We start from the raw sequence: 57,082 nt of genomic DNA on the forward strand, positions 1-57,082 counted from the left end.
GGTGGATCAGCGGGACGTTGACCTTGGCGCCGAAGACCTCCTCGGGGAGGTCGACGGTCCCCGCCTTGGCGCCGCTGGCGTCGAGGACGTCAATGGTCGTGCTCACTTGGCAGCAACCCCCTTCTTGGCGGCGGTGCGGATGAGGACCAGGCTGCCGTTGGCGCCGGGGATCGCACCCTTGATCAGGATGAGGCCCTTCTCGGCGTCCACGGCGTGCACCTTGAGGCTCTGGACCGTCGTGCGGACGTTGCCCATCCGGCCGGCCATGCGCAGGCCCTTGAAGACGCGGCCCGGGGTGGCGCACCCGCCGATGGAGCCCGGGGAGCGGTGCTTGCGCTGCGTACCGTGCGAGGCGCCGAGACCACGGAAGTTGTGGCGCTTCATGACACCCGCGAAGCCCTTGCCCTTGCTCTTGCCGGTGACGTCGATGTACTGCCCGGCCTCGAAGGCGTCGGCGAGGATCTCCTGGCCGAGGGTGTACTCGGAGGCGTCGTCGGTGCGGACCTCGGCGAAGTAGCGGCGCGGCGTGATGTCGTGCTTGCGGAGGTAGTCGCCCAGGGGCTTGTTGACCTTACGAGGGTCGATCTGCCCGTAGCCGAGCTGGACGGCGGAGTAGCCGTCCTTCTCCGGAGTGCGGACCCGGGTCACCACGCACGGACCGGCCTCGACGACGGTGACCGGGATCACCCGGTTCGTCTCGTCGAAGACCTGGGTCATGCCGAGCTTCTTGCCCAGGACGCCCTTGATCTGCTTAGCCATGTCAGTGCGTTCCTTAGAGCTTGATCGAGATGTCGACACCGGCGGGAAGGTCGAGACGCATGAGCGAGTCGACCGTCTTCGGCGTCGGGTCGATGATGTCAATCAGCCGCTTGTGCGTACGCATCTCAAAGTGCTCGCGGCTGTCCTTGTACTTGTGCGGCGACCGGATGACGCAGTACACGTTCTTCTCGGTCGGCAGCGGCACCGGGCCAGCGACCTTGGCGCCGGTCCGCGTCACCGTCTCGACGATCTTCTTGGCCGAGCTGTCGATGACCTCGTGGTCATACGCCTTGAGCCGGATGCGGATCTTCTGTCCCGCCATAATGGCCTCGGTGTCCTTCGCTGTCGTCCTATAAAGCTTCACGCGGCCTGGTGCCGCAGGTCGTTTTCCACGCGACCGACGTTCCGGAGCCCGTCCGGTGTTCCGTGATCTGGCAGTGGCTTCGGTCGAAGTGCGGCCGAAAGCACTGCGAGATCACGGTCTCGTCGTCCGTGGGGGGCCGTCTCCGGCCCCTCCGTGGTGCGGCGGCCAGGCCCTCAGGGACCCGACCGCCGCCCAGCGGTGCTACTACTTGATGATCTTCGTCACGCGGCCGGCGCCGACGGTGCGGCCACCCTCGCGGATCGCGAACTTGAGGCCGTCCTCCATCGCGATCGGCTGGATGAGCTGGACGGTCATCTCGGTGTTGTCACCGGGCATGACCATCTCGGTGCCCTCCGGCAGGTTCACGACACCGGTCACGTCCGTGGTACGGAAGTAGAACTGCGGCCGGTAGTTGTTGAAGAACGGCGTGTGGCGGCCGCCCTCGTCCTTGGACAGGATGTAGACCTGCGCCTCGAACTCGGTGTGCGGGGTCGTGGTGCCCGGCTTGATGACACACTGACCGCGCTCGACGTCCTCGCGCTTGATGCCGCGGAGGAGCAGACCGACGTTGTCACCGGCCTGGCCCTCGTCAAGGAGCTTGCGGAACATCTCGACACCGGTGACGGTGGTCGTGGTGCTCTTCTCCTTGATGCCGATGATGTCGACGGTCTCGTTGACCTTGACGATACCGCGCTCGATACGGCCGGTGACGACCGTGCCGCGACCGGTGATCGAGAACACGTCCTCGATCGGCATGAGGAACGGCTTGTCGGTGTCACGAACCGGCTCGGGGACGTTCTCGTCCACGGCGTTCATGAGCTCGATGATCGAGTCGCCCCACTTCTCGTCGCCCTCGAGCGCCTTGAGCGCGGAGACGCGCACGACCGGCAGGTCGTCGCCCGGGAACTCCTGGGCGGACAGCAGCTCGCGGACCTCGAGCTCGACGAGCTCCAGGATCTCCTCGTCGTCGACCATGTCGGCCTTGTTGAGGGCCACGACGATGTAGGGAACGCCGACCTGGCGGGCCAGGAGGACGTGCTCCTTCGTCTGCGGCATCGGGCCGTCGGTCGCCGCGACCACCAGGATCGCGCCGTCCATCTGGGCGGCACCGGTGATCATGTTCTTCACGTAGTCGGCGTGACCGGGGCAGTCCACGTGGGCGTAGTGGCGCTTCTCGGTCTGGTACTCGACGTGCGCGATGGAGATGGTGATTCCGCGAGCCTTCTCCTCGGGCGCCTTGTCGATCTTGTCGAACGGGGTCGCCTCGTTGAGCTGCGGGAAACGGTCGTGAAGCACCTTGGTGATCGCCGCGGTCAGAGTGGTCTTGCCGTGGTCGATGTGCCCAATGGTGCCGATGTTCACGTGCGGCTTGTTCCGCTCGAACTTGGCCTTGGCCACTGGTCTGTCTCCTTAGAGATTCTGACTTGACTTGCGTCTTGCAACTCAGGCTGTGCCCGGCGGAGGGATCACTCCCTCCGCCGTGCACCGAGCGGAACTATTCGCCCCGAGCCTTCGCGACGATCTCCTTGGCGATGCCCGGGGGCACCTCCGAGTAGGAGTCGAACTGCATGCTGTAGCTCGCGCGCCCCTGGGTGCGGCTGCGCAGGTCGCCCACGTAGCCGAACATCTCGGACAGCGGCACGAGCGCCTTGATGACACGGGCGCCGGACCGTTCGTCCATCGCCTGGATCTGCCCGCGACGACCGTTCAGGTCGCCGATGACATCACCCATGTAGTCCTCGGGCGTGGTGACCTCGACGGCCATCATCGGCTCGAGGAGTACAGCGTCCGCCTTGCGCGCGGCCTCCTTGAAGGCCATCGAGCCAGCGATCTTGAACGCCATTTCCGACGAGTCGACCTCGTGGAAGGCGCCGTCCTGGAGCGTGACCTTCACGCCGACCATCGGGTAGCCGGCGAGCACGCCGAACTCGGCCGCCTCCTGCGCGCCCGCGTCCACCGACGGGATGTACTCCCGCGGGATGCGGCCACCGGTGACCTTGTTCTCGAACTCGTAGCCGTCGTTGCCCTCGCCCAGCGGCTCCAGGTTGATGATCACGCGCGCGAACTGGCCGGAACCACCGGTCTGCTTCTTGTGCGTGTACTCGACCTTCTCCACCTTGCGGCGGATGGTCTCGCGGTAGGCGACCTGCGGGCGGCCGACGTTGGCCTCGACCTTGAACTCGCGGCGCATCCGGTCGACGAGGATCTCCAGGTGGAGCTCACCCATACCCCAGATGACCGTCTGACCGGTCTCCTCGTCCCGGCGGACCTGGAAGGACGGGTCCTCCTCGGCCAGCCGCTGGATCGCGGTGCCCAGCTTCTCCTGGTCGCCCTTGGTCTTGGGCTCGATCGCGACGTTGATGACCGGCGCGGGGAACGTCATCGACTCGAGGACGACCTGCTTGACCGGGTCCGACAGAGTGTCGCCGGTGGTGGTGTCCTTCAGGCCCATGACGGCCACGATCTGACCAGCGGTCGCGGACGGGCGCTCCTCGCGCTTGTTCGCGTGCATCTGGTAGATCTTGCCGATCCGCTCCTTCTTGCCCTTGACCGAGTTCACCACGGTGGTGCCGGTCTCGAGCGTTCCGGAGTAGACGCGGATGTAGGTGAGCTTGCCCAGGTGCGGGTCGCTCATGATCTTGAACGCCAGCGCCGCGAACGGCTCGCTCGGGTCCGCGTGGCGCTCGACGATCTCCTCCTCCTTGCCCACCGCGTGGCCCTTGAAGGCCGGGATGTCGGTGGGGGCGGGGAGGTAGGCGACGATCGCGTCGAGCAGGGGCTGCACGCCCTTGTTCTTGAACGCGGTGCCGCACAGGACCGGGTTGATCGTGCCGGCGACCGTCGCCCGCCGGAGGGCGGCGACGAGCTGCTCCTCGGTGGGCTCGACGCCCTCCAGGAAGAGCTCCATGAGCTCGTCGTCGTTCTCGGCGACCGTCTCGACCAGCTTGTCGCGCCACTCGCGAGCCGCGTCGGCGTGGTCGGCCGGGATGTCGACGGTGTCGTACATCTCGCCCTTGGCCGCCTCGGCGCTCCAGAGCAGGCCCTTCATCTTCACCAGGTCGATGACGCCCTTGAAGTCGGCCTCGACGCCCCAGGGAAGCTGGATGACCGCCGGGGTGGAGCCCAGCCGGCTGATCATCATGTCGACGCAGCGGTGGAACTCCGCACCGACCCGGTCCATCTTGTTGACGAAGCAGATCCGGGGCACACCGTAGCGGTCGGCCTGACGCCACACCGTCTCGGACTGCGGCTCCACGCCGGCGACGCCGTCGAACACCGCGACCGCGCCGTCGAGAACACGCAGCGACCGCTCGACCTCGATGGTGAAGTCCACGTGTCCGGGCGTGTCGATGATGTTGATCGTGTGATCAAGCCAGCTGCAGGTGGTCGCGGCGGAGGTGATGGTGATGCCGCGCTCCTGCTCCTGCTCCATCCAGTCCATGGTGGCAGCGCCCTCATGGACTTCACCGATCTTGTAGTTGATACCGGTGTAGAACAGGATGCGCTCAGTCGTCGTGGTCTTGCCCGCGTCGATATGGGCCATGATCCCGATGTTGCGGACCTTGGCCAGGTCAAGAGCGGTCGTGGTGGCCACTTCTTCGCGTCCTTAACTCGTCGTCGGTGCTCACTACCAGCGGTAGTGGGCGAAGGCCTTGTTGGACTCGGCCATCTTGTGCGTGTCCTCGCGCCGCTTGACGCTGGCGCCGAGGCCGTTGCTCGCGTCGAGGAGCTCGTTCATGAGTCGCTCGGTCATGGTCTTCTCGCGGCGCGCCCGGGAGTACTGGACGAGCCAGCGCAGGGCCAGCGTGGTGCTGCGCGAGGCCTTCACCTCGACGGGCACCTGGTAGGTGGCGCCACCGACACGGCGGCTCTTCACCTCGAGCGTCGGGCGGACGTTGTCGAGGGCCCGCTTCAGGGTGACGACCGGGTCGTTGCCGGTCTTGTCCTTGCAGCCCTCGAGAGCGCCGTAGACGATCGACTGCGCGAGGGAGCGCTTGCCGTCCAGGAGAACCTTGTTGATGAGCGCGGTGACCAGCGGCGAGTTGTGCACCGGGTCAGCGACCAGCTGGCGGCGGCCAGGGGAACCCTTGCGCGGCATGTCAGCTCTTCTCCTTCTTCGCGCCGTAACGGCTGCGGGCCTGCTTGCGGTTGCGGACGGCCTGGGTGTCCAGCGAACCACGGATGATCTTGTAGCGAACACCCGGCAGGTCCTTCACACGACCACCGCGCACGAGCACCATCGAGTGCTCCTGGAGGTTGTGACCCACCCCGGGGATGTAAGCCGTGACCTCGATGCCGTTGGTGAGCCGAACACGGGCCACCTTGCGCAGCGCCGAGTTGGGCTTCTTGGGCGTGGTCGTGTAAACGCGGGTGCAAACGCCGCGCCGCTGCGGGCTCCCCTTGAGGGCAGGAGTCTTGGTCTTGCTGACCTTGTCCTGCCGGCCCTTGCGGACCAACTGCTGAATGGTGGGCACCGCGTCTCCGTTTCGTGCCTAGCCGGTGATACGTCGTCCCGATCCTGGCGATGCCGCCCCTCACGGGTTTGCAGGTGCTGCCGGTGTCATGACCTGCGGATTTTCCATCCCCGCCGACCCACGCGCTCGGGCGTGTCGCGCTCTGCGCACGCCACACCCGGACAGACCCGGTCGATCTGGAGGATTCACACGGCGCCCCCGCCCGCCTCCCACAAGGGAGAACGGCTGTCAAGCGCACGCATGCGAGCCCACGAACCCATGGGCACGAAGGAAAAGACTACCCAGCGGTTCGCAAGTCGTCAAAACGACCGCCGCCGGATCGTCGGGTCCGTGTCATGGTTCCCGCCGCCTGCCTGCAGGCAGACAGCCAGAGGGCTCGGGAAGAGTGTACTCGCCCGCCACCCCTTCCCTCGCCATTTCCGCCCACCCCACGCGGCTTTCGGCCACAAACCCAAACCGCCCGGGGAGCGGGTGCTCTCCGGGCGGTTCGGTGTTCGGGACTCAGCTGCCGGTGACTCAGCGGCCGTACTGGCCGAAGTCGTACTCCTCCAGCGGGACGGCCTCGCCGCTGCCGGAGCCGAAGGTGTAGTCCGCCGCGGAGCCGTCGTAGCCGCCGACCGTGTACATCGCGGCCTTGGCCTCCTCGGTGGGCTCCACCCGGATGTTGCGGTACTGGGGCATGCCCGTACCGGCCGGGATGAGCTTACCGATGATGACGTTCTCCTTGAGGCCGAGCAGCGAGTCGGACTTGGCGTGGATCGCCGCGTCGGTGAGGACTCGCGTCGTCTCCTGGAAGGACGCCGCCGACAGCCACGACTCGGTGGCCAGCGAGGCCTTGGTGATGCCCATCAGGACCGGACGGCCGGAGGCCGGCTGGCCACCCTCCGCCACGGTCTGCCGGTTCATCGCCTCGAAACGCGGCCGCTCGACCAGCTCGCCGGGCAGCAGCTCGGTGTCGCCCGACTCGAGCACGTTCACGCGCTTGAGCATCTGCCGGACGATGACCTCGATGTGCTTGTCGTGGATCGACACGCCCTGCGAGCGGTAGACCTGCTGCACCTCGTCCACGAGGTGGAGCTGGACGGCCCGCGGGCCGAGGATCCGCAGGACCTCGTTCGGGTTGCGCGCACCGGCGATCAGCAGCTGACCGACGTCCACGCGCTGTCCCTCGGAGACCAGCAGCCGCGACCGCATCGACACCGGGTACGCGATCTCCTCGGAGCCGTCGTCCGGAGTGATGACGATCTTGCGAGTCTTGTCGGTCTCGTCGATCCGCGCCCGGCCCGCGACCTCGCTGATCGGGGCGACACCCTTGGGGATGCGCGCCTCGAACAGCTCCTGGACACGCGGCAGACCGTGGGTGATGTCCGCGCCCGCCACACCACCGGTGTGGAAGGTACGCATGGTCAGCTGGGTGCCGGGCTCACCGATCGACTGGGCCGCGATGATGCCGACGGCCTCGCCGACGTCCACGAGCTTGCCGGTGGCCAGCGAGCGGCCGTAGCAGGTCGCGCAGACACCGATCTTGGCCTCGCAGACCAGCGTGCTGCGGGTCCGGACCGTCTCGATGCCGGCGTTCACCAGCGCGGTGACGGTGTCGTCGTTGATGTCGACACCCGCCGCGGCGACGAGCTTGCCGTCCACCTCGACGTCCTCGGCGAGGATGCGGCCGTGCACATTGCTCTCGGCGTTCTCGGCCTTGACCAGGGCGCCCGACGAGTCGCGCTCGCCCACGTGCAGCGGGACGGCGCGGTCGGTGCCACAGTCGATCTCGCGGACGATGACGTCCTGGGCGACGTCGACGAGACGACGCGTCAGGTAGCCGGAGTCGGCGGTCCGCAGAGCGGTGTCCGCGAGACCCTTCCGCTGGCCGTGGGTCGAGATGAAGTACTCCAGCACCGACAGGCCCTCGCGGAAGGAGGACTTGATCGGCCGCGGGATCGTCTCACCCTTGGTGTTGGACACCAGGCCGCGGATGCCGGCGATCTGCCGCACCTGCATGCGGTTGCCTCGAGCGCCGGAGTTGACCATCATCCAGACCGGGTTGGTCGCCGGGAACGCGTTGACCATGTCGGTCTCGACGTCCGCCGTCGCGTGGGTCCAGATCTCGATGAGCTCCTGACGGCGCTCCTCGTCGGTGATCAGACCACGGTCGTACTCGCGCTGGACCTTGTCCGCACGCCGCTCGTACGACTCCATGATGGCGGCCTTGTTCGGCGGCGCCACGACGTCCTCGATGGAGATCGTGACACCGGCGCGGGTCGCCCAGTGGAAGCCGGCGTCCTTCAGCGCGTCGAGCGCGTTGGCCACCTCCACCTTCGGGTACCGCTCGGCCAGCTCGTTGACGATCGCCGAGAGCTGCTTCTTGCCGACCTGGTAGTTCACGAAGGGGTAGTTGGCGGGCAGCGTCTGGTTGAACAGGCACCGGCCCAGCGTGGTCTCCAGCCGGATCGCGTCACCCGCCTCCCAGCCCTCCGGGGCCTCCCAGCCGCGCGGCGGCGGGACGTCCTTGAGCCGCACCTGGATCTTGGCCTGGATGTCCAGCTCGTGCCGGTCGTGGGCCATGAGGGCCTCCGACACGGTGGTGAACACCCGGCCCTCGCCCTGGCCGCCCTCCTTCTCGGTGGTCAGCCAGTACAGACCGATGACCATGTCCTGGGTGGGCATCGTCACCGGCTTGCCGTCCGCCGGCTTGAGGATGTTGTTGGTGGACAGCATCAGGATCCGCGCCTCGGCCTGGGCCTCGGCCGACAGCGGCAGGTGCACCGCCATCTGGTCGCCGTCGAAGTCCGCGTTGAACGCGGTGCAGACGAGCGGGTGGATCTGGATGGCCTTGCCCTCGACCAGCTGCGGCTCGAAGGCCTGGATGCCCAGGCGGTGCAGCGTGGGCGCGCGGTTGAGCAGCACCGGGTGCTCGGTGATGACCTCTTCCAGCACGTCCCACACGACCGGCTTGGACCGCTCGACCATCCGCTTGGCGGACTTGATGTTCTGCGCGTGGTTGAGATCGACCAGGCGCTTCATCACGAACGGCTTGAACAGCTCCAGCGCCATCTGCTTGGGCAGGCCGCACTGGTGCAGCCTGAGCTGCGGGCCGACGACGATGACCGAACGGCCGGAGTAGTCGACGCGCTTGCCGAGCAGGTTCTGCCGGAAACGACCCTGCTTGCCCTTCAGCATGTCGCTGAGGGACTTCAGCGGGCGGTTGCCGGGGCCGGTGACCGGACGGCCGCGGCGGCCGTTGTCGAACAGGGCGTCGACGGCCTCCTGGAGCATCCGCTTCTCGTTGTTCACGATGATCTCGGGCGCGCCGAGGTCGAGCAGACGCTTGAGCCGGTTGTTCCGGTTGATCACCCGGCGGTACAGGTCGTTCAGGTCCGAGGTGGCGAAGCGGCCACCGTCGAGCTGGACCATCGGCCGCAGGTCCGGCGGGATCACCGGGATGCAGTCGAGGACCATGCCGCTCGGCGAGTTGCGGGTGTTGAGGAACGCCGCGACGACCTTGAGCCGCTTGAGGGCGCGGGCCTTCTTCTGGCCCTTGCCGCTGCGGATGGTCTCCCGCAGGTTCTCCGCCTCGGCCTCCAGGTCGAAGCCGCCGAGCCGCTCCTGGATGGCCTGGGCGCCCATGCCGCCGCGGAAGTAGCGGCCGAACCGGTCGCGCATCTCGCGGTAGAGCAGCTCGTCGCCCTCCAGGTCCTGGACCTTGAGGTTCTTGAAGCGGCTCCAGACCTCCTCCAGCCGGTCCAGCTCGCGCTGGGCCCGGTCGCGGAGCTGGCGCATCTCACGGTCGGCGCCCTCGCGCACCTTGCGGCGGGCGTCGCCCTTGGCGCCGGAGGCCTCCAGCTCGGCCAGGTCGGCCTCGAGCTTCTTCTGGCGGGCCTCGATGTCGGCGTCACGGCGCTGCTCGACGTGCTGCCGCTCGACGGAGATCTTCGCCTCCAGCGACGGCAGGTCGCGGTCACGCATCTCGTTGTCGACATGCGTGATCATGTAGGCCGCGAAGTAGATGACCTTCTCCAGGTCCTTCGGGGCCAGGTCGAGCAGGTAACCGAGGCGCGACGGGACGCCCTTGAAGTACCAGATGTGGGTGACCGGGGCGGCCAGCTCGATGTGGCCCATCCGCTCACGGCGCACCTTGGCGCGCGTGACCTCGACGCCACAGCGCTCACAGATGATGCCCTTGAAGCGGACGCGCTTGTACTTACCGCAGTAGCACTCCCAGTCCCGGGTCGGACCGAAGATCTTCTCGCAGAAGAGCCCGTCCTTCTCCGGCTTGAGGGTTCGGTAGTTGATGGTCTCCGGCTTCTTCACCTCGCCGTGCGACCACTGCCTGATGTCGTCGGCGGTCGCGAGGCCGATGCGCAGCTCGTCGAAGAAGTTGACGTCGAGCACTAGATAATCCCCTTTTGAATCAGACCTCGTCGACGGTCATCGCGCCCTCGTGGGGACGCCGGGACAGGTCGATGCCAAGCTCTTCTGCCGCGCGGAAGACATCCTCGTCGGTGTCCCGCATCTCGATCGACATGCCGTCGCTCGAAAGGACCTCGACGTTCAGGCAGAGCGACTGCATCTCCTTGATGAGGACCTTGAAGGACTCGGGAATGCCCGCCTCGGGGATGTTCTCGCCCTTGACGATGGCCTCGTAGACCTTCACCCGGCCCAGGACGTCGTCGGACTTGATGGTCAGCAGCTCCTGCAGGGCGTACGCCGCGCCGTAGGCCTCGAGGGCCCACACCTCCATCTCGCCGAAGCGCTGGCCGCCGAACTGCGCCTTACCACCCAGCGGCTGCTGAGTGATCATCGAGTACGGACCGGTCGAGCGAGCGTGGATCTTGTCGTCGACCAGGTGCAGCAGCTTGAGGATGTAGATGTAGCCGACCGAGATCGGGTGCGGGAACGGCTCGCCGGAGCGGCCGTCGAAGAGCCGGGCCTTGCCGTTCTCCCCCACCATGCGGGAGCCGTCCCGGTTGAGCAGGGTGCTGTCGAGCAGGCCGACGATCTCCTGCTCGTGGGCACCGTCGAACACCGGCGTGGCGACCTTGGTCCAGGGCTCGACCCTGTCCATGTCCTTCTCGCGCAGGCGCTCGGCCCAGGCCTCCTCGATGCCGCTGACGTCCCATCCGCGGGCGGCGATCCACCCGAGGTGGGTCTCCAGCACCTGGCCGACGTTCATCCGGCCGGGCACGCCCAGCGGGTTGAGCACGATGTCGACCGGAGTGCCGTCCTCCAGGAACGGCATGTCCTCCACCGGAAGGATCTTGGAGATGACACCCTTGTTGCCGTGGCGGCCGGCGAGCTTGTCGCCGTCCGTGATCTTGCGCTTCTGCGCCACGTACACGCGGACCAGCTCGTTCACACCCGGAGGAAGCTCGTCGCCCTCCTCGCGGCTGAACACCCGGACGCCGATGACCTTGCCGGACTCGCCGTGCGGCACCTTCAGGGAGGTGTCGCGGACCTCACGCGCCTTCTCACCGAAGATCGCGCGCAGCAGGCGCTCCTCGGGGGTCAGCTCCGTCTCACCCTTGGGGGTGACCTTGCCGACGAGGATGTCGCCGGTCACCACCTCGGCGCCGATGCGGATGATGCCCCGCTCGTCGAGGTCGGCCAGCGCGTCCTCGGAGGCGTTCGGGATGTCCCGCGTGATCTCCTCGGGGCCCAGCTTGGTGTCGCGGGCGTCGACCTCGTGCTCCTCGATGTGGATCGAGGAGAGCACGTCGTCCTGCACCAGGCGCTGGGACAGGATGATCGCGTCCTCGTAGTTGTGACCCTCCCACGGCATGAACGCCACGAGCAGGTTCTTGCCGAGCGCCATCTCGCCGTTGTCGGTGCACGGACCGTCGGCGATGACCTGACCCTGCTCGACCCGGTCGCCCTCGGCCACGATCGGCTTCTGGTTGAAGCAGGTGCCCTGGTTCGACCGCTTGAACTTCGCGACCCGGTACGTCGTACGCGTGCCGTCGTCGTTCATCACGGTGACGTAGTCGGCGGAGACCTCCTCGACGACACCGGCCTTCTCGGCGCTGATGACGTCGCCGGCGTCGGTGGCGGCGCGGTACTCCATGCCGGTGCCGACCAGCGGGGCCTCGCTCTTCAGCAGGGGCACCGACTGGCGCTGCATGTTCGAGCCCATGAGCGCGCGGTTGGCGTCGTCGTGCTCGAGGAACGGGATCATGGCGGTCGCGACCGACACCATCTGGCGCGGCGAGACGTCCATGTAGTCCACCTCGGACGGGTGGACGGCCTCGAACTCGCCGCCCTTGCGCCGGGCGAGCACCCGGGACTCGGCGAAGCTGCCGTCGGCGTTCAGGACCGTGTTGGCCTGGGCGACGACGTGCCGGTCCTCCTCGTCGGCGGTCAGGTAGTCGATGTCGTAGGTGACCCGGCCGTCCACCACGCGGCGGTACGGCGTCTCGACGAAGCCGAACGAGTTGACCCGCCCGAAGGACGACAGCGAGCCGATCAGACCGATGTTCGGGCCTTCCGGCGTCTCGATCGGGCACATGCGGCCGTAGTGCGAGGGGTGCACGTCGCGGACCTCGAAGCCCGCCCGCTCACGGGACAGACCACCGGGACCCAGGGCCGACAGACGCCGCTTGTGCGTCAGGCCGGCCAGCGGGTTGGTCTGGTCCATGAACTGCGACAGCTGGGAGGTGCCGAAGAACTCCTTGATCGACGCCACGACCGGGCGGATGTTGATCAGGGTCTGCGGCGTGATCGCCTCGACGTCCTGGGTGGTCATGCGCTCGCGGACGACGCGCTCCATGCGGGCCAGGCCCAGCCGGACCTGGTTCTGGATGAGCTCGCCCACCGTGCGCAGACGGCGGTTGCCGAAGTGGTCGATGTCGTCGGTCTCGACGACGACCGAGCCGTTCTCGCCCATCGACTCCTCACCGGCGTGCAGCCGGACGAGGTACTCGATGGTGGCGACGATGTCCTCGTCGGTCAGCGTGCCCTGGGTGATGTCGGAGCCGACGCCCAGCTTCTTGTTGATCTTGTAGCGGCCGACCTTGGCGAGGTCGTAGCGCTTGTGGTTGAAGTACAGGTTCTCCAGCAGCGCCTGCGCCGACTCCTTGGTCGGGGGCTCGCCCGGCCGCAGCTTCCGGTAGATGTCGAGCAGCGCGTCGTCCTGGCCGGACGTGTGGTCCTTCTCCAGGGTGGCCCGCATCGACTCGTACTGGCCGAAACGCTCGAGGATCTGGTCGCTGGTCCAGCCGAGCGCCTTCAGCAGCACGGTGACCGGCTGCTTGCGCTTGCGGTCGATGCGCACGCCGACGCTGTCGCGCTTGTCGATCTCGAACTCGAGCCACGCGCCGCGCGACGGGATCACCCGGCAGCCGAACAGGTCCTTGTCGGAGGTCTTGTCGACAGAGCGGTCGAAGTAGACACCCGGCGACCGGACGAGCTGCGAGACCACCACGCGCTCGGTGCCGTTGATGATGAAGGTGCCCTTCGAGGTCATGAGCGGGAAGTCGCCCATGAACACCGTCTGGCTCTTGATCTCACCTGTGGTGTTATTGATGAACTCCGCCGTGACGAACATCGGGGCGGAGTAGGTCATGTCCTTGTCTTTGCACTCATCTACGGAGTACTTGGGCGGCTCGAACCTGTGATCCCGGAACGACAGGGACATGGTTCCGGAGAAGTCCTCGATGGGACTGATCTCCTCGAAGATCTCTTCGAGACCTGATTGGGCCGGAATGTCCTTGCGCCCGGCCTGGCGAGCCACCTCGACCCGGCCCTTCCATCTCTCGTTTCCGAGCAACCAGTCGAACGACTCGGTCTGCAGGGCGAGAAGGTCGGGTACTTCGAGCGGCTCCTCGATTCGTGCGAACGACACGGTACGGGGACCGGCGGGTACGGCGGAGGCGTTGCGCGAGGCTGCCAACAGATGTCCTTCCGAGGGCTCGCGGACTGACTACACGCACGCCAGACGACCAAGATCAGAGGTTACTCAGAGAAGCGGTCGTCAAAGGGCAGCGCAAAGGGGCAGTGTAGCCGATCGGCATACACCTGTCCACTCGCTCTCGCTCTGCGCTCCACGTTGCTGGCAGCATCACCCGTCCGCGCCGAAACGTCAAGCCCGAGAGCCGACATTTCGCCTAACCGACAGGGGTCACGCTGGGTTTTCCCGCCCTCGGGACCTTAGCGAACGCCGGGGATCCAGTCCCTACCCGGGACCGGAGACGGGTAACGCTCAGTCACGCGAACGGCCCAACGCTGACCGTGGGTCTACGCTGCCGTGCCCTTGAATACCCATCGGCAAGCATGGTTCAAACGCGGTCTTTGCTAACAATTTAGCCACGCGCTCACGGGGCGGGCGTGTCCCCCAGGAGGGTCGACAGCCGGGAGGCCCGCCAGCCGTCGCCCTGCGTCACCATCACCAGACGTGCCCTGCCCTGGCTGACCTGCTGTTTGGGCTCTTCTTCGCCCCCGCCCGACCGTGTCGTGACCATGTTCACGAACAGCAGCACGCGGACCTCCTCGGGCGTCGCCGACTCCACGCCCGCGGCCGCCACGACGGTCTGCTGGACCGTCCGCCGCTCCCGCGCCTCCGGGCCCAGCGTCGCCGCGAGCGTGCGGTAGTGCTCGGCCAGCTCCCCGGTCGCGTGGGCGCCCGCCCGCGCCATGTCCCGGTCGATCGTACGGTAGTCGTACGACAGCATGTCGGGCGCGTACGACCGGGCGGCCGCGAGAGCCTCGCGGGAGGCCGTGTCGGCGGCCTGGAGACGGCGCACGTCGAGCAGCAGCCACACGGCGGCGACGGCCAGCCCCACGGCGGCGAGCGCCGGCAGCGCCCGCAGCAGCCGCCTCACTGCACCAGCTCCGCCCCGGAGACCAGCCACAGGCCCGACGCCTTGGTCACGTCCATCCGCCACCGGAAGAAGCGCTCCTCGGGCGCGGCCTTCCTGCCGTCCTCCCAGTGGATCACCGCGTCGGCCACGACCAGAACCTGCGCCGTACGCCGGTCTCCGGCGATGGAGGCGAGCGCGGAGGCCCGCAGGACACCCGTCTGAACGGCCTTGTTCTTCAGCGTGGCGGACCTCAGGGCCGCCTGGTTCGCGGCGTAGCGCGCCTTCTCCGGGCCGGTGGAGGTGGCCAGCGCGCGTTTGATGTCGTCGTCGATGCGGTGGTGGTCGATCGTCATGAGGCTCACGGCGTGCGCCATGGCGGCCCGGACGGCCATCTGCCGGTCCTGTGCGGCCGCCTCGGCCTCCGTACGGGCTCCGGCGAGGCGCTGGACCACCAGGGCCAGCGCGACCGCGACGAGGACGAGCCCGACGGTCAGCGCGCGCCGCATCCCCGCCCACCTCCCCGAGCACCCGACCGTCTCGGCCTGATCACGTCGCGCCGGATCCTACGCCCCGACCATAGATCAACGGGCCCGCCCTGCCCATAGGGTCTCGATTCCGTACGGGCCCGGGCACGCGAAAGGGGCGGTCCCATCCGGCACCTGGATGGACCCGCCCCTTCGGTGAAGCGTGGAGACTACTTGACCGTGACGGTCGCGCCGGCGCCCTCGAGGGCGGCCTTCGCCTTCTCGGCCTGCTCCTTGTTGACCTTGCCGTCGAAGACGGGCTTCGGAGCGCCGTCCACGAGGTCCTTGGCCTCCTTGAGGCCCAGGCTCGTCAGGGCCCGGATCTCCTTGATGACCTGGATCTTCTTGTCGCCGGCGGCCTCGAGGACGACGTCGAACTCGTCCTGCTCCTCGGCCTCCTCGGCGGCGGCGGCGCCACCGGCGGCCGGGGCGGCGGCGACGGCGACCGGCGCGGCGGCCTTGACGTCGAAGGTCTCCTCGAAGACCTTCACGAAGTCGGACAGCTCAAGGAGAGTCATCTCCTTGAAGGTCTCGAGCAGCTCGTCGGTGCTGAGCTTCGCCATGATGGTGTTCCTCCAGTGGATCTAGCAGAAAACGTGTAAGGGGACCGCGGTGCGCGTTTCCCCCGCCCGCTGCGCGGACCTACTCGCCGGCCTCTTCGCGCTTGGCGCGCAGAGCCTCGGCCAGTCGAGCCATGGTGGTGGGCAGCGCGGCGAAGGTGGCGGCAGCCTGGGACTGCTTGGCCTTCAGCGCACCGGCCAGCTTCGCGAGGAGCACCTCACGGGACTCGAGGTCGGCAAGCTTGGTGATCTCGTCGGGGGTCATCGACTTGCCGTCGACGACGCCGCCCTTGATCACCAGGAGGGGGTTGGCCTTGGCGAAGTCACGCAGCCCCTTGGCCGCCTCCACCACGTCGCCCTTGACGAACGCGATGGCGGTCGGGCCCTGGAACAGGTCGTCCAGAGCGGTGATCCCGGCGTTGTTGGCCGCGATCTTGGTCAGCGTGTTCTTCGCCACGGCGAACTTCGCATTCCCACCGAGAGAAACACGCAGCTGCTTGAGCTGCGCGACGGTGAGACCGCGGTATTCGGTCAGAACGGCGGCGCTGGATCCCTCGAACTCATTCTTGAGCTCGGCGATCGCGACGCTCTTCTCCGACTTCGCCATGGGCCTCCTTCCAGATGTGCCGCCGGCGGAAGGCCCTCGGAAAACAGACAAGCCCCGGCGCAGGCGCACGGGGCTTGGGCAGACGTCACACGTCTTCAAGCGTCTCCACACCTACGCGGGCCGTCCACTCACGTGGATCCTTCAGTCATCGGGCTGCACGCCCGGCGACGACCGGCGGTCTTCGGCAGGAGACAGACTACGTTGTCAACCGTCAGGACGGCAAATCGGCGGTGGCGCGCTGCGGCAGCTCGCCCACCTGGTCGGCCGCCGGCGCCTTGATGGAGACCGGCTCGTTGAACGACTTGAACATCGCCGTGGCCTTGAAGGTGCCCGCGTCCGGCTTGCCGCCGTTCAGCTCGACCTTCCGCGGCAGGCCCTGGGCGTCGATCCACGCGTCGAACTTGACGTCCTTGGCGCCGGCCAGCTCACCGCGCAGCTGCGAGCGCTGGTCGTCGGACAGCTGCTTGACCGCCTCGTCCACCGGGAACGTGCCCGAGTAGTGGGTCGTGTCCACCCCGCCGACCTGCTCGCTGCCCACCGACTTGACGTCCTTGGACGCCGTGAGCAGGGCGGTGCTGGTCTTCAGGTCGAACTGCCGGGCCTGGGCGAGGTACTGGTCGACGTCCACGCCCGCCTGCGAGCCGAGCTGCTTCAGGTCGAGCCTGATGTACGGCTTGGTCGCGCCCAGCAGGTTCTTGAGCATGTCGACCTTCACGTACGCCACTTCGCCGTCGACGATGACGCGCACGCCGCCGGGCAGGTTCTGGCCGTTGAACGACACCTGGCTCAGGTTGATGTCCGTGGCGACCTGCGGGCTCTTCTGGTAGAGCATCGTGCCCTGCACGAGCCCCGCCTGGGCGCCCTTGGCGTCGGTGACGTTCACCACGAGATCCGCGGCGTAGGTGTTGACGTCGTCGGCCTTCTGCGCGCTCTGCTGCAGGACCTCGGACGCCGAGAGCGTGACGTTCTCGAGAGACGGAGTCGCGGTCGTCCCGCAGCCCGCGACCGTGATCGCGGCAACCGCCCCCGCGGCCACTAGTAGTCGTCGCATTTTTCCATCCCTTTCTGGGTTCCCCCTTTACCTGCCCTTGACCCTATTCGCCTAACGCCCTATGTGCGCCGCCCCTGTCGCAACCCTCATGACATGTGCACGAAACCTGCACATAGACAGACAGACAGAAGCCCCCGCCCGATGTCCCGGGCGGGGGCTTCTGTCAGGCTCGGCGGCCTGTCCGGCCGTCGTGGAACGGTCAGGCGTCGATCTCGGCGGTCATCGCCCGCGTCACGTTCGGGTCGACCGGGATGCCGGGGCCCATGGACGTGGTGAAGGTGACCTTCTTGAGGTAGCGGCCCTTGGCGGCCGACGGCTTGAGACGAAGCACCTCGTCCAGCGCGGCGGCGTAGTTCTCCACCAGCTGGCGGTCGTCGAAGGACGCCTTGCCGATGATGAAGTGCAGGTTCGCGTGCCGGTCGACCCGGAACTCGATCTTGCCGCCCTTGATGTCGGTCACGGCCTTGGCCACGGCCGGCGTCACGGTGCCGGTCTTGGGGTTCGGCATGAGGCCACGGGGGCCGAGCACGCGGCCCAGGCGGCCGACCTTGCCCATCATGTCCGGCGTCGCGACGACCGCGTCGAAGTCCAGACGGCCCTTCGACACCTCGTCGATCAGCTCGTCGGAGCCGACGATGTCGGCGCCCGCCGCGCGGGCCTCCTCGGCACGGTCACCGGTCGCGAAGACCAGGACCCGGGCGGTCTTGCCGGTGCCGTGCGGGAGGTTGACGGTGCCGCGGACCATCTGGTCGGCCTTGCGCGGGTCGACGCCCAGCCGCAGGGCCACCTCGACGGTGGCGTCGAACTTCGTGGTCGCGGTCTTCTTGGCCAGCCGCACGCCCTCGAGGGGGGCGTACAGGGCCGCGCGGTCGACCTCGGCCGCCGCGTTCTTCCAGCTCTTGCTGCGCTTCACTTCGTACTCCTAAGGAGATCGTGGTCCGGGCCGCGCCTCGGCCCTCCCACAGCGTTCGAATTCGCCGGTGAGAGTCAGTCGGCGATGGTGATGCCCATGGAGCGGGCGGTGCCGGCGATGATCTTCTCGGCGGCCTCGACGTCGTTGGCGTTGAGGTCCTGCATCTTGGTCTCGGCGATCTGGCGAAGCTGCTCGCGCGTCAGCTTGCCCACCTTGTCCTTGTGCGGGTTCGCGCTGCCCTTCTGCAGACCGGCGGCCTTCTTGATCAGCTCAGGCGCCGGCGGCGTCTTCGTGATGAAGGTGAAGCTGCGGTCTTCGAAGATGGTGATCTCGACGGGGATGATGTTGCCCCGCTGGGCCTCCGTCGCAGCGTTGTACTGCTTGACGAAGTCCATGATGTTGACGCCGTGCGGACCGAGCGCGGTACCGACCGGCGGCGCGGGGGTGGCCTGGCCAGCGGGAAGCTGGACCTTCACCAGGGCCGCGACTTTCTTCTTTGGAGGCATTAGTCCTTCTCCGGGTCCTTGGTCCTACAAAAGCCTCACGGCACGCCGGAACACGGCGTGCGTGAGGACGGCTATCGAGTCTACGCGAGCCGGTCAGATCTTCGAGACCTGGTTGAACGACAGCTCAACCGGGGTCTCCCGGCCGAAGATCGAGACGAGGACCTTGAGCTTCTGCGACTCGGCACTGATCTCGCTCACCGTGGCCGGCAGCGTGGCGAACGGCCCGTCCATGACGGTGACCGACTCGCCGACCTCGAAGTCGACGGTCGCGGTGGCCGTCTTGGCCGCGGCCTTCTTGACTTCCTCGGACGGCTCCGGGGCGAGCAGCTTGGCGACCTCGTCGAGGTTCAGCGGGCTCGGCTTGTTCGACAGCCCGACGAAGCCGGTCACACCGGGCGTGTTGCGCACGGCGGCCCAGGACTCGTCGGACAGCTCCATCCGGACCAGCACGTAGCCGGGGAGCACCCGCTCCTTGATCGGAGTCTTCTTGCCACCCTTGAACTCGGTGATCGTGTGGGTCGGCACCTCGACCTGGAAGATGAAGTCCTCCATGTTGAGGGACCCGATACGGCTCTCGATGTTCTGCTTCACGCGGTTCTCGTAACCGGCGTAGGAGTGGATGACGTACCACTCGCCGAACTGACCGCGAAGCTGACGCTTGAACTCCTCGACCGGGTCGACATCGGGGAGGACGTCGCCGTCCTCGTCGACCTGCGCGGCGTCGACCTCTTCGGCGGCCTCGGCCGAGTCTTCGCCGCCGTCACCGCCGTCAGAGTCGGCGGCCGTGGTCTCCTCGACCTCTTCTACGGCCTCGTCCTGCTCGGTGCCCCACTCGTCATGCTCGTCATGGGAGCGGTCGGCCGGCATCGGGGACTCGGACACGGGACTCTTCCTTCTTCGCTTGGTGTCGTGGACGTGCTAAGACGTCTCGGGCCGGATCAGGATCCGCCGAAGACCCACAGCACAGCCTTACCCAGCACGGTGTCGATCCCGAAAACGAGCGCAACCATAATCACGACGAAGACCAGGACGACCACCGTGTACGAGATCAGCTCAGTGCGCCTCGGCCAGATGACCTTACGCAGCTCGGCGACGACCTGCCGGTAGAACAGAGCGGGCGAGGTACGCCTTGCCTTCTTCTCGCCGGTTGGCTTACCGGGCTTTCCAGCGGTCTCGCCGCGGGTGTCGATCGCCACAGTCCTCACCTGATCCGTCGTGTCCGTCGCAGCTTGCGGCGCGCTTTCACGCCATTGTTGCGCGGACCGCACTCCGCAGGGCACGAGGGACTCGAACCCCCAACCGCCGGTTTTGGAGACCGGTGCGCTACCAATTGCGCTAGTGCCCTAGGCCGTGCACCACGATACCCGAGAAACGCGTTGACGCATCCGTCCGTCTCTCACGTGGCCCACTAGTCGGTGAAGTGTACGCGGGAATCACCACTGCGTCGAACCGGAACGCTCGCCCGCCGTCCGGAGACGGTCCGGCGCCGCTCCGGCCCGGGCTCAAAGTTACCGTGCGGACGCGTCCGCGGGCCGGATATGGATGCGAAACCGCGCGGCGCGTCTGGAACGATGGAGGCATGACCCGACCTCGCATCTCCGCACGTATTTCCGCGATCTCCGAGTCCGCGACTCTGGCCGTGGACGCCAAGGCCAAGGCGATGAAGGCGGCCGGTCGGCCGGTCATCGGCTTCGGCGCCGGCGAGCCCGACTTCCCGACGCCCGGCTACATCGTCGAGGCGGCCGTCGAGGCGTGCCGGAACCCCCGGTTCCACAAGTACACGCCCGCCGGAGGCCTGCCCGAGCTCAGGCAGGCGATCGCCGACAAGACGCTGCGCGACAGCGGGTTCCGGGTCGAGGCCGCCCAGGTCCTGGTGACCAACGGCGGCAAGCAGGCGGTCTACGAGGCGTTCGCCACGCTGCTCGACCCCGGTGACGAGGTGCTGGTCGTGGCGCCGTACTGGACGACGTACCCGGAGGCGATCAAGCTCGCGGGCGGCGTCCAGGTCGACGTCGTCACCGACGAGACGACCGGTTACCTCGCCTCGGTCGAGCAGCTGGAGGAGAAGCTGACCGACCGCACGAAGGTGCTGCTGTTCGTGTCGCCGTCCAACCCGACGGGGGCCGTCTACTCCCCCGCCCAGGTCGAGGAGATCGGCCGCTGGGCGCTGGACAAGGGCCTGTGGGTCGTCACCGACGAGATCTACGAGCACCTGGTCTACGGCGAGGCGGAGTTCTCCAGCATCGCCACCGCCGTGCCCGAGCTGCGGGACCGGGTCGTCGTGCTGAACGGCGTGGCCAAGACGTACGCGATGACCGGCTGGCGGGTGGGCTGGCTGATCGGCCCGTCCGACGTGGTCAAGGCGGCCACCAACCTGCAGTCCCACGCCACCTCGAACGTCTCCAACGTCGCGCAGGCCGCCGCCCTCGCCGCGGTCTCCGGCGACCTGTCCGCCGTCGCCGAGATGCGCACGGCCTTCGACCGGCGCCGCCAGACCATGGTCCGGATGCTCAACGAGATCCCCGGCGTGGTCTGCCCCGAGCCGTTCGGCGCGTTCTACGCGTACCCGTCGGTGAAGGCGCTGCTCGGCAAGGAGATCCGCGGCAGGCGCCCGGCGTCGTCGGCCGAGCTGGCCGAGCTCATCCTGGAGGAGGCCGAGGTCGCGCTGGTGCCCGGTGAGGCCTTCGGCACCCCGGGCTACTTCCGCCTCTCCTACTCCCTGGGCGACGACGACCTGGCCGAGGGTGTCAGCCGGGTTGCCAAGCTCCTGTCCGAGGCGCACTAGGACCTCGCCCACCTGGGCTCACCCGGCACGAAGGCCCGGCCCCCGCCACGCGGGACCGGGCCTTCGCCATGCCGGCGATCAGGTGAACGACGGCTTGCAAACCGCCGTGGACGCGTTCAGGACCAGAGGACGCAGATGGGCGCCGCGACGATCTTGTCGTCCATTTCGATCACGCGCGGACCGGTGTGCAGCACGACACCGGCGACGAAGCGATCGCCCAGTTCGTCCCGCAACCACCGCAGGTGCTTCGCGTCGTCGTGGCGAGGGGTGGCGGTGGCCTTGACCTCGACCCCGATCACTCGTCCCATGCCGAGCTCCAGAATGATGTCGACCTCGTGCCGTCCCTGGTCCTGCCGCAAGTGGTAGATGCGGGGCCGGCTGTCGCACACCGGTGCCTCCGCGCGTAGCTGCTGAACCACGAAGGTGTCGAGCAACCGGCCGAGCAGATCGCCGTCGCGGAGGACCGCTCGTTCGTCCACCCGCAGCAGGGCCGCGACCAGGGCAGGGTCGACGAGATAGCGCTTGGACCCGCGGTAGCAGGACCGGCTCCGGGAGCCGGCCCAGGGCCGCATCCGGATCGGCGAGAAAGGCGGCGTTCTCCCTGTCCCGGTCAAGCCGCACCACGGTCTCGACGTGCCGGATGGCCGTGGTGATCTTGCCCGTGGCTCGTGGGCCGACCAGCATGATCGCGGGTAGCGTCTGGAAGAGGCGTCGATAATCGGATCCACCATGCTCGGGATGTAGGAATCACGGCGCACGCAGGCACATTACCGATTTGACCCAGCCGGCAGTACCAATCTCCCCCAGCTGCCAGTACAACTTTGACCCACGTCGCGATGCGACATCGACCCAACGGGGTGCGGGTGACGCCTCCGGCTTGGGGGCCGGAGGCGGGGTGGGGTGTCAGCGGTCGAGGGCGACTCCGGCGGCGATCTTCCGCAGTTCCCGGTCGGCCGCGCCCCGGCCGAGCTTCGCCTCGTAGTCGGGGCTCATCATCACCTCGATCCCAACGCCGGAGGCGAGCGTCCAGGTGATCGTGCGGGTGCCCCCGTCCGTGATCCGGTCGCCTCCCTCCGACAGGCTGACCAGGTACGCCCTCTTGCCGTCGACGTCGACCGGCCTGGCGCCCTGCCCGGCGTAGCCTCTCAGCCGCTTCGCGAGCAGGCTCGCCGCCTCCTTCCGGTAGACGATCAGCTGGATGCTGTACACGCCGGGCTCCTGCCCCGGCTCCACCCAGCTCGTGGTGTAGCTCTCGGTGCCGAACCCGTCCTTGCCTGACCACTTGCCCCATTCGAGGTCCTTGGGCAGGTAACCGACGTGGACGCCGCCGAGCGTCCGGCCGTCCCCGAGGTCGCCGAGGTCCTGCGGCGTCCACGAGGTCTGCGCGTCCGGCGCGGTGTCGGACGTCGAGACGACCGTCGTCGCGATCGTGATCATGACCGCCGCCCCGGCGGGCGCTGCCGTCCCGGCGGCCGGCATCTGCGCGATGACCGTCCCCTCCGGGGCGTCGCCGGTGACGACCTTCACGATCCGCACCGTGTATCCGGCCTCGTCCAGGAGGGTCATGACGTCCCCGGCGCTCTTGCCGACCACGTCGGGGACGACGCCCTCGGGTACGGCGATCGTGTCACCGGAGCCGGTCTCGGACGGGGTCGCCGTCCCCGGAGCGGCGACGCCGGCGCCGGCCCCGGTCCCCGGTCCGGCGAGGCCGCCGGCGACCGGGTCGGTGCCGGGCTGTGCGGTCATCGCCACGGGCACCCCCACCGCGACCGCCGCGGTGAGCACGGCGGCTCCCGCCGTACGAAACCGGACAGTGGCGCGGCGGCTGCGCCGCCGGACCGACTGGCCCAGGTACGGCGAGGCGTGCACGCCGGCGACCTGCGCGGCCATCGCGTCCCTCAGCGCTTCTTCGACGTTCATGCCGACGCTCCTTCCAGGTTCTCCATGCGTGCGCGCACGCGGGCGAGGCCGCGGGCGGCCTGGCTCTTGACGGTGCCGACCGAGCAGCCGAGCAGCGCGGCGGTCTCGGCCTCCGACAGGTCCTCCCAGTAGCGGAGGACCAGCACGGCCCGCATCCGGGCCGGCAGTTTCCTGAGTTCGGCGAGCAGCACCTCCCGCAGGCCGAGGTCGGGCGACTCCACCGGCGTCTCCGGCGGCTGGGCGAAGGTGATCTCCCGGATCACCTTGCGCCGCCTGGCCCTGCTGATCGCGCCGTTCACCACGACCCGCCGCGCGTACGCCTCGGGGTTGTCGTGGCGGATGCGCGGCCAGTGGCGGTAGACCTTCTCCAGCGCGCTCTGGACCATGTCCTCGGCGTCGACGGCGGAGGCGCCGCAGACGAGGATCGCGGTGCGCAGCAGGGCGGTGCTGCGCGCGGCCAGGAACTCGTCGAAGGCCGCCTCGTCTTCATCGGTCATGAGCTCCCCTTTCGCCTGTCCACAACGCGCGAGCCCGGCGGCGGGTTGAGAGCGGCATACGGCAGGATATGGAGATGGCACGCCCACTCGACATGCTCCCGAAGGCACACCTGCACCTGCACTTCACCGGTTCCATGCGGCACTCGACGCTCATCGAGCTCGCCCGGGACCAGGGCGTCCATCTGCCCGACGCGCTGGTGCAGGACTGGCCGCCGAAACTGCGGGCGACCGACGAGCGGGGCTGGTTCCGGTTCCAGCGGTTGTACGACATCGCGCGGTCGGTGCTGCGCCGCCCGGAGGACGTCTACCGGCTGCTGCGCGAGGCCGCCGAGGACGAGGCCAGGGAAGGCTCGCGCTGGCTGGAGATCCAGGTCGACCCGTCCGGGTACGCGCAGCGTTTCGGCGGGCTGACCGAGACCCTTGAGCTGATGCTCGACGCGACGGAGAAGGCGGCGCGGGCGGCGGGGATCGGGATGGCGGTGATCGTGGCCGCCAACCGCACCCGGCACATGCTCGACGCCAGGACGCTGGCCCGGCTCGCGGTGCGGTACGAGGGCCGGGGCGTGGTGGGCTTCGGGCTGTCCAACGACGAGCGGCGGGGCCGGGCCAGGGACTTCGAGCACGCCTTCCGCATCGCCAGGCGCGGGGGCCTGCTCGCCGTACCGCACGGAGGCGAACTGCTGGGGGCGGCGAGCGTCGCCGAGTGCCTCGACGAGCTGTCCGCCGACCGGATCGGGCACGGGGTGCGCGCGGCCGAGTCGCCCCGGCTGATGGAACGGCTGGCCGACCGGCAGGTCACCTGCGAGGTGTGCCCGCTGTCGAACGTCGGGCTGGGGGTCGCCGAGCGGCCGGAGGACGTGCCGCTGCGGCGGCTGTTCGAGGCGGGAGTGCCGATCGCGCTCGGCGCCGACGACCCGCTGCTGTTCGGCGCCCGGCTGCTGCCGCAGTACGAGCTCGCCAGGGAGGTGTACGGCTTCGCCGACGCGGAGATCGCCGAGCTCGCCCGGCAGTCCATCCGGTCGTCGGCCGCCCCCGAACCGGTCAGGAAGGAACTCCTGGCCGAGATCGACACCTGGCTCGCCGCTCCCGCCTGATCTCTCCCGTCCGGCCCGCGACGTCAGCGGCGCAGCAACAGCCGCAGCACGCGCATGGCCCGGGCGCGGCGGGCGGAGTCGGCGGAGAACAGGTAGACCGCCGTGAGAACGGCCGGCAGCGACAGGCCGACGACGCCTGCGACGGTCAGCTGGGACAGGATCGTCATGGGGTGGATCCCTTCGAGGAGGCGGCGTGCGCCGCGGGGACGGCCCGGCGGCCGGCGTCGTCCCGTGGACCCGCCGTACGGCCGACAGCCGGCCGCCGGTGATTCGGCGGTGATCCCAGGGTGAAAGACGCCGGAGGCCCGTTGACGGTTACGGCCGATCTTTGACGCCGCCGGACAAGGTCGTACGCCCCCTGACAGGCGCCGTACGTCTGCGTCAGTGACGTCACGCGAAACGCCGTGCGTTGTGCGGTGGTCTGGGATGCTCGTCCACGATGTCCCAGAACTCGTCATCCGCCTCCGGTGAGGAGGCGCTGGCCGCGCTGCGCGACCGGTTACAGGAGCTGTACCGGCGCCGGGGCAGGCCCAGCTATCGCGAGCTGGCCAGGCTGACCGGCCAGGCGCTCAGCCACACCACGGTCGGCATGGTGATCCACTGCCGGAGGCTGCCGCGCCTCGGCCAGCTCGAACTCGTCGTCGAGGCTCTGGGCGGCGACCCGGAGGCGTACCAGGCCCTGTGGCTGGCCGCCGACGAAGCGGACTCGGCAGCGGACTCGGCAGCGGACTCGGCGGCGGTGGGCACGCGCCCTCCGGCACGCCCCGGAGGGCCGTACCGGCCGACCGGTACCGCACTTCCTCATGGCGACGCGGTCGGCGGCGTGGCGTTCCATCCCGAGGGCCGTCTCCTGGCCACGCACACCGAGGGCAGGAACGCGACGGTGCGGCTGTGGGACGTGGCCACCGGTGATCCTCTCGGCGACCCCCTCATCACCCACAACGGCTGGGTGCACATGCTGGCCTTCCACCCGGACGGGCACCTTCTCGCCACCGTGGGCGACGAGGCGTTGCGCCTGTGGGACGGGACCACCGGCGAGTCCGTCGGCGACCCCCTGACCATCCACTCCACAGGCCACCACACCGTGGCCTTCCACCCCGGCGGCCGGCTGATCGCCGTCGGCGGAGGCGACGACACCGTGCGGCTGTGGGACGTGACCACCGGCAGGCCCGCGGGCGAGGTCCGTACGGGCCACAGGCATCCGGTCTTCGCCATCCGGGCTCTGGCCTTCCACCCGGAGGGCCGGCTGCTGGCGACCGCCGGCAACGACGCGACCGTGCGGGTGTGCGATGTGGTCACCGGCGAAGCGGTCGGCGGACCTCTGGTCGGGCATCAGAGCGAGGTCACGGGGGTGGTCTTCCATCCGGACGGTCATCTGCTCGCGTCCACCGGCAACGACGCGACCGTGCGCCTGTGGGATGTGATGACGGGAGAACCGGTCTGCTCCCCGCTCATGGGGCACATCGGCTTCGTCGCCGATCCGGCTTTCCACCCCGACGGCCACCTGCTCGCCACCGCCGGCCTGGAGGACGGGAACGTGCGGCTGTGGGATGTGCCGGCTCGCCGGCCGGTCGGCGAGTTCCTCCCCCACGGCGGCTCTGTCGGCGCGCTGGCCTTCCACCCGGACGGGCACCTGCTGGCCACTGGCGGCAACGACGCGACGCTGCGGCTGTGGCAGGGCGAGTCCACGCCGGAGCCGCACCTGTCGCGCCGCCGCGCCGAGCGGCTGCGAGGCCGGCTCACGGCCGTCCGGGAGGATCGTGACCGGCTGGCGCGCGAGGTCGCCGCCTCAGCGGACGGAGGAGGCGATCCGTAGGGCCTCGTCGCGGCCGGGGCCCTCAAGGCGCAGCCCGACCAGGCCGTGCTGCCAGATGAGCGTGGGCCCGGCCACCCGCTCCTCCCGTGCCCGGCCCTGCGCCGACACGTACGACACGCCATGGTTCCGGGAGATCCACCAGCCGTCGACCGCGCTCACCTGCTCCGGCCACGGCTCTCCCAGTTCCTTGTGCCAGACCACGGTCAGCGTCCCGTCGTACTCGTCGAGCCGGATGCCCGGCCACAGCAGCGTCACGACCCGGCCGCCGTCGGCCACACGGACGTCCGCCGGCTCGCCCAGCGCGGACGGCACGACGACGGGGAACCGCACGGCCCCCCGCGCCTCGGCGAGCGTGACCCGGCGCTCTCCCGGAAGCGGGCCGGGCAGGCCCGTCGGCAGCGGCGCCACGCCGCCGACGTGGATCTCGACCCCGGCGAACCGGAGCACCGACACCACCGCGGCCCGTCCCTGCGGGGTCGCGCCGAGCAGCACCGACACCAGCACCGCCACCAGGGCGGCCGCCAGGCGCGGCGACGGCCGCCTGATCCACCACCTGGGCCGCCACCCCTGCCTCCAGCCGGGCCGGTGAGCGGGAGTGATCGGCGCGTCCGCGTTCTCCAGCCGGGCCCGGACGGCGAGCGCCACCTCGGCGGGGGGCGGCCCGGAAGCGCCCAGGCGCTCTCCGAGCGCCCGCAGCTGAGCCTCCAGCGCCTCCGTCTCCGTCGGCTCCGTCGGCTCCGTCGTCTCAGGGATGTCCGGGTCGCCGGAGCGGCCGTCGTCAGAGATGCTCACGGCCCACCTCCTCCCGCAGGCGTCGCAGGGCCCGGAACGTCCGCGACTTCACCGTGCCGAGCCGTACGCCGAGAACCTCGGCCGTCTCCGCCTCGGACAACTGCAGGAAATACCGGCACACCACCGCTTCGCGTTCCCCGGCCGGCAGACGCCGCACCGCCTCGTACAGGCGGCTCCGGCCGTCGGCGCCCACCGCCGCGCTCTCCGGGTCGTCCGGCCCGTCCGGCGTGTACGGCTCCCGCTCCAGCCGTACGGCGAGGTCGGAGCGGCGGCCACGCGACCGGGTGAGGTCGTGGGTCACGTTGGCCACGATCCGCAGGAACCACGGGCGGAACGACGCGTCCCTGCGGAAGCTCCGCAGGTGACGGAACGCCCTGACGAAGGCGTCCTGGACGACGTCCTCGGCCTCGTCGCCCGCGCCGAGCAGGCTCGCCGTACGGTGGGCGATCGCGCTGTAGCGGGTGACCAGCACCTCGTAGGCGCCGAGATCACCGGCCAGCGCGCGGGTCACAGCCTCGTCGTCGTCCATCGGGGGGAATATCGCTCGGGGGGCAGCTCGGAAAGGTGAAGACTGTGACTCCTCCGCTCCTCGAAGGGAGCGGCTTCTCGCTAAGCCGCTTCCGCAGCGTCGCGAAGGGCAAGCCCTGCCCTGAGGATGTTCTTGGCCGCGTTCACGTCGGCGTGCGCCTCGTGGCCGCACGCCTGGCATCGGAACTCGGCCTGGGTGACGCGGTTCTCCTTCGCGCAGTGCCCGCAACGCGAGCACGTGCGGGAGGTGCCGGCGGGGTTCACCGCGATCAGCTCTCGACCGGCGCTTTCAGCCTTGTGCGCGAGCACACGCAGGAACACCCCCCAACCCGCGTCCAGGATCGACCTGTTGAGGCCGGACTTCTGCGCGACGTTCCGGCCGGGCTGGGCGATCGTGCCGGAGGCCGAGCGGGTCATGTTCACGATCCGCAGGTCCTCGTGCACGATCACGTCGTAGTCGCGGACCAGTGCGAACGCGGCCTTGTGCGCGCCGTCCAACCGCTGGCGGCGCACCCTGGCGTGCAGCGCGGCGACTCTGGCAGCGGCCTTACCGCCGCGCTTGCTCCCGCGCTTTGTGCGGGCGAGCGCCTGCTGTGCCGTCGCGAGACGGCCGGCGGACGCGGCAAGGCGGCGCGGGTTGTCCAGACGCTCCCCGTCGCTGGTGGTGACCAGCGAGGCCACACCCATGTCCAGCCCGACCGCCGCGCCGGTCGCGGGAAGGGTTTCGGCGGGCACGTCATCGCACGACAGGATCACATACCAGCGGGCGCCCTCCCGCTTGACGCTGATCGTCTTGACGGTGCTGGGCACACGGCGGTGCTGGTGGACCCGGACATGCCCGATGCCCTGCAGTCGCACGTAGGTCGCGGCCGGGTGCTCGGGCTGGGAGTCCCACCGGCAGCCGTCGCCGTCCCTGGGCCACTCCACCGTGTCGAACCAGCCGCGCCCCTTGAACCGGGGAAACCCCGGGGTGCGCCCGGCCTTCACCCGAGTGAAGAACGCCGCGAACGCCTTGTCCAACCGGCGCAGGGTGGCCTGCTGGGAGGAGAACGACCACCGGCCCTGACCGTCCGGGTCGTCGGCGCGAATGTGCTTCAACTCGCCCGACTGGTCACCGTACCGAACCGTCACCCCAGCCCTGCGGTAGGCCGTACGGCGGTGCTCCAAAGCGGCGTTATACAGCTCCCGGTGGTCGTGCAGGCACGCGGCGAGTGCGGCCGCCTGCTTGGCCGTGGGACGCAGCAGGAACGTGAACGATCTGCGCACGCCCACCTCCCACATGCGGGAACAAGAACACCACGGTATCGCCTTACACCGACGAAACCTGGAAAGAAAACCGTGATGCGCAGACCCCGCAGGTCAGAGCACACTCGGGCCTTGGCGGCCCGCCCGCTCCCGATTCCCCCGTCGCCTCAAGGCGACGGCCCCCTCGGGAGAATCTGATGGGGGGACGGATGATCCGTCCACGAACTACGGGGAAAAGACCGTGAGAACCCCGAAGCGTGTCTCAGCTCACCCCCGCGGCGAAGCGGATACCGGCCGATGGGACGGGCACTACACTTTCCACGATCGTCAGCCGCTGCAAACGAGGATTCTATGTCTGGATATGACCGAGTAGTCCAGCCGGCCGCCGGTGACGAGGCTCTGGAGAACCACCTCGGCGGCGACGAGGCCAAGAACTACCGGCAGTACGAGTTCGACATGGTCGCGCCGCACGTCGGTCGGTCGCTGCTGGAGATCGGTTCGGGGCTCGGGCACTTCGCGGAGCAGTTCCTGCCGCGCCTGGACCGGCTCGTGGTGAGCGATTTCGATCCCTACTGCGTGGAGCAGTTGCGGAAGCGCTTCGCCGACCGCGACGACATATCGGTGCTGCAGTTCGGCCTGCCGACCCAGATTCCGCTGGACGAGCCGGTCGACACGGTTGTGATGATGAACGTCCTCGAGCACATCGAGGAAGACGCCGAGGCGCTGCGGTCCCTGGCCAGGGTGACCGCCCCCGGCGGCCGGATCGTCATCTGGGTGCCGGGCTACATGCAGCTTTACGGGGACTTCGACCGCAAGGTGGGACACGTCACCCGCTACACCCCGGCCACGCTCCGCAAGACGGTCACCGACGCCGGTCTCGACGTCGAGGTGCTCAAGCCGATCAACTTCCTCGGCGGCATCGCCTGGTGGGCGGCCGTGCGGCGGGGCGGCGTGGGCTATCCCGACCCCCGGCTCGTCAAGATCTACGACCGGACCGTGGTGCCGGTGACCCGGTTCATCGAGCGGTTCGTCACCCCGCCGTTCGGCCAGACCGTGTTCTGCGTCGCCCGCGTTCCGAGGTAGGTCGCCCGCGTCGCCCGCCTCCCGGAATCGCCGGCGGAATGCGACCAAGGACGTAGACCTGCACAATGGGTCCCCAATGAGTGAAACCAGGATCCTCGTCGTGGAGGACGAGCCGAACATCAGAGACATCGTGGAAGTCGCCCTGCGGTTCCACGGTTTCACAGTGACGGCCGTAGGCACCGGGGCGGCGGCGATCGACGAGGTCGGCAGGGACCAGCCCGACCTGGTCGTCCTCGACGTCATGCTGCCCGACATCGACGGCTTCGAGGTGTGCCGGCGGATCCGTGTGGACGGGGTCCATCCCCCGGTGATCTTCCTCACCGCCCGCGACGCGGTCGCCGACACCGTGCGCGGGCTGGGCCTCGGCGGGGACGACTACGTGACCAAGCCCTTCTCCGTCGAGGCGCTGGTCGCCCGGATCCGTGCGGTGCTGCGCCGTACGACCGTGCCCGCCGCGGCCGAGCGGGGCCAGGGGCCGACCCTCCGGGTGGCCGACCTGGAGCTCGACGAGGCGCGGTGGGAGGTACGCCGCGGCGGCGTGCCGGTGGACCTGTCGCCGACCGAGTTCCGCCTGCTGGCGTTCCTGATGGCCAACGCCGGGCTGGTGCTCACCAAGAGACGCCTGCTGGAGGAGGTCTGGGGCTACGGCGGGAGCTCCCAGGTGCTCGAAACGTACATCTCCTACCTGCGGCGCAAGCTCGACCCGCTCGGGCCGCCGCTGATCCACACCCAGCGCGGCATCGGGTACGCGCTGCGCCCGCCCCAGGGTTCCTGATGTCGCTGCGGACGCGGCTGCTCGCCGGACTGCTCGGCGTGAGCGCCGTCCTGCTCGTCGTGCTCTCCCTGGCCAGCGTCCTCGTCCTGCGCGGGCACCTGCGTACGCGCCTGGAGGGGCAGGTGCAGGCGGCGACCGTCACGGCGGCGCGGCGGGTGGTCGAGGACGACCCGCTGGCGCAGGCGCTGACCGGCTCCACCTACGCCGTCGCCGCCTATGACATGGCCAACGGAACGGCCCATCTGGTCAGCGGCGACGCCGACAACGCCGCGGTGGTCCCCGGGCTGGCCGAGGCGCTGGGCCGGAACCGGCTGCTGGCGTACGCCGCGCGGGGCGACACCTTCGACCTCGATCCCGGCGGGGAGAACGAGATGATCGCGGCGGCCGCGTTGTCCCGGAGCGGCCTGCGGCTGATGGTCGTCGCGGTGCCCCTGGACGCGGTCGACGACCCGGTGCGCCATCTTCTCGTCAGCGAACTGACGACCGGCGGGGTGCTGATCCTGCTGCTGGCCGCCGGCGGGCGGCTGCTGATCGCCGGTGGTCTGGCTCCCCTGGGCAAGATGGCGCGGACCGCCCACCTGGTGGCCGAGGGAGGGGATCTGTCGGCCCGCATGCCCGAGGGGCCGTCGGAGGTGGGCAGGCTCGGCGCCGCGATCAACCTCATGCTCGACCGGATCGCGGACGCCTTCCGTGACCGCCAGGCGTCGGAGGACCGGGTGCGCCGCTTCGCCACCGACGCCTCCCACGAGCTGCGCACCCCGCTCTCGACCATCTCGGGGTACGCCGAGCTGTACCGGGCGGGCGCGATCCCGTCCGAGGACCTTCCGAAGATCATGGGCAGGATCGAGGCCGAGGCCAACCGCATGGGCCGCCTCGTGGGCGAGATGCTGGAGCTCGCGCGGCTCGACCGGGGCACCGCCCTGGCGCTCGCCGAGACCGACCTGGCGGAGCTGGCCCGGGAGGTCGCGGCCGACTCGGCGGCCCTCGACCCGGCGTACCCGGTGACCGTGGACGCCCCGTCCTCGCTGGTCGCGGTGGTGGACGAGGCCAGGATCCGCCAGGTGCTGGTCAACCTGCTCGGCAACGTGCGGGCGCACACCCCCGAGGAGACCAAGGCCACCGTACGGATCCTGCGCGCCCCCGGCGCGGTGACGATCCAGGTGTCGGACACCGGCCCCGGTATGAGCCCGGAGCAGGCCGAGCGCGCCTTCGACCGGTTCCAGCGGGGAGAGGACCATTTGTCGGGCGGCGCGGGGCTCGGCCTGTCGATCGTGAAGGCCATCGTGGAGGCGCACGGCGGCCGGTGCCGGATCATCTCCTCCCCCGGCGGAGGCACGGCCGTACATATCGGGCTCCCGGCGGTGCAAAAGGCTACTGGCGGGTAGGTAACGAGCACAGCTCGCTTCACCGCCGAGGAGGCCGACCATGACGACCGATTACGCCAAGGCCCGAGAGGTGGCCGAGCAGGCGCGCGAGACGGAGTGGACCCGCCCGAGTTTCGGCAGGCAGCTCTTTCTCGGAGACTTCCGTCTGGACCTGGTGCACCCCGCTCCCCGCCTGAGCGAGGAGGAGGTCAAGAAGGGAGACCACTTCCTGCGCGTCCTGCGGACGTTCCTGCAGGAGAAGGTCGATCCCGCGCTGATCGAGCGCACCGCCGTGATCCCGGACGAGGTGATCAAGGGTCTCGCGGCCATCGGCGCGTTCGGCATGACCATCGAGGAGGAGTACGGCGGGCTGGGGCTGAGCCACCTGTACTACTGCCGGGCCCTCGCCCTCGTGACCTCGTGTTCCCCCGCGCTGAGCGCGCTGCTGTCGGCGCACCAGTCCATCGGGGTGCCGCAGCCCGTGCGGCTGTTCGGCACCGAGGAGCAGAAGCGGCGCTTCCTGCCGAGGTGCGCGCGCGGGGAGATCTCGGCGTTCCTGCTGACCGAGCCGGACGTCGGCTCCGACCCCGCCCGCCTGTCGACGACCGCCGTGCGGGACGGTGACGACTACGTGATCAACGGGGTCAAACTGTGGACGACCAACGGCGTCGTGGCCGACCTGCTGGTCGTGATGGCGCGCACCGGCGCCAAGATCTCCGCCTTCGTCGTCGAGGCCGACGCCCCCGGCATCACCGTCGAGCACCGCAACGCGTTCATGGGCCTGCGCGGCATCGAGAACGGCGTGACCCGCCTCCACCAGGTGCGCGTACCGGCCGAGAACCTGATCGGCCGCGAGGGGCAGGGCCTGAAGATCGCCCTCACCACGCTGAACACCGGGCGGCTGTCGCTGCCCGCCACCTGCGTCGGCGCCGCGAAGTGGGCCACGAAGATCGCCCGGGAGTGGGGCCGGGCGCGGGTCCAGTGGGGGCGCCCGGTCGGCGAGCACGAGGCCGTCGCCCGGAAGGTCGCCTTCATCTCCGCCACCGCGTACGCGATGGAGGCGGTGGTGGACCTGGTCGGCCGGCTGGCCGACGACGAGCACAACGACATCCGCATCGAGGCCGCCCTGGCCAAGCTGTACGGCTCGGAGATGGGCTGGCAGGTCATGGACGAACTGGTGCAGATGCGGGGTGGCCGCGGCTACGAGACCGCCGAGTCGCTGCACGCCCGCGGCGAGCGCGGCGTGCCCGTCGAGCAGATGCTGCGCGACCTGCGCATCAACCGCATCTTCGAGGGCTCGACCGAGATCATGCATCTGCTCATCGCCCGGGAGGCGGTGGACGCCCACCTGTCGGTCGCGGGCGAGCTCATCGACCCGAAGGCCGACCTGCGGGCCAAGGGCCGGGCGGCCACCCGGGCCGGCGCCTTCTACGCCAGGTGGCTGCCGGGCCTCGTGACCGGTCCGGGCCAGATGCCCACGTCGTACGCGGAGTTCGGCCCGCTGGCCCGGCACCTGCGGTACGTCGAGCGGACCAGCCGCAAGCTGGCGAGGTCCACGTTCTACGGGATGTCCCGGTGGCAGGGGCGGCTGGAGCACCGGCAGGGGTTCCTGGCGCGGATCGTCGACATCGGCGCGGAACTGCTCGCGATCACCGCCGTCTGCGTGCGCGCGCAGGAGGACTCCGCCGAGTTCGGGCTCAAGCCGTACGAACTGGCCGACACCTTCTGCCACCAGGCCCGGGCGCGGGCCGAGGCGCTGTTCGACCGGCTGTGGGAGAACACCGACGCCCAGGACGTACGGCTGGCCCGGCGGGTGCTCGACGGGCGGTACACGTTCATGGAGGAGGGGATCGTGGACCCGTCGCTGGAGGGGCCGTGGATCGCCTCGCAGCGCACCGGGCCGGCCACGTTCGACGACGTCCACCGCCGCATCGGCTGAGCCGCTCGGCCGTCTGGACGATTTCGCCCGGAATTCGCCCGGAAACGGAACGGGCCCCGCCCCGCGACACTGCGGGACGGGGCCGGGTCCGTGCGGCCGGTTCGGCTCAGACGTCGAGGCACCACATCGTGCCGTAGCCCGGGACGTAGCAGCGGTACCAGCCCTCCGGCTGCATCGCCTGCGCCGGGGCGGACAGGACGCCGAAGGTGGTGACGGCCACGGCCGTGGTGGCGAGGACGGCGGCGGCACGCTTGATGGACTTCACTGGTATCACTCCTGGTACGTGTGTCTCTCTGACACATATGAGTAGACACGACGCCACTTGGGACGATCTGGGAGTCGACTTGGACTCCGCTTGTGCTCGAGCGGTCGCTTAGTTGGATGTCCCCAGGCGCACGAAAAAGCCTTTGTGCCCGGTTGCGGTGCCTTGTTAGTGTCACCGGCATGTGGATTCTCTACGGCGACCGCTGATCAGCCCACGCTGATCCGCTCAGCTTTCCGGCCCTGTCCATCCGACGCGGCGGCTGAGTGACGGCACCTCGGTGCCGCGTCTCGACGTACCAGGAGATCCCTTATGCGTACTCGCGTGTCCGGCAGAAGCGGCGACGGCGGCAAGCAGAACCCGCGCACCCCGCAGCCCCGGCGTTCCTTCCCGCCACCACCGCGTCAGATCCCGGCGCCGCCTATGCGGCCCGTACGGCAGCCCCGGCGGCTCCCGAAGGCCAAGTAGGCCGTTCCACCCACGCCAAAAGGGGCACTCCGGCCCGGAGTGCCCCTCTTCTCGTTGCGACGAGAGCGCCTGGAGTCGTCGTAACCGGCGCTCACCCGCCTCCTTCACCCGGAGTCCCACCAGCACAGATCGATGTGACCCAGGGGAAGCCGAGTTCCGCCGCTCGGCGTGGTGGGCCGGTGGGGTGGGGTCAGAGTCGCTCGATGATGGTGACGTTGGCCTGGCCGCCGCCCTCGCACATGGTCTGCAGGCCGTACCGGCCGCCGGTGCGCTCCAGTTCGTGCAGGAGCTTGGTCATGAGGATCGCGCCGGTGCCGCCGAGCGGGTGCCCCAGGGCGATCGCGCCGCCGTTGGGGTTGGTCCTGGCCGGGTCGGCGTCGATCTCCTTGAGCCAGGCCAGCGGCACCGGGGCGAAGGCCTCGTTGATCTCGATGACGTCCATGTCCCCGATCGAGAGCCCGGTCCTGTCCAGTGCCTTGCGGGTGGCCGGGATCGGGGCCGTCAGCATGTAGACGGGGTCGTCCCCGACCAGCGCCAGCGTGACGATCCGGGCGCGCGGGACGAGTCCGTGCTCGCGCACCGCCCGCTCGGACGCGATGAGCAGTGCGCCGGAGCCGTCGGAGATCTGCGAGGAGGTGGCCGCGGTGATCCGGCCGCCCTCGCGCAGCGTCTTGAGCCCGGCCATCTTCTCCAGCGTCGTGTCGGGCCGCGGCCCCTCGTCGTCGGTCACGTCGCCGACCGGGACGATCTGCTCCCTGAAGTGGCCGCCCGCGATCGCCTTGGCCGCCCGCTGGTGACTCTCGTAGGCGTAGACCTCCAGGTCCTCCCGCGTGAGGCCCCACTTCTCGCACATCAGCTCGGCCCCGCGGAACTGGGAGATCTCCTGCGTGCCGTACCGCTCGACCCACTTGTCGCCGAACGGGAACGGCATGCCCTTCTCCAGGGCGGCCGTGATGCTCGACCCCATCGGGACGATCGACATCGACTCCACGCCGGCCGCCACGACCAGGTCCTGGGTGCCCGACAGCACCCCTTGCGCGGCGAAGTGGACGGCCTGCTGCGACGACCCGCACTGCCGGTCGATCGTGACACCGGCCACGGTCTCCGGGAGACCCGCGCTCAGCCAGGCGTTGCGCGCGATGTCCATGGACTGCGGGCCGAACTGCATCACGCAACCCATGATCACGTCGTCCACGGCGGCGGGATCGATCCCGGTGCGCTCGACCAGCGCGGAAAGCGTGTGCGCGGCCAGGTCGACCGGATGGACGGTGGAGAGCCCGCCCTTCTTCCTGCCGACCGGCGTGCGGACCGCCCCGACGATGTACGCCTCTGCCACAGTGCCTCCCGAGCAAAACCGAGCAATGTTCGGTTAGTGAGAGGTTACACCAGAGCTTTCGTCGGGGCGGGCGCGGTAAGGGCCGGGTTCAGGTGAGCGGGTCCGCTGAGCGGGTTCAGGCGAGCGCGGGTCCGGCGTATCCCCCGGGCAGCGCGTCGGCGGGCTCGGCGAGCTGGAAGCCACGGCTGTCGGCGGCGATCCCCTGCAGCCGCTGCGCGATCTCCAGCGCCACCGCCGCCCGACGCACCAGCGCGTCCCGCGCGACGGTGACCGCGTCACCGTCGGATACGTCGCGATCGGACACGGCACCGCCTTCCGCCTCCCCGGTCTCCGCGGCACCGGTTTCCGCCTCGCCGGTCTCCGCGGCGCCGGTGTCCACAGCAGCGGTCTCGACCGCACCGGTGTCCGCGGCGACGGCGGCCAGGGCGTCCGGATCACCCGGGTCCTCGGAACGCGCGGCCTCCTCGCCCGGTGCGACGGGAACCTCCTCGCCCGGCGCGGCAGCGGCCTCGTCCTCGGCGCCCTCGGCGTCTACCGGGTCCACCGTGCCTCCGGCCGCCTCCGCGGCGGGCCGGGTCTCCTCCGTACGGCCGGCCGGCGAGACTCTCACGACGGCGATCTCCGTGAGGTACGGCCAGCGCGCCTGGGCGACGGGCGGGACGCGGTGGCCCTCCTCGATCGTGACCACCAGCTCGTCGTCCGCGTACACGTCGGCCACCCGGCCCCGGCGCACGGGGACGTGGACGACGCCGTCGACGAGCTCGCCCTCCGGCCACCTGCCGGTGTCCACGGCGTCCGTGTGGAGCAGCCCCGCCAGGATCGGCAGGACCTCCTCGGGTTCCGGTACGGCCGGCAGGTAGACCACCGGATCGCCACCCGCCTCCTCGGCGGGGTCGACCGGCTCGCCCTGGCACACCGACCAGCCGCCCAGCCGGTACGCGATGCCCTCGGCCAGGCTCTTGTCGAAGAAGTCCACCGGCAGCGGGCCGTCGGCGGCGATGCGGCACGCCCAGAGCGGCTCCTCGCCGGGAACGCCGAGCTTGGCCAGGAGGTCCGGGCCGAGCTCGATCGGTGGCTGGACGCGCGAGCCGCCCACGAGGACGTCGTCCCCGTCCGGCCTCGCCTCGGGATCGGCGAGCTGCGCTATCGCCAGCAGTGTCTTCGGGTCCGGCCGGGCGGGCAGCAGCGCCGTGGGGCCCGTGCGCAACCGGCCGGGGAGCAGAAGATTCGACAACCAGCCCACAAGCCCCTCCTCATGATCGGTCGAAGAGACGATAGCCCTACTGGGGCGTTCTCCACGACCCTTTCCGGCGGGCCGCCCGGTTCAGGACTTCGTCTTCGCCAGGCGGGTGCCGGTCATCAGTGCGTACACGATGACGTTGTCGGTGTAGTGACCGGTCGTGTGGTTGTAGGTGCCGCCACAGGTGATCAGCCTGAGCTCGGCGTCCGCGGCCTGGCCGTACACCCGGCTGGTGGGGAACGTCTGCTTGTCGGCCTGCTCGATGCCGCCCACGGTGAAGACCGCGATCGTCCCGTCCATGCGGGTGACCTCGATCGTGTCGCCGTACGCGAGCTCGTGCAGGCGGCTGAAGACGGCGCTGCGCGAGACGGTGTCCTTGTGGCCGAGCATGACGGCCGGACCGGCCTCTCCCGCGGTCGGGCCGCCCCGATACCAGCCGACGAGGTTGTGGTTGTTGATCGGCGGGGTCTGGATCGCACCGGCGCGATCCAGACCGACCGAGGTGATCGGCGCGTTCACGCCGATCTTCCGGATGATCAGGCGCTTGGGCGTGGACGGCTGCAGCGCCGGGGCGGCCGGGAGCTTCGGCAACGGCGCCGGGGCGTTCGCGACCGCCTGCGTCAGCGGCTGCCCCGCTCCGCCCGGACCCACCGACGGAGCCAGGCCGTTCGGCGGCACCACCATCTTGTTCAGCGACGTACGGCTCGACGGAGCGTACTCGTCCGGGTGGTTCACCATGATCACCACACCCACGAGCACGGTGACCAGCCCCACGATCGCCGCCGTGATCAGCACGCGGCGGGCCGTCTGCGCGGCGCCGCCCGGAGGCGGCTCCGGCTGCGGCTGCGGCTGCGGCGCGGGCTGCATCTGAGGGGGCAGCATGACCGGCTGGAAGACGGGCTGGCCGTAGACCGGCTGCGGGTACCCCTGACCGCCCGGCCCGGGAGGCATGCCGTACGGCTGGCCCGGCGGGAACTGTCCAGGTGGCGGGGTCGTCATGGCACCGTCCTACTGCCTCGCCGGCCTGCGCCGGGTCCGGAGCACGAGCCCGCCGCCCCCCGCCGCCAGCATCAGCGCGGTGCCGGTGAGCACGAACAGGCGCGCGTCGGGACCGGCGTCCCCTCCGCCGCCGGTGGCGGCGCCGCCCGCGGGCGTGTGGGGAACCTGCTCCTGCCTGGTCGTCGCCTTGTCGGTCGCGGGCTTCGCGGTGACCGTCTCGTACACGGTGCGCGTGCCGCGCGGCGTGGGCGTCGCACTCGGCGTGGCGGAGGGGCTGGGAGTGGGGGTCGCGCTGGCGGAGGCCGTGACCGCGATCGTCGCCGAGGCGGGCGTCGTGCTGGTGCCCGACGACGCGATCTCACACGTGTAGAGCAGGGTGGGCGTCGTCGTGACGGTGCCGGTCCCGGCCGGTGCGTACATATTGATCTTGAAGTCCTTCGCCGTGAGGGCGACGGACGTCGCACCGGCGGAGGGAGTGATGGTCAGCGTCGCCACCGGCAGCGGGGGCATCGTCCCCTGGGCGGTCACGTTCGCGGTCACCGTGTTGGTCGGCGAGGGCGTGGAGACGCCCGCGGTCGCGGTGGCGGGCAGCACCGTGGCCGCCACGCTGGGCAGCAACTGGATCGACGCGCCGCTCTCGATCGCCACCGGCGCCGGGAACGCCGACGACGTGACCGCCGAGATGGTCAGGGTCGCGGTGTACTGCGTGCCGGTCCCCGCCCCCCTGGGGTTCTCCGTGAGTGACACGGTGAAGTCATGGGTGACGGGGGTGGCTCCGGTGGTCTGCGGCCGACAGGTGTAGCTCACCGTCTTCGAGTCGGCCTGCGCGCCGAGCGCGGTCAGGCCGAGGAGGACGCCCGCGCTGACTACGCCGGCCGCGGCGGCTCTCCCGGCGACCCGGCCCCGCGCCTTGAACTTCAGCACTGACTTCTCTCCCCTACTTGTGCTCAGGATGAACAGGCGTACCAGCATTCCAGAGTACGGTCACGACAGGGTAGAGAGTTTACGGACAAAAGCCCCAACATTGCCGCCGATTCCCCAAATCTGGTCATGTTTTCGTTATCTTCACGTCACGCCACGCTACCGGCCACCGTACGGGCGGGGGTTCGGGCCGAACCGGCGGAGCAGCAGCCCTCCGGCCGCGGAGGCGGCCATCAGCAGCAGACCGGTCAGCACGACGACCCTGGCGTCCGGGCCCGCGTCGCCGCCCGCGCCCGTCTGCGCGCCGCCGATCGGGGTCCTGCTGACCTGCGCGGTCACTGTGTGGGAGACGGTCGTGGTCGCCTTGGCCGTGGCGGTGTGGGTGACCGTGGCCGTCGCGGTCGCCGTTGTGGTCGTGGTCTCGGTCGGGCTGGGCGTCGGGGTCGTGTCGTCGTCGGTGTCCGACGGACTCGGCGACGCCGACGGCGAAGGTGAGGTCGACGGCGAGGCGGCGACGGTGAGCGCGAGCGAGGCCCCGGACGCGGTGGCCGGCAGGGTGCACGTGTAGAGCGCCGCTCCCGTGCCCGTCCCGGACGGCAGCAACCGCAGCGTGAAGTCTCTCGCCGTCACGCCGACGACCCCGGTGGCCGTCGGGGCCAGGGTGACGACCAGTTCGGGAATCGGCGACAGGGTGGCCTGCGCCGCCACGGGCGTCCCGGCCGTCACCGTGGCGGCAGGGCTCAGCGTCCGGCCGCCCAGCGCCGCGAGGGATCCCTTCGGCGGCTCCGACTCGTCCGGGGACGGCTTCGTGTCGGTGCCGCCCGGCGGATCCGTGTCCTCGTCGGACGGGCTCGGAGTCGGAGTCACGCTCGGAGTCGGTGTGGGTGTCGGAGTCGGAGTCGGAGTCGGTGTGGGTGTCGCGCTGGCGCTCGGGGACGGCGAGGGGGACCCGCTCACCACGGGCGTGCCGCTCACCTCCATCACGCCCTCGGCCACCACGGTGTCGCCCGACGCGATGGACGTCGGCGCGAGCATCGGCTTCTGGTCCTCAGCGGTCGTGGCGGGGGCCATGCGCCAGGTGATCGGGACGTTGCCGCCCACCGCGGGGTTGTCGGGCCCGAGCAGAGTCACGCTCACCGGGTAGGTCTCCTGGCCGCCGCCCAGCGCGTCGCAGGAGTAGACGACGGTCGTGGTCTCGCTCGCGGCGAGCACCGGCCACGTCATCAGCGCGAACGCCGCCGTCGCTCCGGCCGCCACCCGCACCGCGATTCGTCGCCGGGCATTCCGCTGCCGGGCGCTGGGGTCGGCCACGACGTCTCTCCCGCCACCTCAGTCGCGTACAGATTGGCCATCAGTCTCCCAGGAGTTGACCATCGCCATAACCATATGCACCGAGAAGTCAGGAAATTCTCAGGGAACCCTCATGGACTTCCGGCGGTAAGCAGGACGGAGGTGACTGAAGATGAGACGACTGATCCTGGTCCTCGCCGCACTGGCGGCGGTTCTGGTGACAGCGCCGCCCGCACACGCCCGGGCGGGGTTCTGGGCCGTCACCGAACTCGACCCGCTCCCCGCGACGCTGCGGCCCGATGTGTCCTACACGGTCGGCTACTGGGTGCTGCAACACGGCACGCATCCGTACGACGACAACGGCGCGCTCGGGCCGACCGGCCTGCTGCTGACGGGAGAGGACGGCACGACCCTGAGTTTCGGTGGAACGCCGTTGCCGGATCCCGCCCACTACGCGACGACGATCACGGTGCCGGCCGGGCGGTGGCGGGTGCAGGGCGTGCAGGGCAAGTTCGCGCCGTACGAGGTCGGGACGCTCACCGTGCCGGGAACGCTGAAGCCGGCCCCGCCGCAGTACGCGATGCAGGCCGGATCGGAGATCACGGACTACTGGGGCCAGGTGAAGCCGCCGGGGTTCCCCTGGAAGGCGGCGACCGTGATCCCCGCTCGTGCGCCGTTCGCCACCCCGTCGGGCTCCGCGTCGGAGCAGAAGGCCGGTCAGGCGACCGCGCAGGCTGCTGGGCAGGCAGGGCTCGCACCGCCGTCCTCGCAGCCCGCGGCGATGCGGGCGAGCGGAGCCACGGCCGCGAGCGCCGGCGACTCCTCACCCTGGCGGCAGCCGTACGCACTGATCGTGGTGGCGCTCGCGGCGGTGGCCGGAACGCTGCTGGTGCAGCGGGCGGTCCGGGCCGCTCGCGCGGCCAGAAGCCGTGAGCCGTACGCCCCGCCCGAGCGCGAGGCGCGGGAGGGCGAGGAGGTGATCGGACTGGGCTGACCACCCGCGCGGGGTGAGGGGCGCGACGGCGCCCCTCACCGGCGGGCGGGCCGGATCACTTGCCCTTGGTCGACGTCAGCGTGGCGTAGACGACGATGTTGTCGGTGTAGCTGTGCTGCTTGGCGTTGAAGACGCCGCCACAGGTGATCAGCCGCAGCGATGAAGTGATCGTGTTGCCGTAGACCCGCTTGGTCGGGAACGCCGACTTGCTGACCTGCTCGATCCCGTCCACCGTGAAGATCGCCGTCTTGCCGTCCGCGCGCAGTACGGCGATCTTGTTGCCGCGCTTGAGCTCGCGCAGGCGGCTGAACACGGCCGCGCCCTTGCGGGTGTTGACGTGGCCGAGGATGATCGCCGGCCCCTGGTCGCCGGGGGCGGGCCCGAAGCGGTACCAGCCGGTGAGGCTCGGCCTGCTCAGCGGCGGCGCCTGGATGACGCCGGACTTCTGCACCCCCACGGAGCCGACGCTGGCCTTCACCCCGATCGACGGGATGCTGATCTTCACCGGCCTGCCGGTGACCTTCTTCGCCGCCGTGCTCGTCTTCGCCTTGTTCGTGGTCGCCTTGTTCGAGGACGAGGAGACCGGCGAGGAGGACGACGAGGCCGTGGTGGTGGTGAGGGCCAGCGGGCCGATCGGCTGGATGGCGGGCAGCGGCGGCGGCGCGGTGGGGTTCGCCGCCGTCAGCGGCACGCCCGGCCCGCCCGGGCCGACGGTCGGAGGCAGGTACGCCTCGCTTCCGACGTCCTGCACGTTCAACTGGACGCCCGGCACCTGCTGAGCGGTGTTCTGGGAGTCACCGGGCGACAGTACGGCGAGCATGCCCGCCATCACGGCGGCGATGCCGCCGAACGACCCGGCCACGAGCAGCGTCGCGAGAACCGGCTGCGGAAGGCCCTTCCGCTTCCCCGCCGCGTCCCCCTGGCCGCTCTGCGGACTCTGCACGGACGACACGCCCTGCGCGTTCGGCACGCCCTGGGCACTCTGCGCACCCTGACCGCTCTGTGCCGACTGCGCGGCCCCGCCGCTCGCTGCCGACTGCGCGGCTTCGCCGCTTTGTGCGTCCTTGGCGGGGGTGCCGCCCTGGGGAGTCGGGTTCTCGGGAGTCGGGTTCATCGTCATCCTCCTCAGCCCCGCTCGCCCGCGTGCGCCGCCCTGCGCCGCAGCAGTGCCACGCCGCTGAGCACGCCGATCGTCAGTAGCGCGCCACCCGAGCCGAGCAGGAGCGGGCCCGAGGCCGCCATCCGCTCCGGGGCCTCACCGGTCTGCGCGCCGCCCTGCGGAGTGACCGCCACCTGGGCCACCGTCGGTGTCGCGGTCAGCGTCACGGTACGCGTCGCCGTCGGCGACGGGCTGCCCTTCACGACCACACTCGTCAGATAGCTCTGCGTCGCCGCCGCCGACGGAGACGAACTCGGCGTCGTGCTCGGCGTGCCCGACGGCGACGGCGACGGGCTGTTACCGCCAGGCGTGCCGCTCGGCGAAGCACTCGGCGACCCCGACGGCGAGGTGTCCGGCGAAGCAGACGGCGAACTGTCGGGGGACGGACTGGTCGGCGTGTCACCGCCGCCGATGTTGACGCGGATGGCCGTCGGCTTCTTCACCGGCTCGCACCGCGCGCGGAACTGCTTCGGCGGGTCGAGCAGCGCCTCGGTGACCACACGGAAGCCGTCCACCATCGCCCACTTGGCGTCGGTCTTCTTGACGACCAGCGTGTGCTCGCCATAAGGCAGCTTGCGCATGCCCCAGAGGGTGTAGTTGCCCTGGTTGGCCACCACGACCGGCCGGCCCTCGGTGTCCTTGGACGCGTCGGCGGTCGCCGGGATGCCCGGCTTGCCGTCCACGGTGAACCGCACCTGGCCGGCCCGGTAGTCCTGCTCCGTGATGAAGTCGACGCCGGTGCCCGTGAACGTGAAGCTGGCCTCGGCGCCGTTCACGTCGGATGCGTGCACATCCTCGTGAATGTCCTTGTTCTGGGCCGGGCGGTCGTTGTAGTCGGTCCAGTCCGTGCCGACGTAGGTCACCGCCGGATCGTCGTCGTTCACCACGGTCTCGGCCGCGGGCGGGGTGAAGTCGATCAGGAGCCGGCGAGGCACGACCTCGAAGACTCCCGCCTCTGTCGTGCTGACCGAGCCGGACACGAGGTCGGGAAGCTCAAGCGGCCCGCCGTTCTGCAGGAGGACCTGGTCCTTGGAACCGACCGAGTTGAGTTCGCCGGTCCACAGCTCGTCGGTGACGCCGACCACTCCGGTGGCGGTGAGGCGGGCGCCGGGCTGGAACAGGCCCGGCGACAGGAAGCGTGTGTTGTTCCGGTAGGCCAGGGACCACCTGACGTCCAGCGGCTGGCCGACGGCCAGGGCCGTCTGCAGGGTGAGCGTCACCTTCAGGTCCACCCCGGCCGCCCCGGCTACCCCACCGGTGCAGTGGTAGTTCATGTCGACCTGGACGGTCTCCGCCTGGGCCGACATCGACGGTATGACGATCGCCGCCGTTCCGGCCAGGCCGAGGGCCAAGGCGGCCATGGTCCTAGGGAGGCCCGCTCTCCACCGTTTCACCACATACTCCGATCAAAGGTCCGCGCCCTGGCGGGCCTACAGCAAACGCGAGCTAGATCTTAGAGGTACGGAAGTGGTCAAAGGGGTCGTTATGGCGATGGTGTCGGAGTTGTGACCCGCCGTTAAGGGAGGAGCCGATCGACCGGGGCCCTACCAGAATCGTATTCTGGTGCCGCAGACCGTTCCTGCTTCGGAGGCGTACCTGATGCGGCGAGACCTCTTCGACGAGGAGCACGACCTCTTCCGTGAGACCGTCCGTGAGTTCCTGGCCCGCGAGGTCGTCCCTCACCACGCGCAGTGGGAGAAGGACGGCATCGTTCCCCGCGAGGTGTGGAAGAAGGCCGGCGAGCTGGGCATGTTCGGCTTCTCCGTGCCAGAGGAGTACGGCGGCTCGGGCATCTCCGACTTCCGCTACAACACGGTGATCGTCGAGGAGATCATCCGCGTAGGCGCGACGGGCCTGGGCTTCGGCCTGCACAACGACATCATGGCGCCGTACCTGGTCGATCTCACGAACGACGAGCAGAAGCAGCGGTGGCTGCCGGGCTTCGCGTCCGGCGAGCTGATCACGGCGATCGGGATGACCGAGCCGGGAGCCGGGAGCGACCTGCAGGGCATCCGCACCACCGCCGTACGCGAGGGCGACCACTACGTGGTGAACGGCCAGAAGACCTTCATCACCAACGGCATCAACTCCGATCTCGTCGTGGTCGTCGTCAAGACCGACCCCTCGGCGGGCGCCCGCGGCACGTCGCTGCTGATGCTGGAGCGCGGCATGGAGGGCTTCACCCGCGGCCGCAACCTGGAGAAGGTCGGCATGCACGCCCAGGACACGGCCGAGTTGTTCTTCCAGAACGTCCGGGTGCCGGTGGCCAACCTCCTCGGCGACGAGGAGGGCCAGGGGTTCTTCCAGCTGATGAACAACCTGCCGCAGGAGCGGCTGTCGATCGCGGTCGCGGCCGTCGCGGCGGCGGAGACCGTCCTGGAGGAGACGATCGCGTACTGCCGCGACCGCACGGCCTTCGGCCGGAACCTCGGCAAGTTCCAGAACACCCGGTTCCTGCTGGCCGAGCTCGCCACCGAGGTCGAGATCGCCCGCCACTACGTGGACAAGTGCGTACGCGCGCTCAACGCCGGGGAACTGACGGCGGTGGACGCGGCCAAGGCCAAGTGGTGGACGACCGAACTGCAGAACAGGGTCGTCGACCGGTGCGTCCAGCTGCACGGCGGCTACGGCTACATGCTGGAGTATCCGGTCGCGAAGGCGTGGCTGGACAGCCGCGTCCAGACGATCTACGGCGGCACCACCGAGATCATGAAGGAGATCATCGGCAGGTCGTTCGGCTTCTAGCCGTCCTGCCCCCGGGCGAGCAGGCGGTCGAGCACGCCGCCGAGCCGCTCGGGGGCGCCTTCGGCCCGCCAGGCGACGTACCCGTCGGGGCGCACCAGCAGGGCGCCGCCCGGCGGGATCTCGGCCAGATCGACGGCGTGGGCGTCCAGGCCGAGCCGGGCCGCCTCGGCCGTCCAGACAGCGCCGCCGGACCGCCTGGTGAAGACCGTGAACCGCGACCGTACGAGGTCGAGGGTGGAGACGCCCTCGGACACCCAGGCGTGCGGCATCCGGGAGCCGGGGGAGCCGTCGAGGCAGGCCACGACGTCCTCGGCCGAGGGCGGTTCGGGCCGCGGATCGATCACGGCCGCGGAGACGTACCGCTGGCCGAGGTGGACGACCGGGGCGTTGAGAGCGCCCGCCCGCGCCCTGGCCTCGGCGGCGGCCGGGCCCTGGCCCCAGTGCAGGGCGGGGTCCGACATCCGCACCAGCGCCTGCTCCATGGTGAGCGAGGCGACCGGCCGGCGTTCGGCGTCGTAGGTGCCGAGCAGCGCGGGACCGGCCTCGCCGCGGAGCACGAGGGCCAGCTTCCAGGCCAGGTTGTGCCCGTCGGCGACACCCGTGTTGAGGCCGAAGGCGCCGAGCGGCGGCACGGCGTGCGCGGCGTCTCCGGCCAGGAACACCCGCCCCTGCGCGAACTTCTCCGCGACCTGGGCCCGCGCCCGCCAGACCAGCGTGCTGAGGATCTCCACCTCCAGGTCCGGCACGCCGGTCGCGGCGCGGATCAGCGCGGGGGCCGGCTCCCGGTCGAGTGCGGTGAGGAACACCCACTCCTTCTCGCCGTCGATCGTGACGAGCATGCCCGGCGCGGCCGGATCGGTGATCTCGCAGGCCACGAAGTGCCGCCCGCGGACCAGTTCCCGCAGGTCGGCCCGGAACAAGATGTTCTGCCCCGGTTCCGTGAGCGCGCCCGGACCGGTAAGGCCGACGCCCAGCGCGGCCCGGACCCCGCTGCGCACGCCGTCGGCCGCCACCAGGTAGCGGGCCGACACCCACTCTCCCGTGGACAGCACGGCCGTGACGCCCTCCTCGTCCTGGGTGAACGAGACCAGCCCGGTGCCGTACGCCACGGTCGCGCCGCGCTCGCGGGCGGCGGCCAGCAGCACGGGGTCGAGCCGGTTCTGCGGGCAGGGGCCGCGTAAAGCGGCGGGGCTGTAGGGCGCCTGCCGGGGGACGGCGGGCGCGGGCGGGGCGGTCTCCGCCAGGTCGGCCAGGGTCCGCGCCCTGACCCTGCCCAGGGCTCCCGCCGACCAGTCGAGGGCGACCGCGTCCACCGCGCCGGCCAGGCCGACCTCCCGGAGCATCTCCGCCGTCCGGACGCCGATCCCCGTGGCGCGCGGGTGCGCCTGCGGACCCTCATTGCGCTCCACCAGCAGCGTCCCCACTCCGTGGTGACTCAGGAAGACCGCCGTGGCCAGCCCGACCGAGCCGCCTCCCACGACCAGCACCTCTGTCGTCCGCATGACTCTCCCTCTATCTTTGGGCACGGTGTTCCCTTTCCGGGAACACTGTACCCACACCGGTACGATGGGCGCCATGGGTGCGGAGAGCTCACTTCCGGGCCGGGTGTGGGGCCGGGAGCGGCCCACGCCCCGGCGGCAGGCGCCGACGGTCGGGCGGATCGTCGAGGCGTCGATCACGCTGGCCGACGCCGAGGGGCTCGACGCGCTCTCCATGCGGCGCGTCGCCGCCGATCTCGGCTCGGGCACGACCTCGCTCTACCGGTACGTGACCGGGCGCGACGAACTGCTGGAGCTGATGGTCGACGCGATCGCGGGCAAGACGGAGCCCGCCCCGCTGACCGGGGACTGGCGGGCCGACCTCGCGGCGATGGCGCGCGGGCACCGGGAGACGCTCCTGCGCCATCCCTGGCTCGGCGCGGTCATGGCGACCCGGCCCGCGCTCGGCCCGAACTCCCTGCGCCACATGGATCACGCGCTCGCCGCCGCCGGACAGCTGACCTCCGACATCACGCTGGCGGCCGGCGTCGTCGCCCTCGTCGGCGACTACCTGGCGGGAGCCGTCTCCCGCGAGGTGGCCGAGCAGGAGGCGCAGCGCCGGACCGGCCTGACGGAGGAGCAGTGGCGGGCGGGGGTCGGCCCGTACATCCGCGAGGTGATCGAGAGCGGCGCCTACCCGCAGTTCGCCCGCAGGGTCGTCGAGGCCCGGGACCAGACCCACGGCGAGCGGTTCGAGTTCGGGCTGGCCTGCCTGCTGGAGGGAGTCGCCGCGACGTGTGTCAGCGGTGCTGCTGACCCCACAGGAGCAGCATGACCAGCACGAAGACGATCATCACCCCCGCGTAGGCCACCGTGCCCAGCCGGAAGAACCGGCGCACCTTGTTCAGCAGCCACGCGAACAGGAACGCCAGGAAGACCAGAAGGATGAGTCCGGGGTCCATGACGATCAGTATGCGCGTCTTTCCCCGCCCGCGCGCGGCAAGCTACCGGCCGCCGATGGGGATCTCGAACCAGACCGCCTTGCCTTCACGGGTCGGACGGGAACCCCAGCGCCGGGCGAGCTGGTCGACGAGGTAGAGGCCCCGGCCCCCCTCGTCGTTCTCCCCCGCGCTGCGGATGCGCGGCAGGCGCAGGTCCTGGTCGAAGACCTCCACCCAGACGGACTCCCCGCCCCGGCGCAGCCGGAGGGTGAACTCCTTGTCGCCGGCCATCTCCTCCTCGAAGCCCGGCACGTCCCATGACTCGTCGAAGGGCAGCGGCGGGCCGTCGAGCACCAGTTCGCGGCGCGGCACGCCGGCGCTCGCGGCGTGCAGGACCACGTTGGTCACGACCTCGGAGACCAGCAGGCAGGCCAGCTCCGCGCGCTCCTCGGGCACCTGCCACGCCTCGAACGCCTCGGACGCCATCCGCCGGGCCTCGCTCACCATGATCGGCTGTGCCGGGAAGGTCCGCTCCTGCGACTGCAGTTCGGTGCCGGCCGCGCGGACGACGAGGATGGCCATGTCGTCGTCGATCTCGCCGGGGACGGCCCCGGTGGCGAGGTCGGCGATGCGCTCGACGGACTCCGCCGAGGACTTGGCCAGTTTCTCGCGGAGCACCGTCATCGTCTCGTCGTCGTCGTACGCACCCGCGGCCGCGTCGCGCGGCGGCCTGCGGTCGACCAGGCCGTCGGTGTAGAGCAGCAGGGTCGCCCCGGCCGGCAGGATCCTGGTCTCCTCCTTGTAGACCAGGTCGGCGTGCATGCCCTTGGCACGCACCCCGAGCGGCTGGCCGACCTCGGTGATCTCCAGGTCCCTGACCTCGCCGTCCACGAGCAGCAGCGGCGGCGCGTGCCCGGCGTTGGCGAACCACAGCTGCCTCGACCAGGCGTCGTACACCATGTACTGGCAGGTGACGATCGGCGGGTTGGTGATGTCGGCGCCGAAGTCGTCGTGCTCCGGCGACGCGACCACGCGGGTCCACTCGTCCAGCCGGGCGAGGATGTCGGCGGGCGGCTTGTCGTCCTGGGCGAAGGCCCGCAGCGCGGCCCTGAGCTGACCCATGACCGCCGCGGCCTTGGCCCCCCGGCCCTCGACGTCGCCGATCACGATGCCGACCCGGCCCGCCGACAGCGGGATCACGTCGTACCAGTCGCCGCCCACCTGGGTCTGGATGCCCTGGCCGTGGGTGGCGAGCGGAGCGGCGGGGAAGTAGCGGTGGGCGATCTCCAGCCCGTCGAACGACGGCAGCACACGCGGGAGCAGGTGCTTCTGGAACGACTCGGCGGTGTGCCGCTCCTCCTCGAACAGCAGCGCGTTGTCGACGGCGAGCGCGACGCGGGTGGCGATGGCGCCGACGAAGTCGCGGTCGAAGGTGTCGTAGTGGGGCGAGTGCCGGTTCGTGAGGTTGGACAGGATCAGGTACATCAGCCCGAGCGTCTCGCCGCGCACGCACAGGGGGGCGACGATGGCGGAGGTCACCCCGATCTCACCCCACAGGCGAGCCTCGCCCTCACTCGGCGCCGGATAACTGACCTGGGAGAAGTCCTCAACCATGATCGTTTCTTGGCGGCGCAGCGCGGTGTCGGCGAAGTGCCCGAGGGGGTAGGAGATCTCCGCGCCCACCGGCGGCCAGGAGCCCGGCGGCGGCGTCCAGCCGTTCACGTGGGTCGAGACCTTGCGGACCAGGCGGTCGCCCTCGGCCAGTTCGATGAAGCAGTGGTCGGCGAACTGCGGGACGAGCGACTCCGCGACCCGGTTGAGCGTCTCCTCGACGTAGAGGGAGCCGGCCAGCCGTTCGCCGATCCGCTCCAGCAGGCCGAAGCGGTCCTTCTCGCGCTCGTTGCTGCGCATCGCCTCGCGCGCGGTGATCACGATGCCGGTGATCGAGCCGGACGGATGCCGCAGCGGCACCGCCTGGGCCCGTACGTAGATCAGCGTGCCGTCGCCGCGGACCACGTCGAAGGTGCCCTCCCACACGCCGCCGCGCAGCACCTGCTTGGCGAGGTCGGCCGCGAGCGGGTGGTCGTGCTCGGAGATGCCGAGCGTACGCAGCGACTCCCGGCCCGGATTGGCGCCCACCCGGCCGAACAACCGCTCGGCGAAGGGGTTCCAGTAGAGGACGTTGCTGAACCGGTCGGTCACGACCACGGCCATCTCCGCGTGGTCCAGGACGGAACCCGCGGTGAGGCGGTCGTCCGCGTCCTGTGACAAGTCTCCCCAGCGCCTCATGCCACGACCTTCCCTTGACGGGGCGGGTTCGCTATGCCGGGCACGGGCGCTCCTGCGAAGGCTGGGTCGCGAGAAATGAAGGGACTCCCTACGGGATTCAACCAGGCACAACTCTTTCCGTCATCGTCTGGTGACGAAAACGTGAGAGGCAACATCACGCGGAAGGTCCGCGGTCGTGCTGCCCACCTCACCATCACCTGTCACCCGTACACCGTTGTCACTCGCCGCGAGCGTGACCTCGCGTCCGGGTTGTATCCCAACTTGCTTGAGTTTAAGCATCACAGCCGGGTCGCTTTGCACTTGTTCGCTGATTCGCCGCACGACGACGGGCACGGCGGTCGGACCCGCGAGGGTCACCATGGGAGACACCATCTCATCTCCGGCCGAACCGGGCTGCGGCACCCCCAGCTCGTCGAGACCGGGGATCGGGTTGCCGTGCGGGCAGAACCGAGGGTTCTGCAGCAGGCCGACGAGCCGGGTCTCCACCGACTCCGACATCACGTGCTCCCACCGGCACGCCTCGATGTGGACCTCCTCCCAGGGCATGCCGATCACCTGGGTCAGCAGGCACTCCGCCAGCCGGTGCTTGCGCATCACCCGGATCGCGAGCGTGCGGCCCAGGTCGGTCATGCTGAGGTGTCTGTCCCCCTGCACCTTGACCAGGCCGTCGCGTTCCATCCGCGCCACCGTCTGGCTCACGGTCGGGCCGCTCTGCTGCAGGCGTTCGGCGATCCGGGCACGGAGCGGCACGATGCCTTCTTCTTCGAGTTCGAAGATCGTACGGAGATACATCTCCGTCGTGTCGATCAGGCCGTGTGCGGTCAAGGCTCCTCCACTACTACAACGATGCTACGACCTCCCCCGCGTTCGCAGCCGACCCTATTGGGGAAGCGACCCAGGATGGGAAACATCGGAGCCCAGCGATTCCTTCCTGCCGAGGTCAGCCTGCCCGCGCTTCGCGAGGCCGCGCGCCGCTGCGAAGGCTGCGATCTCTACCGCGACGCCACCCAGACGGTTTTCGGCGAAGGCGTCCCCGATGCACGGTTCATGCTGGTCGGAGAGCAGCCGGGCGACCAGGAGGACCAGGAGGGCGCGCCGTTCGTGGGGCCCGCGGGCCGCGTGCTGGACCGGGCGCTGGAGGAGGCGGGCATCGACCGCGAGGCGGTGTACGTCACCAACGCGGTGAAGCATTTCAAGTTCACGCCACGCGGCAAACGCCGGATCCACCAGAAACCGACCGTCGGCGAGATCAACGCCTGCCGGCCGTGGCTGGAGGCCGAGATGCTCCTGGTGGACCCGGAGGTGACCGTGGTGCTGGGCGCCACCGCCGCCCGGGCCCTGCTGGGCCCGGACTTCCGGGTGACCCGCCACCGGGGCGAACCGGTCCCCCGGCGGGAGGGCGCCTACTACGTCGCGACGATCCACCCCTCGGCCATCCTGCGCGCGCCCGACAGGGACGAGGCGTACGCGGGCTTCCTCGCCGACCTCACGGTCGCGGCCCGGACCGCCGCCTCCGGGGTCATGGGGCCAGGCGCTCCATGACCCAGGAGCCGTGCGCCAGCCGGTAACGGAGCCGGTCGTGCATGCGGTCCGTCTGGCCCTGCCAGAACTCGACCTCCGCGGGCGCCACCCGGAAGCCGCCCCAGAAGTCCGGCATCGGCGGGTCCTCCGGCCAGCGCTCGGCCAGTTCCCGGTAGCGGGCGTCGAGCCGCTCACGCGACTCCACCACGGCGGACTGGCGGGAGGCCCACGCGCCGATCCGCGAGCCGTACGGCCGGGAGTGGAAGTAGGCCGCGCTGTCCTCGCGGGAGATCCGGGTGACCGAGCCCTCCACGCGGACCTGCCGCCGGATGGGATGCCACGGGAACAACAGACAGGCCCGCGGGTTCTCGGCGAGGTCGCGGCCCTTGCGAGACTCGTAGTTGGTGAAGAAGACGAACCCGCGTTCGTCGAACCCCTTGAGGAGGACGGTGCGGGCGGAGGGGCGGCCACCGGCGGAGCTGGTGGCGACGACCACGGCGTTCGGTTCGGGCAGGCCCGCGGCGACGGCGTCGGCGAACCAGAGCGCGAACTGCGTCACCGGGTCGTCGGCCATGCCGGATTCGAGCAGGGGCTCACCCTCGTAGCTGTGCCGGAGCCCGGGCAGGTGCGAAGCGCTGTCCACGGAAAGGTATTGTCGCGCGCCCGGCGCACTTCTCACCCGGTGGCCCCCAACAGGGGGAACGGCGTGGGGGAGGGGCGGCGACACGACAGTGTCACACTGCGGGTTAAATTGACCCGCCGGTATCTCGACATCAAGGCTCTGGACTTCACAAGAGAGGGAGGCGGCCGAGAATGTCCGACTTCAAACCCGGGCTCGAAGGCGTGGTGGCGTTCGAGACCGAGATCGCGGAACCGGACAAAGAAGGGGGCGCCCTGCGATACCGGGGCGTCGACATCGAAGAACTCGTGGGCAACGTCTCCTTCGGGAACGTCTGGGGCCTGCTCGTCGACGACAGGTTCCAGCCGGGGCTGCCCCCGGCGGAGCCGTACCCCGTTCCCGTCCATTCCGGCGACATCCGAGTAGACGTACAGAGCGCGCTGGCCATGCTGGCGCCCGCGTACGGCTTCCGCCCGCTGCTCGACATCGACGACGACCAGGCCCGCGACGATCTCGCACGCGCCTCGGTCACGGCCCTGTCGTTCGTCGCGCAGTCGGCCCGCGGCCTGGGCCTGCCGATGGTCCCGCAGAAGCGCGTGGACGAGGCCGAGAGCATCGTTGAACGTTTCATGGTCCGCTGGCGCGGTGAGCCCGATCCCAAGCACGTGAAGGCCATCGACGCGTACTGGACGTCCGCCGCGGAGCACGGCATGAACGCCTCGACGTTCACCGCCCGCGTGATCGCCTCCACCGGCGCCGACGTCGCCGCCGCCCTGTCGGGCGCGGTCGGCGCGATGTCCGGCCCGCTGCACGGCGGCGCGCCGGCGCGGGTGCTGCACATGATCGAGGGCGTCGAGCAGATGGGCGACGCCCGCAAGTACGTCCAGAGCGAGCTGGACAAGGGCAACCGCCTGATGGGCTTCGGCCACCGGGTCTACCGCGCCGAGGACCCGCGGGCCCGCGTGCTCCGCCGTACGGCGAAGGAACTGGGCGCGCCGCGCTACGAGGTCGCCGCCGCGCTGGAGACCGCCGCGCTGGAGGAGCTGCACGCCCGCAAGCCCGACCGGGTGCTCGCCACGAACGTGGAGTACTGGGCCGCGGTCGTCCTCGACTTCGCCGAGGTGCCGTCGCACATGTTCACCTCGATGTTCACCTGCGCCCGCACCGCCGGTTGGGCCGCCCACGTCCTGGAGCAGAAGCGCACGGGCAGGCTGGTCCGCCCCAGCGCGAACTACGTGGGCCCGAAGCAGCGCTCGATCAACGACGTGCCCGGCGCCGGCGAGGTCGTCGGCAGGGTCTGAGCCCGTCCGAGGGACCGCCGAGGGCCCGCGGCTTTCCGAGAGAGCCGCGGACCCCCGGCCGTCCCCCGCGCCCGCTTCGCTCAACGTACGTGGGCTCTCAGCGCCGGGATCCGGCGTCCTCGCCGTACACGTCGGCGAGGTGGTCGCAGACGCCGCCGGGCGGCGCGGGCTCCCGCAGGCTGAGACGCCCGCAGCGGACCGCCACGCTCACGCCGCCGCCGGCCTTCACCCGCATGATGGCGATGGTCTTGTCGACGGGGTCGTGTGCCTCCCGGCCGCCGAAGTCGATCACTCCGCTCGAGCCGTTCCGGGCGAGCCGCCCGGAGACGAGCGCGAGCCGGTAGAGGAGGTCTCCCCTGCTGGGCAGCCTCCTGCCCTGGTAGGCCCGGTTGGCCGAGTCGTAGAACAGTTCGACCGCGTCGTAGCTCAGGATGAGGTTGTCCTCCGAATCGGTCGAGTCCCGGCCGAAGAGCGACTGGATGTATCCGGTGGGCTGCGTGCCGTGGTCGCGCGCCGGATCCCGCCACAGCTCCCGGCTCGCGAGCGCGGCGTAGTACACCTGCACGCGCCTGTAGTCGCCGATCTCCTTGCCGTGGTCGGTCACCACCTTGATCACGTCGTCCCCCGCGATCACCTTGACCTGGCCGTCGCTGCACTTCTCGACGGCGTCGACGAAGCCGAGGAACTCGGTGGCCCGGCCCGCGTAGAGGATCACGTCGGGATCGCGCCCGCAGGCGACCGACGTCGCCTCGGCGATCCCGCCGCCGTCCACGGTGTAGTAGACCTCGTCGCGCTCGGAGATCTTGATTCCCTGGTCGCCGGCCGCCTCCTTGTAGTCGCGGGCGAGGTTGTTGGTGTAGCTGTCTCCCGGCGACCGGTCCTGGACGATCACCGCGGTGGGCGACGCCTTCCCGGGCAGCAGCGTCCGGCGGACGAACCGGGCGACGAGCTCCGCCTCGCGCCAGTTCGTCGGGCCCATGCGGAAGTAGTAGGGGGACGGCCGCCTGGGCGCCGCATCGGACGCGCCGGCGACATCGGCGGTGTCGGGCACGTACCCGAGGTCGTCCGCGGTCGCGGTGGTGGAGAGCATCGGGATCTTGGCCTGGTGCAGCACGCTGATCGCCTCTTCGACGCCCCTGACGCTGCGCGGGAAGCCGATGACGCCGAGCGTGTGCGGGTCCTCGGCCGCCAGCCTGCTGACCAGCCGGGCGGCCCGGCGGCCCTGGCGGAAGTCCGTCCCGGCGTTGGCGATCAGGACCCGGAGGCGCGGAACGTTCCGGACCGCGCTCTGGTAGTGCTCCACGGCTTTCAGCTCGGCCAGCGCCCCGGCCACCCGGCTGTCGTCCTCCGGCGCGTTCTCGCCGGGCTCGGCGGGCTCGCCGTCCGGCCGCGGGCTCCTGATCGAGTACTCCCCGAACAGGACCACGTTCACGTACGCGCCGACGTTCCGGGCGGCGGCGTTGTTGTCGTCGATCTTCTTCACGACGGCGCCGATGTTCCTGCCGAACAGGTTGTCGGGGGCCGGGCCGTCCGCGTTGACGACGCCCACGCACTCGTCACCGACGAGCTCCGCCCAGGACAGGCCCCCGCAGCGGGCCTTCTGGTCCTGGTAGATGCGCCAGGCCAGGGTGACCGGGCCGACGACGAGCAGCGCGATCACGCACCAGTATCCGAGCGCCCGCATCCGGCTGGGCAGCAGCCGCGGCCGGTAGTCGTCGTCGAGGGCGGGGCCGGACGTGGCGGCCAGCAGGCGCAGCGGCGGCACCCGCCGCCGCACCCGGGCCCGCCAGGCGTCGGCCAGCGCCGGCAGCTCCGTCAGGCGGCCCTTTGTGACCGCCCTCGCCTCCGCGGCCTTCGGCTCCGGCACCGCGGCCAGCACCAGCATCGGCGGCAGGAGGCCGGTCTCCTCGGTGGTCTCCTCCAGGAGGCGCAGGAACCGCTCGTTGGCGCAGCCCGGCAGCGTGGCGTCCAGGACCAGCAGGCCGTAGAGGCCGCGGCCCCAGCTCGGCCAGGGAATGATCCACTTCTGGTACGCCTGGCGGAGGTCCTGGCACATCGCGTGCACCAGCAGCCGCTCGGCGTCCTCGTCGCTCGCGCTCGCCACCCGCAGGGCGTACTGGGCCAGCCGCTCGTACGGCTTCCTGGTCAGGTACGGCTGGCGCCGGAACCAGCCGTTGAAGAACGATCCCCGGACCGACAGCAGCCCCTGGACGACCGTGCCGGCCGCGAAGACGAGCAGGCCGAGCGCCCACGGGAGCACGCCGACCAGGTCCGGCGCGCTGTCGAGCCACCAGGGGGCGTGGTCGCCGGACACCCGGGTGCTCAGCAGCACCGCGGCCAGGGTGCCGACCGGCAGCCAGGTCGTCGCCGCGCGCCCGAAGAAGTCGGCCGCCGTCCTGCGGCCCTGGTGCCCGCCGTGCCTGCCGCCCCGCCAGAGCTTGAGCCGTTCCTTGAACTCCTCCAGGCTCCCGCGCGACTGCGGGTCGGGCCAGCGCGGGGGCGGCGGCCCGCCGTGGTCCGGCTCCGGCGGCAGGTCGCGCTGCCTGCGCGCCCACAGCACGAACTGCACCAGCGAGAAGCGCGGCGGCGGCAGGAACGAGCCGCCCACCGGCCTGCCGAGCTGCCCCTGCTCCCCCGCCAGGGCGTCCACGAGGTCGTGCAGAGTGCCGTACCGGCCGGCGGCCACCGTCGCGTGCGGGAGGCAGTCCTCGAACGGCGCGGCGAGGCGGCGCGCGGCCTCGAACGCGTCGCCGTCCCGCTCGACGACGAACACCAGGGGCAGCGGCTGGTCCGGCAGCCAGAAGAACGGCCTGCGGACGAGTTTCTCGATGACGCCGTGCACGTCGGCCACGTGGATGTCTCCCGGGAGGCGGAGTCCGTTTTCGGGGTGGTGCGCGCGCTTGAAACTCGACCATGGTGTCTCATAATCCGGACCATGGTCTAGAGCATTCGCAGGTCTCACTACGCTTGAACCGTGGCTGACATCGTGATTCCCGCTGACATCAAGCCCGCCGACGGCCGTTTCGGCTGCGGGCCCTCGAAGGTACGCCCCGAGCAGCTCGCCGCCCTCGCCGGCGAGGGCGCGAAGGTGATGGGCACGTCCCACCGGCAGAAGCCCGTCAAGAACCTC

The 57,082-nt window shown here is 70.1% G+C and carries 53 protein-coding genes and 1 tRNA gene (2 of these 54 only partly in view); 14 read left to right on the top strand and 40 right to left on the bottom strand.

Translation table 11 applies throughout. The features are described from left to right. The 19 genes from rplD to Mam01_RS05075 all read right to left on the bottom strand — a co-directional run. Positions 1-106 carry the start of a 50S ribosomal protein L4 gene (gene rplD / locus Mam01_RS04985; protein ID WP_150930851.1) on the bottom strand. It extends 545 nt beyond the left edge of the window, so 106 of the gene's 651 nt are visible here — the first part of the coding sequence; the start codon lies at positions 104-106; its stop codon lies beyond the left edge, outside the window. After that, positions 103-759: a 50S ribosomal protein L3 gene (gene rplC, locus Mam01_RS04990; RefSeq protein WP_150930854.1), complete on the bottom strand. Its 657-nt coding sequence runs from the start codon at positions 757-759 to the stop codon at positions 103-105. Before rplC ends, rplD begins: the two co-directional genes overlap by 4 nt. Before the next feature lie 13 nt (positions 760-772). Further along, positions 773-1,081, bottom strand: coding sequence for a 30S ribosomal protein S10 (gene rpsJ, locus Mam01_RS04995; protein WP_012887830.1), 309 nt, complete (start codon positions 1,079-1,081; stop codon positions 773-775). Between the two features lie 246 nt (positions 1,082-1,327). Continuing rightward, positions 1,328-2,521, bottom strand: coding sequence for an elongation factor Tu (tuf, locus tag Mam01_RS05000; RefSeq protein ID WP_150930856.1), 1,194 nt, complete (start codon positions 2,519-2,521; stop codon positions 1,328-1,330). Positions 2,522-2,618: 97 nt separating this feature from the next. Next, positions 2,619-4,667, bottom strand: coding sequence for an elongation factor G (fusA, locus tag Mam01_RS05005; RefSeq protein WP_239101050.1), 2,049 nt, complete (start codon positions 4,665-4,667; stop codon positions 2,619-2,621). A gap of 84 nt (positions 4,668-4,751) precedes the next feature. Then, positions 4,752-5,222 carry a 30S ribosomal protein S7 gene (rpsG, locus tag Mam01_RS05010; RefSeq protein WP_030508317.1) on the bottom strand — a complete coding sequence of 157 codons (471 nt, stop codon included), beginning with the start codon at positions 5,220-5,222 and terminating at the stop codon, positions 4,752-4,754. Between the two features lies 1 nt (position 5,223). Continuing rightward, positions 5,224-5,598 (bottom strand): 30S ribosomal protein S12, encoded by a 375-nt coding sequence (gene rpsL / locus Mam01_RS05015; protein WP_030508316.1) that lies wholly within the window; start codon positions 5,596-5,598, stop codon positions 5,224-5,226. Between the two features lie 516 nt (positions 5,599-6,114). After that, positions 6,115-9,990 carry a DNA-directed RNA polymerase subunit beta' gene (locus Mam01_RS05020; protein ID WP_150930859.1) on the bottom strand — a complete coding sequence of 1,292 codons (3,876 nt, stop codon included), beginning with the start codon at positions 9,988-9,990 and terminating at the stop codon, positions 6,115-6,117. A 19-nt stretch (positions 9,991-10,009) separates the two neighbouring features. After that, positions 10,010-13,483: a DNA-directed RNA polymerase subunit beta gene (gene rpoB, locus Mam01_RS05025; RefSeq protein WP_204284274.1), complete on the bottom strand. Its 3,474-nt coding sequence runs from the start codon at positions 13,481-13,483 to the stop codon at positions 10,010-10,012. 421 nt (positions 13,484-13,904) lie between these two features. Further along, a complete protein-coding gene (locus Mam01_RS05030; protein ID WP_239101044.1) occupies positions 13,905-14,411 on the bottom strand; it encodes an Rv1363c family protein in 507 nt (168 codons plus the stop codon). Then, positions 14,408-14,896, bottom strand: a complete 489-nt coding sequence (locus Mam01_RS05035; protein WP_150930863.1) for an Rv1363c family protein — start codon at positions 14,894-14,896, stop codon at positions 14,408-14,410. The genes Mam01_RS05030 and Mam01_RS05035 overlap by 4 nt, the downstream gene beginning before the upstream one ends. A gap of 188 nt (positions 14,897-15,084) precedes the next feature. Next, positions 15,085-15,477 (bottom strand): 50S ribosomal protein L7/L12, encoded by a 393-nt coding sequence (gene rplL, locus Mam01_RS05040; RefSeq protein ID WP_204284275.1) that lies wholly within the window; start codon positions 15,475-15,477, stop codon positions 15,085-15,087. Between the two features lie 79 nt (positions 15,478-15,556). Then, the gene (gene rplJ, locus Mam01_RS05045; RefSeq protein WP_204284276.1) at positions 15,557-16,081 is read right to left on the bottom strand and encodes a 50S ribosomal protein L10; all 525 of its coding nucleotides are present in this window, start codon (positions 16,079-16,081) and stop codon (positions 15,557-15,559) included. 211 nt (positions 16,082-16,292) lie between these two features. Then, complete coding sequence (locus tag Mam01_RS05050; protein WP_204284277.1) at positions 16,293-17,132, bottom strand: SCO4651 family lipoprotein; 840 nt, start codon at positions 17,130-17,132, stop codon at positions 16,293-16,295. Between the two features lie 199 nt (positions 17,133-17,331). After that, positions 17,332-18,045 (bottom strand): 50S ribosomal protein L1, encoded by a 714-nt coding sequence (rplA, locus tag Mam01_RS05055; RefSeq protein WP_204284278.1) that lies wholly within the window; start codon positions 18,043-18,045, stop codon positions 17,332-17,334. 74 nt (positions 18,046-18,119) lie between these two features. Continuing rightward, the gene (rplK, locus tag Mam01_RS05060) at positions 18,120-18,551 is read right to left on the bottom strand and encodes a 50S ribosomal protein L11 (protein ID WP_139580512.1); all 432 of its coding nucleotides are present in this window, start codon (positions 18,549-18,551) and stop codon (positions 18,120-18,122) included. 93 nt (positions 18,552-18,644) lie between these two features. Further along, complete coding sequence (nusG, locus tag Mam01_RS05065) at positions 18,645-19,433, bottom strand: transcription termination/antitermination protein NusG (protein ID WP_239101045.1); 789 nt, start codon at positions 19,431-19,433, stop codon at positions 18,645-18,647. Positions 19,434-19,489: 56 nt separating this feature from the next. Continuing rightward, complete coding sequence (gene secE / locus Mam01_RS05070) at positions 19,490-19,747, bottom strand: preprotein translocase subunit SecE (RefSeq protein WP_111699923.1); 258 nt, start codon at positions 19,745-19,747, stop codon at positions 19,490-19,492. Between the two features lie 76 nt (positions 19,748-19,823). Next, a tRNA-Trp gene (locus tag Mam01_RS05075) sits at positions 19,824-19,896 on the bottom strand. Positions 19,897-20,130: 234 nt separating this feature from the next. On the opposite strand from Mam01_RS05075, the gene Mam01_RS05080 reads away from it, so the two are divergent. Then, positions 20,131-21,336: a pyridoxal phosphate-dependent aminotransferase gene (locus Mam01_RS05080; protein WP_204284279.1), complete on the top strand. Its 1,206-nt coding sequence runs from the start codon at positions 20,131-20,133 to the stop codon at positions 21,334-21,336. A gap of 116 nt (positions 21,337-21,452) precedes the next feature. Here Mam01_RS05080 and Mam01_RS05085 read toward each other — a convergent pair whose 3' ends face one another. The 3 genes from Mam01_RS05085 to Mam01_RS05095 all read right to left on the bottom strand — a co-directional run bounded on the left by Mam01_RS05085 (position 21,453) and on the right by Mam01_RS05095 (position 23,753). After that, a complete protein-coding gene (locus Mam01_RS05085; RefSeq protein WP_204284280.1) occupies positions 21,453-21,908 on the bottom strand; it encodes a DUF4143 domain-containing protein in 456 nt (151 codons plus the stop codon). A 331-nt stretch (positions 21,909-22,239) separates the two neighbouring features. Beyond that, the gene (locus Mam01_RS05090) at positions 22,240-23,256 is read right to left on the bottom strand and encodes a PASTA domain-containing protein (protein ID WP_204284281.1); all 1,017 of its coding nucleotides are present in this window, start codon (positions 23,254-23,256) and stop codon (positions 22,240-22,242) included. Beyond that, positions 23,253-23,753 carry a SigE family RNA polymerase sigma factor gene (locus Mam01_RS05095; RefSeq protein ID WP_204284282.1) on the bottom strand — a complete coding sequence of 167 codons (501 nt, stop codon included), beginning with the start codon at positions 23,751-23,753 and terminating at the stop codon, positions 23,253-23,255. The genes Mam01_RS05090 and Mam01_RS05095 overlap by 4 nt, the downstream gene beginning before the upstream one ends. A 74-nt stretch (positions 23,754-23,827) precedes the next feature. Between Mam01_RS05095 and Mam01_RS05100 the strand changes: the two genes are divergently transcribed. Continuing rightward, positions 23,828-24,847, top strand: coding sequence for an adenosine deaminase (locus tag Mam01_RS05100; protein ID WP_150930877.1), 1,020 nt, complete (start codon positions 23,828-23,830; stop codon positions 24,845-24,847). 23 nt (positions 24,848-24,870) lie between these two features. Here the strand turns inward: Mam01_RS05100 and Mam01_RS05105 are convergent, their stop codons facing one another. Then, complete coding sequence (locus Mam01_RS05105; RefSeq protein ID WP_191909914.1) at positions 24,871-25,014, bottom strand: hypothetical protein; 144 nt, start codon at positions 25,012-25,014, stop codon at positions 24,871-24,873. 272 nt (positions 25,015-25,286) lie between these two features. On the opposite strand from Mam01_RS05105, the gene Mam01_RS05110 reads away from it, so the two are divergent. Then, positions 25,287-26,663: a WD40 repeat domain-containing protein gene (locus tag Mam01_RS05110; protein ID WP_204284283.1), complete on the top strand. Its 1,377-nt coding sequence runs from the start codon at positions 25,287-25,289 to the stop codon at positions 26,661-26,663. Here Mam01_RS05110 and Mam01_RS05115 read toward each other — a convergent pair. The 3 genes from Mam01_RS05115 to Mam01_RS05125 all read right to left on the bottom strand — a co-directional run bounded on the left by Mam01_RS05115 (position 26,637) and on the right by Mam01_RS05125 (position 29,249). Further along, a complete protein-coding gene (locus tag Mam01_RS05115) occupies positions 26,637-27,455 on the bottom strand; it encodes a hypothetical protein (protein WP_204284284.1) in 819 nt (272 codons plus the stop codon). The two genes, Mam01_RS05110 and Mam01_RS05115, sit on opposite strands and share 27 nt — an antisense overlap. Then, the gene (locus Mam01_RS05120) at positions 27,442-27,984 is read right to left on the bottom strand and encodes an RNA polymerase sigma factor (protein WP_204284285.1); all 543 of its coding nucleotides are present in this window, start codon (positions 27,982-27,984) and stop codon (positions 27,442-27,444) included. Before Mam01_RS05120 ends, Mam01_RS05115 begins: the two co-directional genes overlap by 14 nt. Before the next feature lie 80 nt (positions 27,985-28,064). Continuing rightward, positions 28,065-29,249: an RNA-guided endonuclease InsQ/TnpB family protein gene (locus Mam01_RS05125; protein WP_239101046.1), complete on the bottom strand. Its 1,185-nt coding sequence runs from the start codon at positions 29,247-29,249 to the stop codon at positions 28,065-28,067. 330 nt (positions 29,250-29,579) lie between these two features. Here Mam01_RS05125 and Mam01_RS05130 point away from each other — a divergent pair, with 330 nt between their 5' ends. The 4 genes from Mam01_RS05130 to Mam01_RS05145 all read left to right on the top strand — a co-directional run bounded on the left by Mam01_RS05130 (position 29,580) and on the right by Mam01_RS05145 (position 34,389). After that, entirely contained in the window at positions 29,580-30,311 is a 732-nt protein-coding gene (locus Mam01_RS05130) for a class I SAM-dependent methyltransferase (RefSeq protein ID WP_204284286.1), read from the top strand. Between the two features lie 76 nt (positions 30,312-30,387). Next, entirely contained in the window at positions 30,388-31,086 is a 699-nt protein-coding gene (locus Mam01_RS05135; protein ID WP_111699932.1) for a response regulator transcription factor, read from the top strand. Beyond that, entirely contained in the window at positions 31,086-32,471 is a 1,386-nt protein-coding gene (locus tag Mam01_RS05140) for a sensor histidine kinase (RefSeq protein WP_204284287.1), read from the top strand. Before Mam01_RS05135 ends, Mam01_RS05140 begins: the two co-directional genes overlap by 1 nt. A gap of 40 nt (positions 32,472-32,511) precedes the next feature. Continuing rightward, positions 32,512-34,389 (top strand): acyl-CoA dehydrogenase family protein, encoded by a 1,878-nt coding sequence (locus tag Mam01_RS05145; protein WP_204284288.1) that lies wholly within the window; start codon positions 32,512-32,514, stop codon positions 34,387-34,389. Positions 34,390-34,495: 106 nt separating this feature from the next. Here Mam01_RS05145 and Mam01_RS05150 read toward each other — a convergent pair whose 3' ends face one another. Then, positions 34,496-34,654, bottom strand: a complete 159-nt coding sequence (locus Mam01_RS05150; protein WP_204284289.1) for a hypothetical protein — start codon at positions 34,652-34,654, stop codon at positions 34,496-34,498. A 309-nt stretch (positions 34,655-34,963) separates the two neighbouring features. Here Mam01_RS05150 and Mam01_RS05155 point away from each other — a divergent pair, with 309 nt between their 5' ends. After that, positions 34,964-35,119: a hypothetical protein gene (locus Mam01_RS05155; protein ID WP_204284290.1), complete on the top strand. Its 156-nt coding sequence runs from the start codon at positions 34,964-34,966 to the stop codon at positions 35,117-35,119. Between the two features lie 190 nt (positions 35,120-35,309). On the opposite strand, the gene Mam01_RS05160 is transcribed toward Mam01_RS05155, so the two are convergent. The 5 genes from Mam01_RS05160 to Mam01_RS05180 all read right to left on the bottom strand — a co-directional run bounded on the left by Mam01_RS05160 (position 35,310) and on the right by Mam01_RS05180 (position 40,926). Then, the gene (locus Mam01_RS05160; RefSeq protein WP_204284291.1) at positions 35,310-36,455 is read right to left on the bottom strand and encodes an acetyl-CoA C-acetyltransferase; all 1,146 of its coding nucleotides are present in this window, start codon (positions 36,453-36,455) and stop codon (positions 35,310-35,312) included. 115 nt (positions 36,456-36,570) lie between these two features. Then, the gene (locus Mam01_RS05165) at positions 36,571-37,698 is read right to left on the bottom strand and encodes a hypothetical protein (RefSeq protein WP_204284292.1); all 1,128 of its coding nucleotides are present in this window, start codon (positions 37,696-37,698) and stop codon (positions 36,571-36,573) included. Positions 37,699-37,779: 81 nt separating this feature from the next. Next, positions 37,780-38,694, bottom strand: coding sequence for a class F sortase (locus tag Mam01_RS05170; protein WP_204284293.1), 915 nt, complete (start codon positions 38,692-38,694; stop codon positions 37,780-37,782). 9 nt (positions 38,695-38,703) lie between these two features. Further along, positions 38,704-39,618 carry a hypothetical protein gene (locus tag Mam01_RS05175; RefSeq protein WP_204284294.1) on the bottom strand — a complete coding sequence of 305 codons (915 nt, stop codon included), beginning with the start codon at positions 39,616-39,618 and terminating at the stop codon, positions 38,704-38,706. Between the two features lie 156 nt (positions 39,619-39,774). Continuing rightward, on the bottom strand, positions 39,775-40,926 hold the full coding sequence (locus Mam01_RS05180) for a hypothetical protein (protein ID WP_204284295.1): 1,152 nt from the start codon (positions 40,924-40,926) through the stop codon (positions 39,775-39,777). A gap of 151 nt (positions 40,927-41,077) precedes the next feature. On the opposite strand from Mam01_RS05180, the gene Mam01_RS05185 reads away from it, so the two are divergent. Then, the gene (locus Mam01_RS05185; protein ID WP_204284296.1) at positions 41,078-41,899 is read left to right on the top strand and encodes a hypothetical protein; all 822 of its coding nucleotides are present in this window, start codon (positions 41,078-41,080) and stop codon (positions 41,897-41,899) included. Between the two features lie 55 nt (positions 41,900-41,954). Here the strand turns inward: Mam01_RS05185 and Mam01_RS05190 are convergent, their stop codons facing one another. Together Mam01_RS05190 and Mam01_RS05195 are read right to left on the bottom strand one after the other, a co-directional pair. Continuing rightward, complete coding sequence (locus Mam01_RS05190; RefSeq protein ID WP_204284297.1) at positions 41,955-43,013, bottom strand: class F sortase; 1,059 nt, start codon at positions 43,011-43,013, stop codon at positions 41,955-41,957. Between the two features lie 11 nt (positions 43,014-43,024). After that, positions 43,025-44,419 (bottom strand): hypothetical protein, encoded by a 1,395-nt coding sequence (locus Mam01_RS05195; RefSeq protein ID WP_204284298.1) that lies wholly within the window; start codon positions 44,417-44,419, stop codon positions 43,025-43,027. A 238-nt stretch (positions 44,420-44,657) separates the two neighbouring features. On the opposite strand from Mam01_RS05195, the gene Mam01_RS05200 reads away from it, so the two are divergent. Next, the gene (locus Mam01_RS05200; RefSeq protein ID WP_204284299.1) at positions 44,658-45,803 is read left to right on the top strand and encodes an acyl-CoA dehydrogenase family protein; all 1,146 of its coding nucleotides are present in this window, start codon (positions 44,658-44,660) and stop codon (positions 45,801-45,803) included. On the opposite strand, the gene Mam01_RS05205 is transcribed toward Mam01_RS05200, so the two are convergent. Continuing rightward, positions 45,800-47,305 carry an FAD-dependent monooxygenase gene (locus tag Mam01_RS05205; RefSeq protein WP_204284300.1) on the bottom strand — a complete coding sequence of 502 codons (1,506 nt, stop codon included), beginning with the start codon at positions 47,303-47,305 and terminating at the stop codon, positions 45,800-45,802. The two genes, Mam01_RS05200 and Mam01_RS05205, sit on opposite strands and share 4 nt — an antisense overlap. A 73-nt stretch (positions 47,306-47,378) precedes the next feature. Here Mam01_RS05205 and Mam01_RS05210 point away from each other — a divergent pair, with 73 nt between their 5' ends. Further along, entirely contained in the window at positions 47,379-48,116 is a 738-nt protein-coding gene (locus Mam01_RS05210) for a TetR/AcrR family transcriptional regulator C-terminal domain-containing protein (protein ID WP_204284301.1), read from the top strand. Here the strand turns inward: Mam01_RS05210 and Mam01_RS05215 are convergent. The 3 genes from Mam01_RS05215 to Mam01_RS05225 all read right to left on the bottom strand — a co-directional run bounded on the left by Mam01_RS05215 (position 48,082) and on the right by Mam01_RS05225 (position 51,336). Then, entirely contained in the window at positions 48,082-48,243 is a 162-nt protein-coding gene (locus Mam01_RS05215) for a hypothetical protein (protein ID WP_165900601.1), read from the bottom strand. The genes Mam01_RS05210 and Mam01_RS05215 overlap by 35 nt on opposite strands. A 42-nt stretch (positions 48,244-48,285) precedes the next feature. Next, on the bottom strand, positions 48,286-50,511 hold the full coding sequence (locus Mam01_RS05220; protein WP_204284302.1) for an ATP-binding SpoIIE family protein phosphatase: 2,226 nt from the start codon (positions 50,509-50,511) through the stop codon (positions 48,286-48,288). A gap of 120 nt (positions 50,512-50,631) precedes the next feature. Further along, positions 50,632-51,336, bottom strand: a complete 705-nt coding sequence (locus tag Mam01_RS05225; RefSeq protein WP_150930914.1) for an iron-dependent transcriptional repressor DtxR — start codon at positions 51,334-51,336, stop codon at positions 50,632-50,634. Between the two features lie 75 nt (positions 51,337-51,411). Between Mam01_RS05225 and Mam01_RS05230 the strand changes: the two genes are divergently transcribed. After that, on the top strand, positions 51,412-52,053 hold the full coding sequence (locus Mam01_RS05230; RefSeq protein ID WP_204284303.1) for a UdgX family uracil-DNA binding protein: 642 nt from the start codon (positions 51,412-51,414) through the stop codon (positions 52,051-52,053). Here Mam01_RS05230 and pdxH read toward each other — a convergent pair. After that, positions 52,031-52,675: a pyridoxamine 5'-phosphate oxidase gene (pdxH, locus tag Mam01_RS05235; RefSeq protein ID WP_204284304.1), complete on the bottom strand. Its 645-nt coding sequence runs from the start codon at positions 52,673-52,675 to the stop codon at positions 52,031-52,033. The genes Mam01_RS05230 and pdxH overlap by 23 nt on opposite strands. A 170-nt stretch (positions 52,676-52,845) precedes the next feature. Between pdxH and Mam01_RS05240 the strand changes: the two genes are divergently transcribed. Beyond that, positions 52,846-53,952 (top strand): citrate synthase 2, encoded by a 1,107-nt coding sequence (locus Mam01_RS05240; RefSeq protein WP_150930920.1) that lies wholly within the window; start codon positions 52,846-52,848, stop codon positions 53,950-53,952. A gap of 97 nt (positions 53,953-54,049) precedes the next feature. Here Mam01_RS05240 and Mam01_RS05245 read toward each other — a convergent pair whose 3' ends face one another. Then, entirely contained in the window at positions 54,050-56,803 is a 2,754-nt protein-coding gene (locus tag Mam01_RS05245) for an ABC transporter substrate-binding protein (protein ID WP_204284305.1), read from the bottom strand. A 123-nt stretch (positions 56,804-56,926) separates the two neighbouring features. Here Mam01_RS05245 and serC point away from each other — a divergent pair, with 123 nt between their 5' ends. After that, a protein-coding gene (gene serC / locus Mam01_RS05250) for a phosphoserine transaminase (RefSeq protein WP_150930924.1) crosses the window boundary here: on the top strand, positions 56,927-57,082 show its start. It continues 957 nt past the right edge of the window; only the first 156 of its 1,113 coding nucleotides appear in the window; the start codon lies at positions 56,927-56,929; its stop codon lies beyond the right edge, outside the window.

Origin of the sequence: Microbispora amethystogenes (assembly GCF_016863015.1) — a bacterium.
GTDB classification, from domain to species: domain Bacteria; phylum Actinomycetota; class Actinomycetes; order Streptosporangiales; family Streptosporangiaceae; genus Microbispora; species Microbispora amethystogenes.

Coding starts and splice junctions, on each gene's coding strand:
- Mam01_RS05035 (WP_150930863.1), bottom strand. CDS start 14,896: ATGCGGCGCGCGCTGACCGTCGGGCTCGTCCTCGTCGCGGTCGCGCTG.
- Mam01_RS05220 (WP_204284302.1), bottom strand. CDS start 50,511: ATGAGGCGCTGGGGAGACTTGTCACAGGACGCGGACGACCGCCTCACC.
- Mam01_RS05085 (WP_204284280.1), bottom strand. CDS start 21,908: ATGCGGCCCTGGGCCGGCTCCCGGAGCCGGTCCTGCTACCGCGGGTCC.
- Mam01_RS05240 (WP_150930920.1), top strand. CDS start 52,846: ATGTCCGACTTCAAACCCGGGCTCGAAGGCGTGGTGGCGTTCGAGACC.
- Mam01_RS05190 (WP_204284297.1), bottom strand. CDS start 43,013: ATGAACCCGACTCCCGAGAACCCGACTCCCCAGGGCGGCACCCCCGCC.
- rplC (WP_150930854.1), bottom strand. CDS start 759: ATGGCTAAGCAGATCAAGGGCGTCCTGGGCAAGAAGCTCGGCATGACC.
- Mam01_RS05105 (WP_191909914.1), bottom strand. CDS start 25,014: ATGACGATCCTGTCCCAGCTGACCGTCGCAGGCGTCGTCGGCCTGTCG.
- Mam01_RS05095 (WP_204284282.1), bottom strand. CDS start 23,753: ATGACCGATGAAGACGAGGCGGCCTTCGACGAGTTCCTGGCCGCGCGC.
- Mam01_RS05195 (WP_204284298.1), bottom strand. CDS start 44,419: ATGGCCGCCTTGGCCCTCGGCCTGGCCGGAACGGCGGCGATCGTCATA.
- Mam01_RS05185 (WP_204284296.1), top strand. CDS start 41,078: ATGAGACGACTGATCCTGGTCCTCGCCGCACTGGCGGCGGTTCTGGTG.
- Mam01_RS05100 (WP_150930877.1), top strand. CDS start 23,828: ATGGCACGCCCACTCGACATGCTCCCGAAGGCACACCTGCACCTGCAC.
- rplK (WP_139580512.1), bottom strand. CDS start 18,551: ATGCCTCCAAAGAAGAAAGTCGCGGCCCTGGTGAAGGTCCAGCTTCCC.
- rpsG (WP_030508317.1), bottom strand. CDS start 5,222: ATGCCGCGCAAGGGTTCCCCTGGCCGCCGCCAGCTGGTCGCTGACCCG.
- rplL (WP_204284275.1), bottom strand. CDS start 15,477: ATGGCGAAGCTCAGCACCGACGAGCTGCTCGAGACCTTCAAGGAGATG.
- Mam01_RS05170 (WP_204284293.1), bottom strand. CDS start 38,694: ATGACGACCCCGCCACCTGGACAGTTCCCGCCGGGCCAGCCGTACGGC.
- Mam01_RS05080 (WP_204284279.1), top strand. CDS start 20,131: ATGACCCGACCTCGCATCTCCGCACGTATTTCCGCGATCTCCGAGTCC.
- Mam01_RS05230 (WP_204284303.1), top strand. CDS start 51,412: ATGGGAAACATCGGAGCCCAGCGATTCCTTCCTGCCGAGGTCAGCCTG.
- Mam01_RS05120 (WP_204284285.1), bottom strand. CDS start 27,984: ATGGACGACGACGAGGCTGTGACCCGCGCGCTGGCCGGTGATCTCGGC.
- Mam01_RS05130 (WP_204284286.1), top strand. CDS start 29,580: ATGTCTGGATATGACCGAGTAGTCCAGCCGGCCGCCGGTGACGAGGCT.
- Mam01_RS05135 (WP_111699932.1), top strand. CDS start 30,388: ATGAGTGAAACCAGGATCCTCGTCGTGGAGGACGAGCCGAACATCAGA.
- Mam01_RS05145 (WP_204284288.1), top strand. CDS start 32,512: ATGACGACCGATTACGCCAAGGCCCGAGAGGTGGCCGAGCAGGCGCGC.
- Mam01_RS05050 (WP_204284277.1), bottom strand. CDS start 17,132: ATGCGACGACTACTAGTGGCCGCGGGGGCGGTTGCCGCGATCACGGTC.
- fusA (WP_239101050.1), bottom strand. CDS start 4,667: ATGGCCCATATCGACGCGGGCAAGACCACGACGACTGAGCGCATCCTG.
- Mam01_RS05110 (WP_204284283.1), top strand. CDS start 25,287: ATGTCCCAGAACTCGTCATCCGCCTCCGGTGAGGAGGCGCTGGCCGCG.
- Mam01_RS05090 (WP_204284281.1), bottom strand. CDS start 23,256: ATGAACGTCGAAGAAGCGCTGAGGGACGCGATGGCCGCGCAGGTCGCC.
- rplJ (WP_204284276.1), bottom strand. CDS start 16,081: ATGGCGAAGTCGGAGAAGAGCGTCGCGATCGCCGAGCTCAAGAATGAG.
- Mam01_RS05155 (WP_204284290.1), top strand. CDS start 34,964: ATGCGTACTCGCGTGTCCGGCAGAAGCGGCGACGGCGGCAAGCAGAAC.
- Mam01_RS05215 (WP_165900601.1), bottom strand. CDS start 48,243: ATGGACCCCGGACTCATCCTTCTGGTCTTCCTGGCGTTCCTGTTCGCG.
- Mam01_RS05210 (WP_204284301.1), top strand. CDS start 47,379: ATGGGTGCGGAGAGCTCACTTCCGGGCCGGGTGTGGGGCCGGGAGCGG.
- Mam01_RS05200 (WP_204284299.1), top strand. CDS start 44,658: ATGCGGCGAGACCTCTTCGACGAGGAGCACGACCTCTTCCGTGAGACC.
- rpsJ (WP_012887830.1), bottom strand. CDS start 1,081: ATGGCGGGACAGAAGATCCGCATCCGGCTCAAGGCGTATGACCACGAG.
- Mam01_RS05205 (WP_204284300.1), bottom strand. CDS start 47,305: ATGCGGACGACAGAGGTGCTGGTCGTGGGAGGCGGCTCGGTCGGGCTG.
- Mam01_RS05140 (WP_204284287.1), top strand. CDS start 31,086: ATGTCGCTGCGGACGCGGCTGCTCGCCGGACTGCTCGGCGTGAGCGCC.